This window comes from Rhizobium favelukesii, assembly GCF_000577275.2.
GTDB lineage: Bacteria > Pseudomonadota > Alphaproteobacteria > Rhizobiales > Rhizobiaceae > Rhizobium > Rhizobium favelukesii.
The window spans coordinates 3,657,447-3,714,386 of sequence record NZ_HG916852.1; the positions used below are offsets into that span (position 1 = coordinate 3,657,447).

Annotated in this window: 51 protein-coding genes and 3 pseudogenes (2 of these 54 running past the window's edge); 18 read left to right on the forward strand and 36 right to left on the reverse strand. The window is 60.4% G+C overall.

Features of this window, described 5'->3' with window-relative positions; genetic code table 11:
* The 3 genes from LPU83_RS56625 to LPU83_RS56635 form a co-directional block, all read left to right on the forward strand.
* Nucleotides 1-310 carry the 3' portion of a gamma-aminobutyraldehyde dehydrogenase gene (locus LPU83_RS56625; protein ID WP_024314922.1) on the forward strand. The gene continues 1,118 nt to the left of window position 1, outside the view, so 310 of the gene's 1,428 nt are visible here — the last part of the coding sequence; its start codon lies off the left edge, out of view; its stop codon occupies nucleotides 308-310.
* A gap of 59 nt (nucleotides 311-369) precedes the next feature.
* Nucleotides 370-864 carry an ester cyclase gene (locus tag LPU83_RS56630; protein ID WP_024314923.1) on the forward strand — a complete coding sequence of 165 codons (495 nt, stop codon included), beginning with the start codon at nucleotides 370-372 and terminating at the stop codon, nucleotides 862-864.
* Between the two features lie 150 nt (nucleotides 865-1,014).
* The gene (locus LPU83_RS56635) at nucleotides 1,015-1,188 is read left to right on the forward strand and encodes a DUF1328 domain-containing protein (RefSeq protein WP_024314924.1); all 174 of its coding nucleotides are present in this window, start codon (nucleotides 1,015-1,017) and stop codon (nucleotides 1,186-1,188) included.
* Here LPU83_RS56635 and LPU83_RS56640 read toward each other — a convergent pair.
* The 4 genes from LPU83_RS56640 to LPU83_RS56655 form a co-directional block, all read right to left on the reverse strand.
* Nucleotides 1,185-2,072, reverse strand: a complete 888-nt coding sequence (locus LPU83_RS56640) for an adenylate/guanylate cyclase domain-containing protein (protein WP_231052207.1) — start codon at nucleotides 2,070-2,072, stop codon at nucleotides 1,185-1,187. The genes LPU83_RS56635 and LPU83_RS56640 overlap by 4 nt on opposite strands.
* Nucleotides 2,073-2,202: 130 nt before the next feature.
* On the reverse strand, nucleotides 2,203-2,427 hold the full coding sequence (locus tag LPU83_RS74270; protein ID WP_141652554.1) for a hypothetical protein: 225 nt from the start codon (nucleotides 2,425-2,427) through the stop codon (nucleotides 2,203-2,205).
* Nucleotides 2,428-2,460: 33 nt separating this feature from the next.
* The gene (locus LPU83_RS56650; protein WP_167546220.1) at nucleotides 2,461-3,099 is read right to left on the reverse strand and encodes a DUF1345 domain-containing protein; all 639 of its coding nucleotides are present in this window, start codon (nucleotides 3,097-3,099) and stop codon (nucleotides 2,461-2,463) included.
* A gap of 101 nt (nucleotides 3,100-3,200) precedes the next feature.
* Nucleotides 3,201-3,932 (reverse strand): SDR family oxidoreductase, encoded by a 732-nt coding sequence (locus LPU83_RS56655; RefSeq protein WP_024314926.1) that lies wholly within the window; start codon nucleotides 3,930-3,932, stop codon nucleotides 3,201-3,203.
* Between the two features lie 216 nt (nucleotides 3,933-4,148).
* Between LPU83_RS56655 and LPU83_RS56660 the strand changes: the two genes are divergently transcribed.
* The gene (locus tag LPU83_RS56660; RefSeq protein WP_024314927.1) at nucleotides 4,149-4,985 is read left to right on the forward strand and encodes an amidohydrolase family protein; all 837 of its coding nucleotides are present in this window, start codon (nucleotides 4,149-4,151) and stop codon (nucleotides 4,983-4,985) included.
* Between the two features lie 267 nt (nucleotides 4,986-5,252).
* Here LPU83_RS56660 and tal read toward each other — a convergent pair whose 3' ends face one another.
* Nucleotides 5,253-6,218 (reverse strand): transaldolase, encoded by a 966-nt coding sequence (gene tal / locus LPU83_RS56665; protein ID WP_024314928.1) that lies wholly within the window; start codon nucleotides 6,216-6,218, stop codon nucleotides 5,253-5,255.
* 389 nt (nucleotides 6,219-6,607) lie between these two features.
* Here tal and LPU83_RS56670 point away from each other — a divergent pair, with 389 nt between their 5' ends.
* On the forward strand, nucleotides 6,608-7,588 hold the full coding sequence (locus LPU83_RS56670) for a sugar-binding transcriptional regulator (protein ID WP_024314929.1): 981 nt from the start codon (nucleotides 6,608-6,610) through the stop codon (nucleotides 7,586-7,588).
* A gap of 15 nt (nucleotides 7,589-7,603) precedes the next feature.
* Here the strand turns inward: LPU83_RS56670 and LPU83_RS56675 are convergent, their stop codons facing one another.
* Both LPU83_RS56675 and LPU83_RS56680 read right to left on the reverse strand, forming a co-directional pair.
* Entirely contained in the window at nucleotides 7,604-8,476 is an 873-nt protein-coding gene (locus tag LPU83_RS56675; protein WP_024314930.1) for a methylated-DNA--[protein]-cysteine S-methyltransferase, read from the reverse strand.
* A 68-nt stretch (nucleotides 8,477-8,544) separates the two neighbouring features.
* A complete protein-coding gene (locus tag LPU83_RS56680; RefSeq protein ID WP_024314931.1) occupies nucleotides 8,545-9,042 on the reverse strand; it encodes a DUF2244 domain-containing protein in 498 nt (165 codons plus the stop codon).
* Between the two features lie 22 nt (nucleotides 9,043-9,064).
* On the opposite strand from LPU83_RS56680, the gene nth reads away from it, so the two are divergent.
* Nucleotides 9,065-9,847, forward strand: a complete 783-nt coding sequence (nth, locus tag LPU83_RS56685) for an endonuclease III (RefSeq protein WP_024314932.1) — start codon at nucleotides 9,065-9,067, stop codon at nucleotides 9,845-9,847.
* Nucleotides 9,848-9,883: 36 nt separating this feature from the next.
* Here nth and LPU83_RS56690 read toward each other — a convergent pair whose 3' ends face one another.
* Nucleotides 9,884-10,597, reverse strand: coding sequence for a sulfate transporter family protein (locus tag LPU83_RS56690; RefSeq protein ID WP_024314933.1), 714 nt, complete (start codon nucleotides 10,595-10,597; stop codon nucleotides 9,884-9,886).
* A 230-nt stretch (nucleotides 10,598-10,827) separates the two neighbouring features.
* Between LPU83_RS56690 and LPU83_RS56695 the strand changes: the two genes are divergently transcribed.
* A complete protein-coding gene (locus LPU83_RS56695; protein ID WP_024314934.1) occupies nucleotides 10,828-11,682 on the forward strand; it encodes a MurR/RpiR family transcriptional regulator in 855 nt (284 codons plus the stop codon).
* 4 nt (nucleotides 11,683-11,686) lie between these two features.
* On the opposite strand, the gene LPU83_RS56700 is transcribed toward LPU83_RS56695, so the two are convergent.
* From LPU83_RS56700 to LPU83_RS56735, 8 genes are all read right to left on the reverse strand, one after another.
* Complete coding sequence (locus tag LPU83_RS56700) at nucleotides 11,687-13,270, reverse strand: FGGY-family carbohydrate kinase (RefSeq protein ID WP_024314935.1); 1,584 nt, start codon at nucleotides 13,268-13,270, stop codon at nucleotides 11,687-11,689.
* Nucleotides 13,270-13,959 carry an HAD family hydrolase gene (locus tag LPU83_RS56705; RefSeq protein WP_024314936.1) on the reverse strand — a complete coding sequence of 230 codons (690 nt, stop codon included), beginning with the start codon at nucleotides 13,957-13,959 and terminating at the stop codon, nucleotides 13,270-13,272. Before LPU83_RS56705 ends, LPU83_RS56700 begins: the two co-directional genes overlap by 1 nt.
* An 83-nt stretch (nucleotides 13,960-14,042) precedes the next feature.
* The gene (locus LPU83_RS56710; protein WP_024314937.1) at nucleotides 14,043-15,524 is read right to left on the reverse strand and encodes a mannitol dehydrogenase family protein; all 1,482 of its coding nucleotides are present in this window, start codon (nucleotides 15,522-15,524) and stop codon (nucleotides 14,043-14,045) included.
* Between the two features lie 107 nt (nucleotides 15,525-15,631).
* Nucleotides 15,632-16,630 carry an ABC transporter ATP-binding protein gene (locus LPU83_RS56715; RefSeq protein ID WP_024314938.1) on the reverse strand — a complete coding sequence of 333 codons (999 nt, stop codon included), beginning with the start codon at nucleotides 16,628-16,630 and terminating at the stop codon, nucleotides 15,632-15,634.
* Nucleotides 16,631-16,648: 18 nt separating this feature from the next.
* Entirely contained in the window at nucleotides 16,649-17,479 is an 831-nt protein-coding gene (locus LPU83_RS56720; protein ID WP_037070076.1) for a carbohydrate ABC transporter permease, read from the reverse strand.
* Between the two features lies 1 nt (nucleotide 17,480).
* The gene (locus LPU83_RS56725) at nucleotides 17,481-18,353 is read right to left on the reverse strand and encodes a carbohydrate ABC transporter permease (RefSeq protein ID WP_024314940.1); all 873 of its coding nucleotides are present in this window, start codon (nucleotides 18,351-18,353) and stop codon (nucleotides 17,481-17,483) included.
* Nucleotides 18,354-18,488: 135 nt separating this feature from the next.
* On the reverse strand, nucleotides 18,489-19,799 hold the full coding sequence (locus tag LPU83_RS56730) for an ABC transporter substrate-binding protein (RefSeq protein WP_024314941.1): 1,311 nt from the start codon (nucleotides 19,797-19,799) through the stop codon (nucleotides 18,489-18,491).
* 145 nt (nucleotides 19,800-19,944) lie between these two features.
* Nucleotides 19,945-20,898 carry a sugar-binding transcriptional regulator gene (locus LPU83_RS56735; protein WP_024314942.1) on the reverse strand — a complete coding sequence of 318 codons (954 nt, stop codon included), beginning with the start codon at nucleotides 20,896-20,898 and terminating at the stop codon, nucleotides 19,945-19,947.
* A gap of 224 nt (nucleotides 20,899-21,122) precedes the next feature.
* Between LPU83_RS56735 and LPU83_RS56740 the strand changes: the two genes are divergently transcribed.
* From LPU83_RS56740 to LPU83_RS56750, 3 genes are all read left to right on the forward strand, one after another.
* The gene (locus tag LPU83_RS56740) at nucleotides 21,123-21,776 is read left to right on the forward strand and encodes a response regulator (RefSeq protein ID WP_024314943.1); all 654 of its coding nucleotides are present in this window, start codon (nucleotides 21,123-21,125) and stop codon (nucleotides 21,774-21,776) included.
* A gap of 2 nt (nucleotides 21,777-21,778) precedes the next feature.
* Entirely contained in the window at nucleotides 21,779-23,113 is a 1,335-nt protein-coding gene (locus LPU83_RS56745) for a sensor histidine kinase (protein WP_024314944.1), read from the forward strand.
* 74 nt (nucleotides 23,114-23,187) lie between these two features.
* Nucleotides 23,188-24,111 (forward strand): ROK family protein, encoded by a 924-nt coding sequence (locus LPU83_RS56750; RefSeq protein WP_024314945.1) that lies wholly within the window; start codon nucleotides 23,188-23,190, stop codon nucleotides 24,109-24,111.
* Here LPU83_RS56750 and LPU83_RS56755 read toward each other — a convergent pair.
* Nucleotides 24,104-24,979: a LysR family transcriptional regulator gene (locus LPU83_RS56755; protein WP_024314946.1), complete on the reverse strand. Its 876-nt coding sequence runs from the start codon at nucleotides 24,977-24,979 to the stop codon at nucleotides 24,104-24,106. The genes LPU83_RS56750 and LPU83_RS56755 overlap by 8 nt on opposite strands.
* 127 nt (nucleotides 24,980-25,106) lie before the next feature.
* Between LPU83_RS56755 and LPU83_RS56760 the strand changes: the two genes are divergently transcribed.
* Nucleotides 25,107-25,466 (forward strand): antibiotic biosynthesis monooxygenase, encoded by a 360-nt coding sequence (locus LPU83_RS56760; RefSeq protein ID WP_024314947.1) that lies wholly within the window; start codon nucleotides 25,107-25,109, stop codon nucleotides 25,464-25,466.
* A gap of 44 nt (nucleotides 25,467-25,510) precedes the next feature.
* Here the strand turns inward: LPU83_RS56760 and LPU83_RS56765 are convergent, their stop codons facing one another.
* The 6 genes from LPU83_RS56765 to LPU83_RS56790 all read right to left on the reverse strand — a co-directional run bounded on the left by LPU83_RS56765 (nucleotide 25,511) and on the right by LPU83_RS56790 (nucleotide 33,665).
* On the reverse strand, nucleotides 25,511-28,657 hold the full coding sequence (locus LPU83_RS56765; protein ID WP_024314948.1) for an efflux RND transporter permease subunit: 3,147 nt from the start codon (nucleotides 28,655-28,657) through the stop codon (nucleotides 25,511-25,513).
* A 25-nt stretch (nucleotides 28,658-28,682) separates the two neighbouring features.
* Nucleotides 28,683-29,819: an efflux RND transporter periplasmic adaptor subunit gene (locus LPU83_RS56770; protein ID WP_024314949.1), complete on the reverse strand. Its 1,137-nt coding sequence runs from the start codon at nucleotides 29,817-29,819 to the stop codon at nucleotides 28,683-28,685.
* 52 nt (nucleotides 29,820-29,871) lie between these two features.
* A complete protein-coding gene (locus tag LPU83_RS56775; RefSeq protein WP_024314950.1) occupies nucleotides 29,872-30,480 on the reverse strand; it encodes a TetR/AcrR family transcriptional regulator in 609 nt (202 codons plus the stop codon).
* Between the two features lie 321 nt (nucleotides 30,481-30,801).
* Complete coding sequence (locus LPU83_RS56780) at nucleotides 30,802-31,233, reverse strand: OsmC family protein (protein WP_024314951.1); 432 nt, start codon at nucleotides 31,231-31,233, stop codon at nucleotides 30,802-30,804.
* Nucleotides 31,234-31,362: 129 nt separating this feature from the next.
* Nucleotides 31,363-32,580 carry an adenylate/guanylate cyclase domain-containing protein gene (locus LPU83_RS56785; protein WP_024314952.1) on the reverse strand — a complete coding sequence of 406 codons (1,218 nt, stop codon included), beginning with the start codon at nucleotides 32,578-32,580 and terminating at the stop codon, nucleotides 31,363-31,365.
* A 62-nt stretch (nucleotides 32,581-32,642) separates the two neighbouring features.
* Entirely contained in the window at nucleotides 32,643-33,665 is a 1,023-nt protein-coding gene (locus LPU83_RS56790; protein ID WP_024314953.1) for a LacI family DNA-binding transcriptional regulator, read from the reverse strand.
* A gap of 95 nt (nucleotides 33,666-33,760) precedes the next feature.
* Between LPU83_RS56790 and LPU83_RS56795 the strand changes: the two genes are divergently transcribed.
* The 4 genes from LPU83_RS56795 to LPU83_RS56810 all read left to right on the forward strand — a co-directional run bounded on the left by LPU83_RS56795 (nucleotide 33,761) and on the right by LPU83_RS56810 (nucleotide 39,258).
* Nucleotides 33,761-34,948, forward strand: a complete 1,188-nt coding sequence (locus tag LPU83_RS56795) for a phytanoyl-CoA dioxygenase family protein (protein ID WP_024314954.1) — start codon at nucleotides 33,761-33,763, stop codon at nucleotides 34,946-34,948.
* 85 nt (nucleotides 34,949-35,033) lie between these two features.
* Nucleotides 35,034-35,855, forward strand: a complete 822-nt coding sequence (locus LPU83_RS56800; protein WP_024314955.1) for an SDR family oxidoreductase — start codon at nucleotides 35,034-35,036, stop codon at nucleotides 35,853-35,855.
* A 100-nt stretch (nucleotides 35,856-35,955) separates the two neighbouring features.
* Nucleotides 35,956-36,867: an SMP-30/gluconolactonase/LRE family protein gene (locus tag LPU83_RS56805; protein ID WP_024314956.1), complete on the forward strand. Its 912-nt coding sequence runs from the start codon at nucleotides 35,956-35,958 to the stop codon at nucleotides 36,865-36,867.
* A 147-nt stretch (nucleotides 36,868-37,014) separates the two neighbouring features.
* The gene (locus LPU83_RS56810) at nucleotides 37,015-39,258 is read left to right on the forward strand and encodes a glycoside hydrolase family 2 protein (RefSeq protein ID WP_024314957.1); all 2,244 of its coding nucleotides are present in this window, start codon (nucleotides 37,015-37,017) and stop codon (nucleotides 39,256-39,258) included.
* Nucleotides 39,259-39,310: 52 nt separating this feature from the next.
* Here LPU83_RS56810 and LPU83_RS56815 read toward each other — a convergent pair whose 3' ends face one another.
* The 13 genes and pseudogenes from LPU83_RS56815 to LPU83_RS56875 form a co-directional block, all read right to left on the reverse strand.
* Entirely contained in the window at nucleotides 39,311-39,592 is a 282-nt protein-coding gene (locus LPU83_RS56815) for a hypothetical protein (protein WP_051166658.1), read from the reverse strand.
* A gap of 99 nt (nucleotides 39,593-39,691) precedes the next feature.
* On the reverse strand, nucleotides 39,692-40,390 hold the full coding sequence (locus tag LPU83_RS56820) for a L,D-transpeptidase (RefSeq protein WP_024314959.1): 699 nt from the start codon (nucleotides 40,388-40,390) through the stop codon (nucleotides 39,692-39,694).
* Entirely contained in the window at nucleotides 40,387-41,331 is a 945-nt protein-coding gene (locus tag LPU83_RS56825; protein ID WP_082321240.1) for a glycine betaine ABC transporter substrate-binding protein, read from the reverse strand. Before LPU83_RS56825 ends, LPU83_RS56820 begins: the two co-directional genes overlap by 4 nt.
* A gap of 131 nt (nucleotides 41,332-41,462) precedes the next feature.
* On the reverse strand, nucleotides 41,463-42,107 hold the full coding sequence (locus LPU83_RS56830; RefSeq protein ID WP_024314960.1) for an alpha/beta hydrolase family protein: 645 nt from the start codon (nucleotides 42,105-42,107) through the stop codon (nucleotides 41,463-41,465).
* Between the two features lie 60 nt (nucleotides 42,108-42,167).
* Nucleotides 42,168-42,365 (reverse strand): hypothetical protein, encoded by a 198-nt coding sequence (locus tag LPU83_RS56835; RefSeq protein ID WP_007794020.1) that lies wholly within the window; start codon nucleotides 42,363-42,365, stop codon nucleotides 42,168-42,170.
* A gap of 222 nt (nucleotides 42,366-42,587) precedes the next feature.
* On the reverse strand, nucleotides 42,588-45,740 hold the full coding sequence (locus LPU83_RS56840) for an efflux RND transporter permease subunit (protein ID WP_024314961.1): 3,153 nt from the start codon (nucleotides 45,738-45,740) through the stop codon (nucleotides 42,588-42,590).
* A 3-nt stretch (nucleotides 45,741-45,743) separates the two neighbouring features.
* Complete coding sequence (locus tag LPU83_RS56845) at nucleotides 45,744-46,889, reverse strand: efflux RND transporter periplasmic adaptor subunit (protein WP_024314962.1); 1,146 nt, start codon at nucleotides 46,887-46,889, stop codon at nucleotides 45,744-45,746.
* A 167-nt stretch (nucleotides 46,890-47,056) separates the two neighbouring features.
* Nucleotides 47,057-48,082: pseudogene (locus tag LPU83_RS75180) on the reverse strand (ABC transporter ATP-binding protein).
* A 13-nt stretch (nucleotides 48,083-48,095) separates the two neighbouring features.
* Nucleotides 48,096-49,808, reverse strand: a complete 1,713-nt coding sequence (locus LPU83_RS56855) for a GH32 C-terminal domain-containing protein (RefSeq protein WP_024314965.1) — start codon at nucleotides 49,806-49,808, stop codon at nucleotides 48,096-48,098.
* Between the two features lie 3 nt (nucleotides 49,809-49,811).
* Nucleotides 49,812-50,705, reverse strand: a complete 894-nt coding sequence (locus LPU83_RS56860) for a carbohydrate ABC transporter permease (protein ID WP_024314966.1) — start codon at nucleotides 50,703-50,705, stop codon at nucleotides 49,812-49,814.
* Nucleotides 50,698-51,630, reverse strand: coding sequence for a carbohydrate ABC transporter permease (locus LPU83_RS56865; RefSeq protein WP_024314967.1), 933 nt, complete (start codon nucleotides 51,628-51,630; stop codon nucleotides 50,698-50,700). Before LPU83_RS56865 ends, LPU83_RS56860 begins: the two co-directional genes overlap by 8 nt.
* 82 nt (nucleotides 51,631-51,712) lie before the next feature.
* Nucleotides 51,713-53,005 carry an ABC transporter substrate-binding protein gene (locus LPU83_RS56870; RefSeq protein WP_037070079.1) on the reverse strand — a complete coding sequence of 431 codons (1,293 nt, stop codon included), beginning with the start codon at nucleotides 53,003-53,005 and terminating at the stop codon, nucleotides 51,713-51,715.
* Nucleotides 53,006-53,046: 41 nt separating this feature from the next.
* Nucleotides 53,047-54,045, reverse strand: coding sequence for a LacI family DNA-binding transcriptional regulator (locus LPU83_RS56875; protein WP_024314969.1), 999 nt, complete (start codon nucleotides 54,043-54,045; stop codon nucleotides 53,047-53,049).
* 253 nt (nucleotides 54,046-54,298) lie between these two features.
* Here LPU83_RS56875 and LPU83_RS56880 point away from each other — a divergent pair, with 253 nt between their 5' ends.
* The 3 genes and pseudogenes from LPU83_RS56880 to LPU83_RS74275 form a co-directional block, all read left to right on the forward strand.
* The gene (locus LPU83_RS56880) at nucleotides 54,299-56,101 is read left to right on the forward strand and encodes a membrane protein (protein ID WP_024314970.1); all 1,803 of its coding nucleotides are present in this window, start codon (nucleotides 54,299-54,301) and stop codon (nucleotides 56,099-56,101) included.
* Between the two features lie 101 nt (nucleotides 56,102-56,202).
* A pseudogene (locus LPU83_RS56885) lies at nucleotides 56,203-56,666 on the forward strand (hypothetical protein).
* Nucleotides 56,667-56,899: 233 nt separating this feature from the next.
* Nucleotides 56,900-56,940 (forward strand): annotated as a pseudogene (locus LPU83_RS74275) (VIT1/CCC1 transporter family protein) (its annotated part continues 97 nt past the right edge of the window); the annotation flags it as partial.

Below are 56,940 nucleotides of genomic sequence, written 5' to 3' on the forward strand. Positions count from 1 at the left end.
AATCGTTCGCCGCGAGGTCTTCGGTCCGGTTGTCTCGGTCACCCGCTTCAGCGATGTCGAGGATGCTGTCACCTGGGCGAACGATAGCGATTACGGCCTCGCCTCGTCGGTCTGGACCAAAGACATCAGTCGCGGCATGAAGACGGCCGCCCGCCTGCAATATGGCTGCACCTGGATCAACACCCACTTCATGCTCACCAACGAGATGCCGCATGGCGGCTTGAAGCAGTCCGGCTACGGCAAGGACATGTCGGTCTACGCGCTGGAAGACTACACCGCCGTCCGGCACGTGATGATCAATCACGGCTGACCTGCGCCGGGCCGAATGGCCCGGCCGCCACACAAACAAACATGCAAAGGGGAGCCTACATGAAACGCCGTACCATTCTTGCCGCCCTCGGCGGCATCTGTCTCGCCTCGACCCTTGCCGGAATGCCGGCTTATGCTGCCGACCAGACGCCGCTGGCGGTCGTGGAACAGTATCTGGCTGCATGGAACGCCCATGACGCCGCCAAGGCCGCCTCCTATTTCGATGAGAAGGTGAGTTATTACGACGCATCCGTCGGCAAGCCGACAGTCGGCAAGGCCGAAGCCAAGGCTGCCGTGATTGACAACTTCATGACCGCCGTGCCCGACTTGAAATGGATGATGCGCGGCGATCCGATCGTCAGCGGAAACAAGGTCTCGTTCGAGTGGACCTTCACAGGAACGAACAGCGGTGCCTGGGCGGATGGGACGGCCGCCACCAACAAGTCCTTCTCGTTCGACGGCGCCTCGGTCTTCGTCATCGAGAAGGGAGCGATCAAGCAGCAGTCCGACTATTACGACGCCCTTGGCTTCTACAAGCAACTGGGCCTGATGTAGCAGACTGCCTCGCCGCGTGCCTGCCGACGTGGCAAACTTGCCTGCGCGAAGCACTGGCGCCTGACGGCCATACCAATTGTGGGCCATCGGACATGGAACCATTCTCTTTGTCCCGCGTCATCGTGACGTGGAACACGGAGGAAATCATCCATGCTCAAATGGGCTCTCATATTTTTCGTTGTGTCTCTGGTCGCCGGCTTCCTCGGTTTTTCCGGCGTCTCAGCGGCAACGGCAACGATCGCGCGGGTTCTGTTCGGCATTGCGCTGGTAATCTTCCTGATCTTCCTCGTCCTCGCGCTGTTGGCTGGCAGTGCGGTGTTTTAGCCCGCTGCCAGGCGTTGAGCGGCGAAAAGAGGCACCGGTTCCTTGAAGCCTTTCAGGGACACAGCTCCCAGCCCCTGGAAGGCAAGACCACGTGCTGCCGCTTCGGCGGCAGCACGTGTGTTGGGGCAGACGAGAGTCTGCGAAGGCCCTGCGACGGAAGAAACACGCGCCGCGAGATTAACCGTCCTTCCGAAGATATCGCCGTCACGCGGCACCACCTGTCCGGTAGCCACGCCGACTCGCACAGGCGGCAACTCATCCAAACGGCTTTTCTCCACCAGCGACAACGATGCTTGCACCGCAGAAGCCGCGTCCGGGAACAGCATCATCACCCCATCCCCCAGCGGCTTGACGATCCGTCCGTCGAACGCGCACGAAAGACGTTGCGCGATTGCTTCAAAGCGGGCGGCCTTCTCGGCGGCGGAAACGTCACCGATCTCATGCGTCAGCCCGGTGAAACCGGAGAGATCGGCGAAGGCCGCGGCCGGCAAGCTCTCCTCGTCACCAGGTTCCAGGCCGTGCTCGCGCAGCGCATCCTGCAGCCTCCCGACGATGTTGTCGAAAACCGCCTCCTCCAGCATCCGCCGCTGCAACAGGAAGAGCATTCGGAAACCGATCCGCTGCAGCGACAGCCGCTTTGCGGCGGAAATCTCCAGAAGATGGCGATAGCTCAGGCCCGCATTCAGCATCGGCTCCTCGACCTCGCCGCGGAAGAGGTCGCGCATCGTGTCGACGCAGCGGCGAACCGCATGACCGAAGACGCGCAACACCCGCTCCATGCAACCGAGGCACCAAGCTGTGTGCACTCCCTCAAAAGCCGGATGAATTCTACATCGTCCTCGCGAAGCGGCTGATCCACCGAAAGCGGCGGCAGACTGGCGCATGTCCTCACGCCATTGAGCATGTCGAGATCGATTTGGCCTGCCGTCATCTCAGCCAAAACCAATGTCTCGGTCATCATCACCGGCTCGAACATCAGCTGATTGGCGAACTCCAGAGAAAAGATCTGCCGCTTCAAACCTCCGCCAGCACATCCAGGCCGATGCCGGCATCCTGCAGGGCAAGGATCAATCGGAGCTGGCTGACATCGCTTGCGGCATAACCGGCATGTCCGGGGCCGATGATCTGTAAGCGCTCGAGATTGCTGAGGCGGACATCGTCGCAGCCAGCAAGTGCCAACAATCTCTCACGCCGCAACGCTTCCATCACGGCAACCTCTGGAGAAGGAGATTGCTTCATACATCCGTGCGCCCCTCCACGCAGCCAAAGGGGTTAGAGGAGGCTCGCACCGACATTGATGGCAAGCGCCAGGATCGTCGTATTAAACAGGAACGACAGGATGGAATGCAGGAGCGTCAGCTTGCGCATGGTCACCGATGTCGTCGCGACGTCGGCCGTCTGCGATGCCACGCCGATTGTGAACGAGTAATAGAGGAAGTCCCAATAGACCGGCTCGTCATTGCCTTCCGGAAACTTCAGCCCTTCCCCCTTGTCCTCTCCGCCATAGAAGCGATGTGCATAGTGTACCGTGAACAAGGTATGCAGGAATGCCCAGGAGATTAGAATCGTGGCGATTGCACCAAGCGCTCGTACGAGTGCTTCGCCTGCCACAGCCTCCTTGGCTGTATGAAGCTCCAGTGCGATGCCGGCGATGCTGGCGAGCGCCGCCAGGATCGACAGCGCCAGCAGGAAGACGTCTGAAAAGTCAAGATCCTCCGCCCGCTTGCGGATGCTCGCAACGCTCGCTCGCAACATCCGGCGCCAGGTGAGCGCCGTAAACACGATTGCGCCGACGTTCCAGCCGAAGATCAGGTTCTGCGGGTTGACCTGGCGGCTCGTCAAAAGCAGGAACGTCGCCAGCCCGGCGGCCACGGCGACGACGAACACCAGATGCCTTCGCACTTGCCCCATGACCCAGCTTTCCAGATCCTTCGCGGATTCCGCCATTGAACGCTCCGCCCGTGCGAGATCGTCCTTGATATCAGCATGATGGCAGCGGGAGCAATACGATCTCAGCCGGTCCAGCCACCGTCGACGACATGGATCTGACCTGTCGTGAAGCCGGATTCGTCGCCGGCGAGATAGGTCACGAGAGCAGCAATCTCCTCTGGCGTTGCAATCCGCCCCATCGGCTGGCGGGCGATGAAATCCTTGAGCGCCTTCTCGTAGTCGCCCGTCGCACGCAAACGATCGTGCAACGACGGACTGTCCACGGTGCCGGGGCAGATCGCATTGGCGCGGATGCCTTTGGCAACAAAGTCAGAGGCGATCGACTTGGTGAGCCCGATCACGGCCGCCTTCGACGCGCCGTAGGCGAAGCGGTTGGGCACGCCTTTCACACTGGAGGCGACCGACGCCATGTTGACGATTGACCCCTTACCCTTCTCCAGCATGCCGGGAAGAAAGGTGCGGCAGGTCGTATACATCGCCCTTGCGTTCAGGTTGAAGGAGAAGTCCCAGTCCTTCTCCTCGCATTCCAATATCGAGCCAGCATGAACGAAGCCGGCGCAATTGAAGAGAACGTCGATCGGACCGATCTCCGTCGCGAAGGAGCGAACGGCGTCGCTATCGAGCACATTGAGGGTATGCCTTTCTGCGCCCTCAAGCGTGGAAAGCGTCTTCTCATTGATATCGGTCGCATAGACATGCGCGCCGAGCGAAAGGAAGCGCTCCGCACTCGCTCGACCGATACCCTGACCTGCCGCCGTAATGACGACTTTCTTGCCTTCCAGACCGTGACTCATGCATCCTCCCAAAATCCCAGCGCTTGCGGCGCACTCATTCATATGCAAACAATATATTCAAATTGGCGTCAACCTGTATAACGCGCGCTTCGCTCGCTGGAGAAACCCTAGTCAATTTAGGGCCGACGGGCACGGGAAATCTCTGATCCCGCGGCGCCAGCCGACGAGATGCCGCAGCTCGGCGGCAGACAGCATGGCATGAATGGGAGGAACCGCATGCTTTTCGATACTCACCTGCACATCGTCGATCGGCAGGCGCTCGACTATCCCTGGCTCTCCGGCGCGGGTGATCTCAATCAGGACAACCTCTACGACGATTATGCGCGGGATGCGCTGCGCTGCGGGATCTCCAATGTCCTGCACATGGAGGTGGACGTCGCGCCCGCGCGCATCGACGACGAGACCAATTATGTCAGGGAAATCAGCCGCCGCGCGGGCAGCCTCGTGCGCGGTGTCATTGCCGCCTGTCGACCGGAGGAGAACGGGTTTGCGGACTATCTCGAACGGTCGCTCGCCGATCCCTTCGTCAAGGGTTTCCGCCGCGTGCTGCATGTGGCTGCCGACGATACGGCAGCACGGCCGCTGTTTCGCGAGAACATCAGGCGGCTATCGGCCACCCGCATGAGTTTCGACCTCTGCGTCTTTCCCTACCAATTCGAAACGGTTCTCGCACTCGTCGATCATTGCCCGGATGTTTGCTTCATTCTTGACCATTGCGCCAATCCGCCGATCAAGGACGGAATGGACGACGTCTGGCGCAACGGCATCGTCGAGTTTTCCCGACGCCCGAATGTGACCGCCAAGATCTCTGGCGTCATCGCCTATGGCGATCTCGAAAACTGGTCGGTCGACAGTCTGCGTCCCTATGTCGAGCATACGATCGAGAGCTTCGGCTGGGATCGCGTCGTCTGGGGTAGCGACTGGCCGGTCTGCACGCTCGGCGGCGGTCTCACCCCTTGGGTCGCCGCCACGCACGCGTTGACATCGGGCTGCAGCGCGGAGGAGCGCGACAAGCTCTACCAGGCAAACGCGAAACGCATCTGGCCGATGTGAAAACCAAAGAGGGCGGTGCCACTTCAAATCGCTGACAAGTCAGCCTCCCTCATCCTCGACCTTGTGGCGGCGATCCAGCGCGTTCAAGTCCTTGAACAGAAAAGACCGTTTTCACGACGCAGACGCGCCGCGGCTGGATTCTGTGACAAGCACAGGAATGAAGGTGACGGGAGGATCCGCGCCAAACTTGCAGCGACCTCTATCAACAAAGAAAAAGAGGGCAGCGCCATCGGCACTGCCCTTCTCAAAATCCAATGCACGAAAGCCTCAGGCGGCTGCGAGCTGCAGTTCCTTCTGGACCATGGCGCGCAGCGTGCCGAGATCCTTAGCGAAAGCGCGGATGCCCTCGGCGAGCTTTTCGGTCGCCATGGCGTCTTCGTTCATCATCCAGCGGAAGGTCTTCTCGTCGATCGCGATCTTCGGGGCCGGCTTCGTCACGTCTGGCGACAGCTTGCGCTCGAGCTTGCCCTGATCGTTGGAGAGTTCGTCAAGCAGGTTCGGGGCGATCGTCAGGCGATCGCAACCGGCCAGCGCCTCGATTTCACCAGCGCTGCGGAACGATGCACCCATGACGATCGTCTTGATGTCGTTGGCCTTGTAATAATTGTAGATGTCACGGACGGAGATGACGCCCGGATCTTCCTCAGGCGTAAATTCCCTGCCCATCGACTTCTTGTACCAGTCGAGAATGCGGCCGACGAAGGGCGAGATCAGGAACACCTTGGCGTCGGCGCAAGCAACGGCCTGGGCCTTCGAGAAGAGAAGCGTCAGGTTGCAGTCGATGCCTTCCTTCTGCAGGATTTCGGCAGCGCGGATGCCTTCCCAGGTGGAAGCCAGCTTGATGAGGATGCGGTCGCGTTCGATGCCGCGTTCCTTGTAGGCCGCGATGATGGAACGTGCCTTGGCAAGCGACGCTTCGGTATCGAAGGAGAGGTCCGCATCGACTTCGGTCGACACGCGGCCCGGAACGAGCTTCACAAGTGCAGCGCCGACGGAAATCGCCAGACGATCGGCAACGGCCACGGAAACGGCCTCTGGATTGCCGCCCTGCTTTTTGCCCCAGGCAACGGCTTCCTTGACCGTGTCTGCAAACATCGGCGTACCGAGTGCCTTCAGCACGATACTTGGGTTCGTCGTGCAATCGACGGGCTTCAGACGGGCAACGGCTTCGATGTCACCGGTATCGGCAACGACCGTGGTAATCTCGCGGAGTTGGTCGAGCTTGGATGTCATGGTCACTGGTCCTTTTGACTTGAGCTGCGAGCCGATGCGAATCTCGCCCGGCAAAAATGATCTACGAATTGGCAGCCTGCATGCTACGCATCAGATTGCGCCCGTCGTTTCCAAACGAGCCGCAAAGCTAGGCGGCAACTGCGTCGTCCCTGCGAAAAACCGCCCCGACCGCCAAAGGCCGATGGGGATTTCCCGCTTGCCTGCACATTACCTCCTCGGACGCACAGAAGCGACTTCTTCGCGGCGACTATCGCCATTCCTCCCTAGATATGTCAAGGACATTTGCGCATTTCAATTGACATAAGTGTCACACTCGTCATTATCGGGCAAAATACGAATCCGTCCTGGCTTGATCGTAAAACTAGGGCGCAATTCGCTCCGGAGGAGATGTGGTCAAGCTCAAACGCGGCACGCACACGGCTTATTCTGAGGCATCCTCGCTCAGGCTGCGTGCCGCCTGGCTCTATTACAATCAGGGCCTGACCCAGAAGCACGTCGCAGAACAGCTCGGCATCAGCCGCACGACTGTTATTCGCCTGCTCGACGAGGCGATGAAGCGCAGCGAAGTGCAGATCTGGATCAACGACTCGATTGGCGACTGCGTCGAACTATCGGTCAAACTCGAGCGCGCTTACGGCCTCGACGAGGCGATCGTCGTCCCCGCACCCGCACACCCCGACGCCAACTCGCTAGCCAAGAGCGTCGGGCTTGCGCTTGGACAGTTTCTCTCCGAGGCCATTCCCGACGATTACACCATCGGCGTCGGCTGGGGCCGCACCATGACCGCATCGCTGTCCAGTTTTCGGCCGCCTCGGCGCGACAATTGCAAGGTCGTCTCCCTGCTCGGCGGCGTCGTCGCCGTCCACCAGACGAACCCGATCGACTACACCTGGCGTCTGGCGAGCCAGCTCGGTGCGGAGTGCTACATGTTCCTCGCGCCGCTGCTTGTGGATTCGACCGAGACGAAGCGAAACCTTGTCGAAAAATGCGGGCTGGACACGATTTATCGCCTGGCGGAAACGCTGGATCTCGCGATCGTCAGCTGCGGCGACATCGGGCCGCATTCCACGTCCTTGTCGGAAGGCTGGATCTCGAAGGCCGAGTTGCAGCAGCTGATCGACGCCGGCTGCGTCTGCGACACCATGTTCAACTTCCTCGACAAGGACGGCAATACGATCGATCACTCGATCAACAGCCGCGTCATGTCGGTGGACCTCGACACGCTGAAAAAAGCAAAGCACATCGTGCTGTCATCGGGCGGCGCCCATCGCGCCGTGGCAATTCGGGCCACGATCAAGCGGATCGGCTGCAATACGCTGATTACCGACGAAAGTGCCGCCAAGGTGCTGCTGGACCTAGCGGCACAATAAAAGCCGAAGCCAGCCTCAGGCGTGGGCGGCTTCCCAGCCCAGTATGGCCCGCTTGCGGGTGAGGCCCCAGTGATAGCCGGTCAAGGCGCCGCCCTTGCCGACCGCCCGATGGCAGGGGACCACAAAGGAAATCGGGTTGGCACCGACCGCCGCACCAACCGCGCGCATCGCCTTTGGCCGGCCGATGTCATTGGCGATATCGCTATAGGTGACGGCCCTGCCGAAGGGAATCTTCAACAGACTTTCCCATACCTCCACCTGGAAATCGGTGCCGATCAGCACGACGCGCAGCGGCTGCTCCGACGTCCAGCGGCCGGGCTCGAATATGCGCTCGGCATAGGGCGCTGTTGCTTCGGCATCCTCGACGTAACTCGCATTCGGCCAGCGGCATGTCATGTCATCAAGACAAGCCGCCTCGTCCCCGAGATCGCTGAAAGCAAGCCCCGCCAGGCCACGGTCCGTCGCCATGACGAGCGCAACGCCGAACGGCGAAGGATGGAAGCCGTAGCGGATCGTCAGCCCGCCGCCCTTGGCCTTCCATTCGCCAGGTGACATGGCCTCATGCGTGACGAACAGATCGTGCAGACGGCTGGGGCCGGAAAGCCCGACCTCGATCGACGTCTCCAGCAATGGCATCGCTTCTTCGCGCAGAAGCCGCTTTGCATGGTCGAGCGTGACGGCCTGCAGGAAAGCCTTCGGAGACAGGCCGGCCCACCGCGTAAACGTCTTCTGCAACTGCGTCGGCGATTGGCTCAGCCGCGCTGCAATCGTTTCGAGAGACGGCTGATCGCGATAGTCCTCGGTGATGAGTTCGATCACCTGGCGTACGGTCTCATAATCAGAGCCATCGGGCGTGATGTCGTTGTTCAGCTTGGCTACCATATTCATGATCTTTCTCCTTGTACCAAGGAGATAGTCAAGTGGCCCTCGCAAACCACCCGATTCTTGCGTGCCGATCAAATCCGCTGCTTGACGGTGGCAAGCGCCCGCTTGAAGGCCCTGGCAAAGCTTTCGCGGTCATCGGGATTGAGGAAGGAACCGATATCCGTGCCCCGCCCCTCCCCGGAAATATACATGGAAAGGATGCCGATTTCCTGATGCCGGCGGACGAAGAAGCGCGTCCAGAAGGGATTGAAATGATGTTCGACCATCCGCCCGGAAGGCGCGAACTTGCGCACCAAAATATCACTACGCGACACGGTCACTTCCTCCCGCACCCGGCCGGAACGGTAGTTCAACCAGAAGGCGCCGTAGAGCAACAGAAAATCCAACCCGAAAAAGAAGCCGATCGGCCAGGCGCCCGTCGCCACAAAGAACATGCCATACATGCAACACACCGCACCGGTCACAAGCAGCAAGACCTTGAAACCCTTGCGGCCAAGCGACCGATAAGGAAAAAGCTCGGCGGCAAAAACAGGTTGTTCGTTGGCTCTATCAGCGTTGCTTTCCATCATGGCTGCCAAGTATAGGTTTTCCATGCCAACTCCGAAACTCAAATCCGCCGCCACATCGCCGCAGACCTCAAAAGTGATCCTTCACCGCAAGAAGCCGGCAACGATCCGTTCCGCCTATTCCGAAGCCGAGCGCGAGGAGATATTCCGCCGCTTCTCCGTCCAGCGCCCGGAGCCCAGTGGCGAACTTGAGCATACAAACCCGTTCACACTTGTCGTCGCCGTGGCCCTGTCCGCCCAGGCGACGGATGCCGGCGTCAACAAGGCGACGCGCGCGCTCTTCAAGATCGCCGACACGCCCGAAAAGATGCTGGCGCTCGGTGAGGAACGGGTGCGGGATTACATCAAGACGATCGGCCTTTATCGCAACAAGGCGAAGAACGTCATCGCTCTCTCGCAGATCCTGGTCGAGAAATTCGGCGGCGTCGTGCCGCAAACGCGCGACGAGCTGGTGACGCTTCCCGGTGTTGGCCGCAAAACCGCCAACGTCGTGCTCTCCATGGCCTTCGGTCAGGCGACAATGGCGGTGGATACCCACATTTTCCGCATCGCCAACCGCATCAGGCTGGCGCCGGGTAAGACGCCGGATGAGGTCGAGGAACGGCTGATGAAGGTCGTCCCGAAGCGCTACCTCTATCACGCGCACCACTGGCTCATCCTGCATGGCCGCTACACCTGCAAGGCCCGCAAGCCGGAATGTGAGCGTTGCGTCATCGCCGACATCTGCAAATCGCCCGAGAAGACCTGCGACGTGCCGGCGCCGCTGGTCGAGCTACCGCGCCAAGTGATTGGAGAGGCCGTCGAGTAAGCCTGGAGGCAGATTTCGGCACGCTCCACCTGACCCTTAGCCGCGAAGTCCCATGTCCTCGCGGGAAATCAGTTTGTGCAGGTGCACCATCAGCCCGGCGGCGAAGAGCGGCGTCAGCAGATTGACGATCGGGATGGCCAGGAAGGCAGCAATGACAAGCCCCGCGAGAAAGACCGTCGCCGCATGCTTGGCGCGGAACGACCGTGCCTCCTGCGGCGAACGGAACCGCATCGCGGCAAACTCGAAGAATTCCCGGCCAAGCAGGTAGCCGTTGACGAGGAAGAACGCGATCAGGTTGATGCCCGGCACGAAGAGCAGGAAGAGCGCGATGATATTGCCAAGGATGACGACGCCGAGAAACTTGATAGAGCTTGCGAGCGCCGGACCGAGCGGCATTGCTGTGCCAGGCAGATCCGAGGGATAGTCCCGCTTTTCCACCACCTCGGCCACATCGTCGAGAAACAGGCCGGCGATCAGCGCTGTTACCGGTGACAGCAACAGCGCCAACCCGAGCGCAAGCCCGATGGCGGCAGCGATCGCAAACACGAAGCCGAGCCACCCCGCCCAATCCGGCATCGCGGGAAAAAAGCTGGCAATCCACGGAAAAACGAACGACATAAAGGCACTGCGCAGCGCCAGCCAAAGCCCGGCAAGCACCAGAAGAGTCAATCCCAGGACCTTCCAGAAGACTGAGCGTGTTTCCGCAGCAAAAAGATTGATGAGGGATAGGCGTGACGCCTGAAAGATCATCCTGAGGTCTCCGGTTGCAATAACCATGTAGGAATCTGCACTTTGAACGGCAAGGCTGAAATAAATTCCGTCGATCGACCCAAAACTTGTCGGAAAATCTATGTTAATATATAGTAATTTATCATCTATGAGTGTTTGATCCTGAGACGCAGCTTCCGGAATAGTTGCAAACGACAAGGGTGGGCCCTGCATATCCGAGAAATGCTTCCGGGAAGATCAGGACGGCTGACGTGGAAGATTTTGTCCAGAAGCTCCGCCAATATGCCAAGTCCGGCACCCCGGCCGAACGACGGATCGCGAAATATTTCTCCGAGCATCTGAACGACCTGCCGTTCGAAACAGCCGCCTCCGTTGCCGATCGGCTGGATCTGAGCCCAATGACGGTGGGCCGTTTTTTGCGTGCGCTCGGCTATCAGGGGCTCGACAGCGTCAAGGTCCACATTCGCGAGACAAGCGCCATCTCGCCGACGCAGATGCAGGCGTCGCTCACCGAGCTGCAGACCGACGCTTCCGCCGGTAAGCCGCTCGCGGTACTTGTCTCCGAACAGATCCAGGCGCTGCACCATATCTACCATCTGACGGGCCAGCCACAGTGGAACGAGGCAGTGTCGATGATATCGGCCGCTCATGAGGTTTTTGTCGCCTCGCATGCGCGCCTGTCCGGTTTCGCGTCCCACTTTGCACAGCGATTGACCTATGCCCGCGACGGCATTCATGCGCTTGATGGAACGGGCAGCCGTTTCGCCGAGCTTTTCGCACGGCTCGATGGCAATGACGCGTTGCTCGTCGTGATCGACAGTCGTCGTTTCGGCAAAGCCCGCTTGCTGGCCCGGACGGCACGGCGCTACGGATACAAGGTCATCCTGATCACCGCACAAGGCGCCAACTGGATTCCCGATCAGGCCAATCTTGTGCTCGCCCTTCCGTCTGCCCGCTCCGATGGCGACGACAACCTGCCACCGCTGATGGCCCTGCTCGACTGTCTGTCAGAAGCCGTGATCGCCGCCGCCGGCGAAGAAGCGAGTGCCCGCACCCGTCGTATGACCGAATTTGGTAGCATGCTCGGGGAGGGCGGAAACCGCTAGGCGTCTACTCCATCGCCTCCAGTTCGGCGCGATGACGATACATGCCAAGCAGCCTGCGATAATCGCGGTCATAAAGGGCCCGTTTGGCCGCATTCGGCAGTCGCTCTTCGCCGCCGGGATACATGGCCGATCCGGCTTCTGCGAGATCTCCATAGAGACCGCAGGCTACGGAAGCGGCCATCGCCGTGCCAAGGAGTACGGCCTCGTTCATCTTCGGCACCACAACCTTGCAGCCGGTTGCATCCGAATAGAGCTCCATCAGCACCGGGTTCTTCACGTGGCCGCCAGCGACATGCAACGTGTCCGGCACATAGCCATATTCCTTCATCCGCTCGAGGATGTGGCGGATCCCGAGCGCAATCGCCACTGCTGTGCGCCAATAGAGCGCGCAGAGCCCATCGAAGGACGTGTCGAGGGTCAGACCGCTGATACCGCCGACGGCATGCGGGTCGGCGAGCGGCGAGCGGTTGCCGTGAAAATCAGGCAGGACGAAGATCCGGGCGCCGAATTCGTCCCCCTCCTCGGAGCGAAGCTGCGCAATGCGGAAGACGATCTTCTGATGCAGCGCCGCAGTCGGTTCGCCGCCAGCCGCGTGCATCCGCACGATATGATCGAGCAACGCACCCGTCGCCGATTGCCCTGCCTCAACCAGCCAGGACTTTGGAAAGACAGCTTCGTAGTATGGACCCCACATGCCGTGACTCGGCTTGCGCTCGCGCGAGAAGGACACGATACAGCTCGACGTGCCGGCAATGAGCGCAAGTTGGCGTTCCAGCCGGCGGGCATCTTGTGCCTCACCGCCAAGCGCGCCCAGCGCCCCTGCATAGGCATCGATCATGCCTGCGGAGACATGGCACGCCGTCGTCAATCCGAGCGCCGAGGCGGCTTCCTGCGTCAGCGTCCCGACACTCTCGCCGACCGGCACTGTTTCCTCCGGCAGCCGTCCACGTTCGAGGAGGTCATCAAGCCCGATCTGCTCGAGAAAATCCTTCTGCCACCCCTTGTTGAGATGCGCGAGATAGTTCCACTTGGCCGTCAGCGTGCAGCGCGAGCGGGCAAGCGCGCCGGTCGCCTTCCAGGTCATGAAATCGGCGAGGTCGAACAGATAGCCGGTGTTCATCCAGGTGCCAGGCAGCTTTTTCTTCAGCCACATCAGCTTTGGCATTTCCATTTCCGGCGACATGAAATGCCCGGAATGCTCCAGCACGGGATGCTCCGTGGCCGTGCAGAAATCGGCTTCTCTCAGCGCCCGATGGTCGAGCCAGACGATCGTGTCGAAGCGCCGTTCTCCGCCGGTGGAAACGCTGATCTGGCCGCCATCGACATCGCGCACGACGAGCGAACAGGTGGCGTCGAAGCCGATCGCGCCCACCGATGCAGGCGCCGCACCCGATTGCTCCATCGCCTTGCGCACGGCAATGCAGACCGCCGACCAGATGTCTTCGGAATCGTGTTCTGCGTGGTTCTCACGCGGCCTGTTCATGATGATCGGGTGTTCGGCCTTGCCCAGCAGCGCGCCGCGAGCGTCGAAGACGCCGGCGCGCGCACTGCCCGTGCCGATATCGACCGCAACCACATGCTGAGGCATTAAAGGTGCATCCCATCCTGCTTATGTTTGCGGATAAGGTGTATCAAATCCGGCATCGCGTCAAACACGGCTTCAGGCGAAAGCCGGTCAAGTTCAGCGCGATAGCCGGAAAAATTGGCGTGCGAACCACCGGTGAAGGCAAATACCGTCATGCCTGCGGCCTTCGCCGCCTCGATCCCAGCAGGGCTGTCTTCGACGACGACGCAATTTGCCGGATCGACGTTCATTTCGCGCGCTGCATGCAGGAAGAGGTCGGGCGCCGGCTTGCCATGCTTGACCATCGTCGCGCTGAAAATATCAGGCAGCCGGTCGATCAGGCCGGTGACCGTCAACGACAGGCGAATGCGTTCGACCTGACTTGAGGAGGCGACGCAACAGGGAATGCCGAGGGTGTCGATCGTCTCGGCGATCCCGTCCATCGGCTTCAACTCCTTGCGAAACCGGGCGTAGAGGTCTGTACGGATCTGCTCGAGGAATTCCTGGCCCGGGTGGACGTTGTATTCGGACTTCATCGTCTCGATCACCGTTGCGAGACTTCGCCCGAGGAAACGCCCGTAGACCTCCTCCTCGGTAATCGGAACGTTGAGATCGTTCATCGCCTTGACCAAGACGCTCACCGATATCGGTTCGCTATCGACAAGAACGCCGTCGCAATCGAAAATGACCAGCCGTGTTTCAGCCTCAGCCATGGTAGACCCAATCGCAATTGGTGCAGGAAGAACCCATCCGCCGGACGGGGCGGAGGCGGCGGCAGGAATGCCGCCACTGATCCTTACACAGCAAGCTTATTGTCGAGATAAAGCTGTAGGGTTTCACGCGTGCCCTTTTCCCACAAGGTTTTCAATGCGTGGGCGAAGCGCTTGCGGAACAGCTCGGATTTCGACACCGCGCCGAAGATGTCGTCGAAGGCGAGGAAGGCCATCGGATCATCCTTGGCCTTCAAAGCCGCCGCATGCAGCCGGTCGGCGCTGGCGTCGTTGAAGACAATGTCCTTGCCACTATCCGTTTTTCCAGCGAAGTAGCGGCACCACAGTGCCGAAACCAACGCCAGGCCGACGACATCGCGGCCCTGGCTCAGATTGTCTTGCGTCGACGGCAGTATGAATTTCGGCTGCCGGTTCGATCCGTCCTGCGCCAGACGCGGGATCGTATCGGCAATTTTCGGATTGAGCAGTCGGTGCTCGATCAGCGCGAAGTAGTCCGTCAGCGAGGTATCGGGAACCGGCGGAACGATCGGGATGATCTCTTCTTTTTCCAGCTTCGCCAAGAAGGCCCGGATCAACGGATCTTCCATCGAGTCGTGTACGAAGTGGATGTCCATCAGCGCTGCGGGATAGGCGATCGCCGCGTGGCCGCCGTTGAGAATGCGGATCTTCATGTGCTCGTAGGGCGTCACATCCGGCACGAAGGTGACCCCGACCTTCTCCAGCGCCGGGCGTCCGGCGGTGAACTTGTCTTCCAGCACCCACTGCTTGAACTCTTCGCAATAGACCGGCCAGTTGTCTTCGATGCCGAAGGCATTCTTCAAGAGATCGATTTCGCGCTGTCCGGTGGCCGGCGTGATGCGGTCGACCATGGCATTCGGGAACGCGACGTTCGCCTTGACCCAGTCGGCAAAGGCAGGATCCGAAAGCCGTGCTGTGCCGATAACGGCATTCGCGGTGACGACGCCGTTATGGGGGATGTTGTCGCAGGACATGACGGTGAAAGGCACGATGCCCTTTTCCTTGCGCGCCTTGAGGCCGGCGACAACAAGGCCGAAGACCGTCTTCGGCTCGGCAGGGTTCTGGCCATCCGCAGCGATCGCCGGATGGTCGGGATTGAACTTACCAGATGCGTCGATGAAATAGCCGCCCTCGGTGATCGTCATCGAAACGATACGGATCGTGGGATCCGCGAGCTTGGCGATGATCGTCCTGACATCGCCCACCGGCAGGATGTCGACCATCGGCGCGGTGATCCGCGCGGCGGTTTTGTTGTTGTCCTGCTCGACGACGGTCGTCAGGAAGTCTTGGGCGGCGAGCTTTTCGCGCATCGCTGCATCGGACGGCAGGATACCAGCGCCGACAAGCGCCCAGTCATGATCCTGGCCCAGATTGAAAAGGTCGTCGAGATAGATGGCCTGATGGGCACGGTGGAAATTGCCCACGCCGAAGTGCACGATGCCCGCTTTCAGCGACGCCCGCTCATAGGTCGGTACGGCGGCCGTCTTTGCCGCCTCGGAAAGCGTTGCCAGCGATAGTTTGCACGTCATGTTTCAGTCCTCTTGAAGGTCTTCGGGCTCGGCTGCGACCCCGGTATCGGCACGCCGGGCACCTTGTCCGGCGTTGCGCTTTCGTCCCCAACCCGGCAACAATGCGCTCAGATGGCGAGGCCGCCTTCGTTGAATTTGTGGATCCGCGTCTTGTCGGGCGTCAGATAGACGAGGTCGCCGGCCTTGGCCGGGAAATCGCCGCCGCCCCGCGCGGTAACATGGCCGATACCCTCGACATCGACATGCAGGAAGGTGTCGGCGCCGAGGTGCTCGGCGACCATCACCTTGCCCTTCCAGTCGCCGCTTTCGGTCGAAAGCAACATGTGCTCGGGCCTAACCCCGATCGTGTGCGCACCAAACTGCGCAGCATATTGGCCTTTCACGAGATTCATCTTCGGTGAGCCGATGAAGCCGGCGACGAAGAGATTGCGCGGCTTGTGATAGAGCTCGAGCGGCGAACCCACCTGCTCGATATTTCCACGGTTCAGTACGACGATCTTGTCGGCCATGGTCATGGCTTCCACCTGGTCATGGGTGACGTAGATCATCGTCGTCTTCAGCTGCTGGTGCAGCTCGCTGATCTCCAGGCGCATGTTGACGCGCAGAGCAGCATCGAGGTTCGACAACGGCTCGTCGAAGAGGAAGGCCGAAGGCTGGCGCACGATCGCACGGCCGATCGCCACGCGCTGGCGCTGGCCGCCCGAAAGCTGTCGCGGCTTCCGCTCGAGGTAGTCAGTCAAGTTCAGAACCCGGGCGGCATCGGCAACCTTCCTGTCGATCTCCGCCTTGTCCATGTTTGCCATCTTCAGCGGAAAGGCGATGTTGTTGCGCACACTCATATGCGGGTAGAGCGCATAGGATTGGAACACCATCGCTAGACCACGTTCCGACGGAGCCTTTTCCGTTGCATCCCTGCCGTCGATGACGATGTTGCCGCCACTGACATCCTCAAGACCGGCAATCAGTCGGAGCAGGGTGGACTTGCCGCAGCCGGACGGGCCGACGAAGACGACGAACTCGCCGTCCTTGATCTCGAGGTCGATCGAAGGGATGACCTTGGCTTCACCGAAGACCTTCGAAACTTTCTGAAGGGTAATGCTTCCCATGTTTGTCTCCCTGATGTCTTATTTCACCGCGCCGAAGGTCAGGCCGCGGACGAGTTGTTTCTGCGAGAACCAGCCGAGGATCAGGATCGGCGCGATCGCCATGGTGGAGGCTGCCGAAAGCTTGGCGTAGAACAAGCCTTCGGGGCTGGAATAGGAAGCGATGAACGCCGTCAGCGGCGCCGCTTTCGACGCGGTGAGGTTGAGCGTCCAGAAGGCTTCGTTCCAAGCCAGGATGATGTTGAGAAGCAGCGTCGAGGCGATGCCCGGGACCGCCATCGGCGTCAGCACGTAGATGATTTCCTTGGCAAGCGAGGCGCCGTCCATGCGCGCGGCTTCCAGGATCTCGCCGGGAATTTCCTTGAAGTAGGTGTAAAGCATCCACACGATGATCGGCAGGTTGATCAGCGTCAGGATGATCACCAGGCCGAGGCGACTGTCGAGCAGGCCGGAGTTGCGGAACATCAGGTAGATCGGGATCAGCGCGCCGACCGGCGGCATCATCTTGGTCGACAGCATCCACATCAGCACGTCCTTCGTCCGCTTGGTCGGCGAAATCGCCATCGCCCAGGCGGCTGGAATGGCGATGATCAGGCCGATCAGCGTCGAGCCGAAGGAAATGATCACCGAGTTCATGAAGTGGCTGAGATAGTTTGAGCGGCTCTGCACTTCCGTATAGCTCTCCGTCGTCCAGTGGAAGAACAGAAACTGCGGCGGCGAGGCGATGGCATCCGCTTCCGTCTTGAAGCTCGTCAGGAAGGTCCAGAGGATCGGGAAGAAGATCAGGATGCCGAGCGTCCAGGCGATGGCGGTCATGACCACCTTGCGCTGAGTTGTGACTTTTCTAGCCATCTCAAGCCTCCAGATTCTTGCCGACAAGGCGCACGAGGAAGATCGCAACGATGTTGGCGAGGATGACCGCGACGATACCGCCTGCCGAAGCGCCGCCGATATCGAACTGCAGAAGCGCCTGCACATAGACGAGATAGGTGAGGTTCGTGCTCTGCGTGCCGGGGCCGCCGTTGGTGGTGACCAGGATTTCGGCAAAGACCGAGAGCAGGAAGATTGTCTGGATGAGGATCACCACCGTGATGGCGCGGGCCATATGCGGCAGGATGATGTAGATGAACTTCGAAACAACACCGGCGCCATCCATCTCGGCGGCCTCCTGCTGCTCTTCGTCCAGCGACTGCAGGGCGGTCAGCAGGATCAGTGTCGCAAAGGGCAGCCACTGCCAGGCGACGATCAGAATGATCGAGAAGAGCGGCGCATTGGCAAGCCAGTCATAGGGCTGCAATCCAAGCGCCTTGGCGAGATGTGCAAAGAGCCCGTTGACCGGGTTCATGAACATGTTCTTCCACACCAAAGCCGCAACCGTCGGCATGACGAAGAAGGGGGCAATCACCAGGATGCGAACGATGCCCTGTCCGTAGATATCCTGGTTCAGGAGCAGCGCAAACGCGATGCCGCCCACGACAGTGATCAGGAGCACGCCGAGCACCAGCAGCAACGTATTGATCAACGCGGAGAAAAAGGCCGGATCGGTGAGGAAATATTTATAGTTCAGGAAGCCGACGAAGGTTTCCATGCCCGGGCTGAGCAAATTGTAGTTCAGCGTCGAAAAATAGATCGTCATCGCGAGCGGGACGATCATCCACAGGAAGAGCAGCACAACGGACGGTGCGATCATCATTCGCGCTGCGGAGCGGGTGTGTAACGTTGCCATGGCGATGACCGATCCTGTTCAAAGAGGCAGACGACTGCAGGACAGCTGAGACAAAGGGGGTCGCCGACGCAGTTTGGGCATTCGGCGACCCAGATGGGCGGGGAGGTCAAACGCCCCGCCTTCTCAGGAGGTTATCTATTTGATGTAACCAGCCTTGGTCATTTCACGGGTCGTCAGCTGCTGCGCGCTCTGCAGCGCCTGATCGACCGAGACCTGTCCTGCAAGAGCTGCTGAGAACTGCTGGCCGACGGCCGTGCCGATGCCCTGGAATTCAGGGATAGCGACGAACTGGACACCGACGTAGGGGACCGGCTTGACGGTCGGCTTGGTCGGGTCAGCCGCGTTGATGCTGTCGATCGTCATCTTGGCGAAAGGCGCGGCTTTCTGGTAGTCGGCGTTCGCATAGAGCGAAGAGCGCGTGCCGGGAGGTGCATTCAGCCAGCCGTCCTTCTCGGCGACGAGCTTGGTGTAATCCTTGCTCGTTGCCCAAGCGACGAATTTCTCGGCTGCTTCGACCTTCTGCGAGCTCGCCGGAATTGCAAGGCTCCAGGCCCAGAGCCAGTTGCCGCGCTTGCCGAGGCCCTTATCCGGAGCCAGAGCGAAGCCGACCTTGTCGGCGACGGTGGATTCCTTCGGGTTGCTGACGAAGGAGGCAGCAACGGTCGCGTCGATCCACATGCCGCATTTGCCGGTCTGGAAGAGCGCCAGGTTTTCATTGAAGCCGTTCGAGGATGCACCGGGAGGTCCAGCTTCCTTCATCAGGTTGACGTAGAAGTTCAACGTGTCCTTCCACTCCGGCTGATCGAACTGCGGCTTCCACTGCTCATCGAACCAGCGGGCTCCGAAAGAGTTCGACATAGCCGTCCGGAAGGCCATGTTTTCACCCCAGCCAGCCTTGCCGCGCAAGCAGATGCCGTAGATTTCCTTGTCCTTGTTGGTGATCTTCTTCGCGGCTTCCGCGATGAAGTCCCAGGTCGGCGCGTCAGGCATCTTCAGGCCGGCGGCTTCGAACAGGTCCTTGCGGTACATGACCATCGAGCTTTCGCCGTAGAACGGCGCTGCATAGAGCTTGCCGTCTGCGGTCAGGCCGCTGCGGATTGCCGGCAACAGGTCGTCGGCATCGTAATCTGCGCCGAGGTTGTCGAGCGGCAGAAGCCAGCCCTGCTTGGCCCAGATCGGAACTTCATACGTACCGATCGTCATAACGTCGTATTGGCCACCCTTGGTCGCGATGTCGGTCGTAACCTTCTGGCGCAGGACGTTTTCTTCGAGTGTCACCCACTCGAGATCAATGTCGGGGTTCTTCTTCTTGAAGTCATCCGTCAGCTTCTGCATCCGGATCATATCGCCGTTATTGACGGTCGCGATTGTCAGCGTTTCGGCCGAAGCCATGCCGGCAAACGCCAGTGCTGAGCAGGCGCCCAGCAGGAGAGTTCTCAATGTCATATCTTCCTCCCAGAAGATGAGTGCGAGCATTCGCTTTGCTCATGAGCAATTACTCGCCTATGGGAGAAAAATGTCAATCACCATTCGTTGCTGCATCAGCGAAGATGTAGGTTATCCATTTGAATTTAATGGAATATATATTTGCTCACGGCCTGAGCAGATACTCAGCGGTGTCCTCATCGGTGATAAGCGCATTGATCTGATGGCCTGTTACAGCAGCCTTGATCGCCTTGAATTTGCGCTTGCCCTTGCCGATTCCAATGACGGTCGACGACTCGCGCGAGGGGATCGACGCAGAGGCCACCCGCTCGTTGATCGGGTTGTCGAGAAGCTTGCCCTCGCCGTCGAATACCCAGCCGCAGATCTCGCCGACAGCGCCGTTGCGCATCAGCTCCATCATCTCGTCCTTCTCCAGGAAGCCGTCGACGCAAAGCGGTCCGTCGATGCCGAGCTCGCCGATTCCGACGAACGTCACGTCCGCCTGCGCGCTGATCTCCAGCGTCGAGCGGACGAGCTGCTGGCCGTGTAATGTTTCCCGCTCCTCCGCCGACGTCACCAGGACTGGCAGTGGCATCGGGAAGTGCCGCGCCTTCACCGCGTCGGCCATGCTGAAGATGACGTTGTAATAGGCGGCCGAACCGTCGGGCGCGATGTTGCCAGTCAGCGACACAATACGATGGTTGGGACATTCGATGGCGGGCAGCTGATCGACCGCGGCCTTCAACGTTCGCCCTGTCCCGACCGCCAGCACGATCGGATCCGCCCGCTTCAGCCAGCGCTCGATTTCGGCCGCAGTTGCCTCCGCGATGCCGACGGTCGTCGAACTGGAGCCTGGGTCGCTTGGCACAACCTCGACATGCTTGAGGTTGAACTTCTTGCGCACAGCATTGGCGAGTTCGAGGCAGGCGGCGATCGGATGGTCGAGCCGCACCTTGATCAGCCGTTCGGCAACGGCGAGCGACACCAGACGCTGTGCCGATTGCCGCGAAATCCCCATGGAAGAGGCAATCTCATCCTGTGTTCGCCCCGCCACGTAGTAGAGCCATCCTGCACGCGCCGCGTCATCCAGCCGTCCCGAAGTCTCGGATTTTCTTACCATCAAGTCTCTACCATGCTGAAAGGACCGGCCGTAGCCGACGCGAAGATGCCTATTGCGGCAGATCAAACCAGAATTCGGGCAAATGTCGAGTGCATTGAGAAATTGCACATCCTATTTTGACTTGCGGCGCGGTCGCTGGATGCCATCTGCTTGTCATCTTTGTCGATCAAGGCTTGCTTGACCGAGGGTTGAACTGCGGGCTAACTGGCACCGAGGAAAAAACTGTGCGAATTCTGCTGGTTGAAGATGACAGAATGATTGGTGGAGCAGTGCGGGATCACGTCATCGCGGCCAATCATGCCGTCGACTGGGTGCAAAATCTCGCCGATGCTGACGCCGCGGCTCGACCTGTCGAGTACGGGGTGATCCTTCTCGATCTTCAGCTCCCGGACGGCAGCGGCGTAGAGTTTCTTCGCCGCTTTCGCGAAAGAGGCCTGAAGACGCCCGTTATCATCTTGACGGCGCGAGACCAGATCTCGGATCGCATCGACGGGCTGAACGCCGGCGCCGACGACTACCTCGTGAAACCGTTCAATCTGGACGAGTTGGAAGCGCGCATCATGGCGGTGGCACGCCGCTATGACGCCAATCCGCATCCCGTGCTCCGCATTTCCGATATCGAGATCAACCGGCCCCTGCATCAGCTCTCCGTGGCCGGCGAAACGATCATCCTGACGAGCCGCGAATGGGCGGTGCTAGACCTCTTGACGGCGCGCCCAGGCGCGATCGTTCCGAAGGACCGGATCGAGGAAGCGCTCTATGCGTTCGGCTCGGAGATCGAAAGCAACACGGTCGAGGTCTATGTGAGCCGCTTGCGCAAGAAGATCGGCAAGGACAGGATCCGCACGGCACGCGGCATCGGCTACACAATCGGATGAAGATGAAACGCGAACGCAGCATCACCGGCCCGCTCATTCTTGCCCTGACGACCGTCATGGTCGTCTTCTGGCTTGCTGCGATCGGCCTCAGCTTTCGGGTGATGCAGCATGAATTCGATGAGATTTTCGACGGCGCCCAGCAGGAGACAACCGAGCGCCTGCTGGCTCTGATCCTCGACGATCTGAACCAGAGTACGAAGATCGATCCGCACAGCATGGCCATGTTCGACGCTGCGGCCAGACGCGAGTATTTGACCTATCAGGTGCGCGACGCCAGCGGCAAGGTAGCGTTGCGCTCGAATGATGCCCCGGCCGAGCCCTTCGACGCGCCGCTTCGCATGGGGTTTCACGACACGCCGACGGCTCGAATCTATACCGAGATGACGGCCGACGGTTCTCTGTTCCTGCAAGTGGCCGATCGGTTCAAGAACCGGCGCGAGGCGGTGCGCGAAAGCACCGTGACACTGCTCATCCCTTTGGTGGCGCTCGTTCCCGCCAGCATTTTCGCGATCTGGTTCATCGTCGGGCGCGCGCTGCGACCGATCGAGACGCTTCGGCGAGATATCGGGACGAAGGACAGTGGCAACTTGGCCGAGGTCGACGGCCAGAAGCTGCCGGTCGAACTACGGCCAATTGCGCGATCGGTCAACCTGCTCCTCGGGCGCCTGCGCGCTGCCCTCGAAGCGGAGCGCGAATTCACCGCCAACAGCGCGCACGAACTGAGAACGCCGATCGCCGGCGCGCTTGCACAGGCTCAGCGCCTCATCGAGGAACTGCCGCCCGGTGCAACGCAGGATCGCGTCCAACAGGTCGAGGCTTCGCTGGTCAATCTCGGCCGTTTGGCAGAGAAGCTTTTGCAGTTGTCACGCGCGGAAGCCGGCATCGGTGGGAGCTCAACCACGGTCGACCTGCGCCCGGTCCTGGACATGGTCGTCACCGACTTCCAGCGCGACAGCCGCACGAATCGTAGGCTTCGATATTCCGCGGCGCCGGACGCAAAGCTCGTCCGCAACGCGGACATGGACGCTTTCGGCATCGTCACGCGAAACCTGATCGAGAATGCCTTGCTGCACGGCGATCCGGATCTGCCGGTCAATGTCAGCCTTGAAAGCGGCGGCATCATCCGCGTCATCAACGGCGGACCGCTGGTTCGCGAGGCCGACATGGCGAGTCTGAAAAAGCGCTTCAGTCGCGGCAAGACGACAGCGTCCGGTTCCGGGCTCGGACTGGCTATCGCCGACCGTATCGTCTCCCAGATGGGCGGCACGCTGGAGTTGTTGTCGCCGGCGACCGGCGCAAAAACCGGGTTCGAAGCGAAGATGACGCTTCCAGCCTAGCCCGGATTTTGGCTTGCAAAACCGGCGGAAGGGTGCGAGCAGACGCAGAAGCCATCCAAACCAGCAGAACCCGAATGATCATCTCTTTCGACATCGGCGGCTCCGCCATCAAGGGCGGCGTGGCACACTCCGAAGCCGACATCAGGCCACTCGGCCGTCGTCCGACCCCCAAGGACGATTTTGCTGCTTTCGTCGACACGCTGCGCGCCATCATAGCAGAAACCGGCGAGCAGCCGAGGCGCCTGGCCTTCTCGATCGCCGGCGTGGTCGATCCTGACACGCAGCGGCTCACCTGCGCCAACATCCCCTGCATCCACGGCCGCAATCTCGCCGCCGACCTGGAAGCCGAACTCGGATTGCCGGTATTGATCGCAAATGACGCCGACTGCTTCGCCATGGCGGAAGCCGATCTCGGTGCCGGACGCGGCCATCGTATCGTTTTGGGTGCCATTCTTGGAACGGGCGTCGGTGGCGGTGTCGTTGCGGATGGCCGCCTGATCAATGCCGCTGGCGGTTTTGCCGGCGAATGGGGCCACGGCCCGGCGCTCGCATCACAGGCAGGCAATCCGCCAGTTGCGATTCCGGCCTATCCCTGCGGCTGCGGCCAGAAGGGTTGCGTCGATACGGTTGGCGGCGCGCGTGGTCTCGAACGCCTGCACAAGACGCTGCATGAAATTGACCTCTCCAGCCAGGAGATCATCGATGATTGGCTGAAGGGCGAGGCCAAGTCGGCGCGCACCATCGACGTCTTCGTCGATCTCGTCGCCTCACCGCTCGCGCTGACGATCAACATCACGGGCGCGACCATCGTCCCCGTCGGCGGCGGGCTTTCCAACGTCGAACCGCTGCTTGCAGAGCTCGACAAGGCCGTTCGGCAGCGCATCCTGCGCAAATTCGATCGCCCGCTGGTGGTGCGCAGCGAATGCCGCGTCGAGCCCGGCCTGATCGGCGCCGCTCTGCTCGGCCTCAAAGCGGAAGCCGATTTCGTGGCTAGCTGAAAAGGTGCCGCGCCATGTAGTCGACGAAGACCTGTATCTTCGGGGCCGGGTAGCGATTGGCAGGCCATAGGATGCGAAAAGCGCCGACGTCTGCCAGCTCATCTTCCATCACGGATATGAGCCGACCCGAACGGAGTTGTTCGCGCACGGTAAAGAGCGGCAGGCAAGCAAGCCCGATCCCGCGCTCGGCCATATAGATCAACGGCTCCAAGGTGCTCGCGATCGAGGACACGGGCAGATCCAACGGGCCATCGGTCCGGAACGGCCATCGCTCCAGTTTGCCGCTCGAGGGGTACTTGTGATGCAGGCAAAAGTGACGTCGCAAGTCCTGCGATGTCGTCGGCACGCCCATACGGGCGAGGTATTCGCTCGAGCCCACGATGCGGTGAGAGAACTTGCCGAGCGTGCGCGTCATCAGGCGTGAATCGCTGATCTCGCCGGTTCTAACGACGGCATCGAACCCCTCTTCGATCACATCGACAAGGCGATCGGTAAAATCCAGGTCCAGCTCGATCTCGGGATAGGATTGCATGAAGGCGGTAATCGTCGGCATGAACAACATGCCTGCCAATGGCAGACTGACACGAAGCTTTCCACGCGGCGCCGCCTTCGTCCTCGCCAGCTCGAGCTCTGCGGCTTCGATCTCGCCGGCGATCCGCCGACAGCGCTCAAGGAACATCGCCCCTTCGGGCGTCAGCGTGATACTGCGCGTGCTGCGATGAAAGAGCCGCACTCCCAACCGATCCTCAAGCCGCGCAATTGTTTTCCCGACAGCCGAGGATGAAATACCGAATTGCTGCCCTGTCCTGGCGAAACTGCGGAATTCGGCCGCCTGTATGAATATTCCGAGCGCGCCAAAATTATCCAAGTACCCCTCCCATTGCGGACAAAATAGTCCGATCTTTTCGGAACATCGTCCCATTTTTCCGTACTAGGGACAAGGCTACCACTCTCCCGTTGGCCGAAAACTCGGCCTTGCAACCACGGAGACCCGCATGCCCAAAGAATACGCCGCCGGCTTCAACATCGCGCCCGCCCCCACGACCTTCATCGTCAACGTCATTCACGCCCATCCGGGAAAACAGGACGAGGCTTTCCGCATCATCCAGGACGTCGTTCACTATGTCGCGGAGCGCAAGGAAGGCTTCCTCTGGAGCAACCTTTCAAAAAGCACGGACGGCACGACCGTCGTCAACATCGAAGCGATCCAGGACGAAGGCAATGTCGGCGAGTTTTTCGCCGATCCGGCTTTTCTTGAGAAGTTCCGCATGCTCGACAGCGTCTCGACGAGCGAATTCCACACCTACACCGTGGATGATCTCGTGCTGCCAAAGCGCGCGAACGCGGAAGGCTGAGCTCTCAAAGCAGAAAGGCGCGGCTTTCACCGCGCCTTTTGACTTCACTCGGCAGCGACAGCCGGGGGATGGCGATCATCCACCGCGTCGTCATTGGCGTTCGACCGATCGCTTTCGGCGCCAGCCGCCTTCGGCTCCTTGCCGAAGAACAGCGCGTACGCAGCCGGCAGCACCAGGATCGTCAGCACCGTCGCGACCAGAATGCCGCCCATCATGGCGTAAGCCAGCGGCCCCCAGAAGACACCACGCGAGATCGGGATCAGCGCCAGGACAGCCGTCAGCGCCGTCAGCATGATCGGGCGGAAGCGCCGGACTGCTGCACCGACGATTGCTTCCTGCCGATGCATCCCCGCCTTGATGTCCTGGTCGATCTGGTCGACGAGGATGATCGAGTTGCGGATGATGATGCCGAGCAGTGCGATCACTCCGAGGATGGCGACGAAGCCGAAGGGTGCGCCTGATATCAGCAAGGCCGCAGCCGCACCAATGATCCCAAGCGGGCCGGTCGCCAGCACGAGCATCGCCTTGCCGAAGTGCTGCAACTGCGCCATCAGCAAGAGCACGATGACCACGAGCATGATCGGCGCCTTGGCCGCGATCGACGCCTGGCTTTCGGCGGAGTCTTCTGCACCGCCCTGGATCTCGATGTTGTAGCCGGCCGGCAGACTGTCGCGCAGGGACTGCATGTCGGCATACATCTTCATGACGACGTCATTGGACTGCACGCCATCGGGCAGCGTTGCGCGCACGGTGATCGTTGGCAGACGGTCACGCCGCCACTCGATCCCCTGCTCCAAGACAGGCACGACCTTGGCAACCTGCGACACTGGGACGAACCCGCCGAAATCCGTCGGTACATAAACCGAGTTGACGGCAGACAGCAGGGCGCGGTTCGCTTCCGGCTCCCGGGCGACGATCGACACCGTCTCCTCGCCATCGCGGAAGTCGTCGAGCGGTGCACCGGACACGGCCGTCTGGAGCATCTGGCGAACGCGCTGCGAGGAGACGCCGAGAGCGCGGGCACGATCCTGATCGATCACCAGCTTCATTGCCGCTACCGGCTCCAGCCAGTCGTCGTGGATCGCGCCAAGCAGCGGATTGGCCTGGAACTTTGCCTTCACCTCGTCCGCGATCTTGCGCACGTCCTGGCGATCAGGCCCCATGATGCGCATCTGCACCGGCCAACCCGTCGGCGGGCCGAGGAACAGACGATCCACCTTGCCGCGGATATCAGGGAAGTCTTGCGCCAGGATGGTCCGCAGTTTCACGATCAGCCGTTCGCGCGCCGGCTCGTCGTTTGCCATAACCAGAAGCTGCGCGAAGTTCGGATTGCGAAGCTGCTGATCGAGCGGCAGGAAGAAGCGCGGGGCGCCCTCGCCGATATACGTGGCGACGAATTTCTTGTCCTTGTCGTCCATGATCTTGGCTTCGAGCGCCTTTGCCTGCGTCTCGACTTCCTTGATGCTGGTGCCTTCGGGCAGCCAGAGGTCGACGAGGATTTCCGGGCGCGACGACTGCGGGAAGAAGTTTTGCGGGATGAACTGGAATGCCCACAGGCTGGTGACGAAGGTCACGAGTGTCATCGCGATGACGATGATGCGATGGCGCACGGCCCAGCTCACCGTCGCTCTGAGGCGGTGGTAGAAGCGCGTATCGAAGGCATCGTGATGCTCGCCCGCATGATGGCGCTGTTTCAGGATCATGTAGCCGAGCCAGGGCGTGAAATAGACCGCGACGAACCATGAGACGACAAGCGCGATGCCGACGACATAGAAGAGCGTGCGAACATATTCGCCGGCTGTCGATGCAGCAAAGCCGACGGGAATAAAGCCAGCGGTGGTGATCAGCGTGCCGGTCAGCATCGGGAAGGCGGTCGAGGAATAGGCGAAGCTCGCCGCCTCGATCTTCACAAGACCTTCCTCGAGTTTTCGCTCCATCAACTCGACGACGATCATGGCGTCATCCACGAGCAGGCCGAGCGCGATAATCAGGGCGCCGAGCGAGATGCGCTGCAGGTCGATCCCGAGCTCGTACATGATGGCGAAGGTCGCGGCCAGCACAAGCGGGATAGCGATCGCGATAACGAGACCTGAGCGCCAGCCAATGGACAGGAAGGACACGATGAGCACGATGATCAGCGCTTCGCCGAGCGCATGCATGAACTCGCTGATGGCATCGGTGACGACGTCGGGCTGGTTGGAAATCTGGTCGACTGCCACGCCGTAGGGCAGCGATTCCTCGAAGCGCTGATAGGTCGCTTCGACATCCTTGCCGACATCGGTCACCTTGAAGCCCTTGGCCATCACGACACCGACCTGGACACTCTCGTGACCATTGAAGCGATACTTGCGCTGATAGGGATCTTCGAGGCCGGAATAGACGGTGGCGATATCGCCGAGGCGCGTGACCTGGTTGCCGGCCTTTAGCCGCAGCTCGCGGATGTCCTCCGCCTTCGTGACATCACCTTCGACGGAGATGCGCACCGAACGCGTGCCGGTATCGACCGATCCAGCCGGATCGACGCTGTTCTGCCCCTTGATTGCATTCTGCAGGTCGAGCACGGTCAGGCCGCGTTCAGCCAGCGCCTTCGAGGAAACGTCGATGTAGATCTTCTCGGGTTGGTCGCCGATGATCACCGCCTTCTCGACGCCGGGCGTCGTCAGCAGCATGTCGCGCGCCTGGATGGCGAACTTCTTCAACTCGGGATAGCTGTATCCATCGCCGCTGATCGAATGCAGCGTGATGTAAGTATCGCCGAACTCGTCGTTGAAATAGGGCCCGAGCAGCCCTTCCGGCAGCTCATTGGAGATGTCGCCGACCTTCTTGCGCACTTGGTAGAAGGCGTCGGCCACCTGCGCACTGTTGGTATCGCCTTTGACCTGCAGGGTGATGATGGCGCTGCCAGCCCGCGTATAGGATTTAACCCAGTCGAGATGCGGCGTTTCCTGCAGCTTGCGCTCGATCTTGTTGACGACCTGGTCTTCCATTTCCTGGATGGAGGCGCCCGGCCATATGGCCTGCACGACCATAACGCGGAAAGTGAAATCCGGATCTTCCTTCTGACCCATGCGCATCAAGCCGAGGACGCCGGTGATGAGGATCAGCCCAAACAGGAAGCGCGCAATGCTCGGGTGGCCGATGGCCCAGCGCGACAGGTTGAAGGGACGCTTCTGGGCGGTGGAGTTGTCCATGATCGTATCCTCTCCTGGCCGGGCTCTAGCGAATGATGTCGCCGGTTTCGGCTTGCGCCGACTGCTGTTCCGGCAGCTTGATCTTGAGGTTTTCGGTCATGAACTGCGTGCCGGCCGAGACGACGAGATCGCCAGTTTTCAGGCCGTCGGCGACATGGACGCCGCCGCCGGTGAAGTCCGCGACCTTGATTTCACGGGCATGGACGGTTGACGCATTGCGATCGACGACCCAGACAATCTTTTTGCCGTTCCTCTCGGCAAGTGCACTCAGCGGAATGGCGACGTTGGTCTCGGCATTGCCAATGGCGGCCTCGATCGTCGCCGTCATGCCGAGCAGCACGCGATCGTCGGTCGGAAGGCTGACGCGAACCGAGAACGTCCGCGACTGCGCATCGGCACTGCCGGAAACCTCACGCACCTTGCCGTCGAGCACCAGCTTGTTGTCTGACCAGAAGCTGGCCTTGACCGTCTTGCCGGGCTTGAACTGCGCAATGTCGTTTTCCGGCACGGCGATCTGCACTTCCTTTTCGCCGTCGAGCGCGACGGTGACGACAGGCGTGCCTGCCGCGACAACAGCGCCAGTGTCGGCGCTGATCGACGTTACGATACCATTCCGGTCAGCCTTGAGCTTTGTATAGGTGACCTGGTTCTTGGCCTGATCGAGTGACGACGCTGCGGCATCCCGTGTCGAAACCGCTTGATCGTAGCTGAGCGCGGCCTGCTCCATCTGTGACTTTGCCGTGACGCTCTTGTCATAGAGCTGTTGGGCGCGCTTGTTGGCAAGGTCGGCGGTCGCCACACCCTTTTCGGCAGCGGCAAGATTTGCCTCGGCGGTCTTAACCGCCAATTCGTAATCGGTCGGATCGATTTCAGCGAGCAGATCGCCTGGCTTGACGCGATCGCCGATGTTGACGCGACGGTCGATGATCTTGCCTGCGACGCGGAAGCCAAGGTTCATCTCGACGCGGGCCTTCACCGCACCGGAATAATCCAGCGCACGCGTATCGCCAGCCGCGGCAATTTCCACCACCTTGACCGGCCGGATGATCTCTTCACTCTCGGCCTTCTTCTCCTCGCTGCAGCCGGATACGGCGAGCGCAACGGCGCCAAGGAGCGCAAGACTGACAAAGGACGGCAACTGGACTGTCTTCAGCGAAATCATCTTTCGCACTCCTGAAATCGGTTATCGGTTGATCTGCGGCCCTTGCCGCGCGTTATTTTTTCAGTGCCCTGATCGTGAATTCGACCAGTTCATCGACGGTGGCGCGGTTGGTCTTGGCGAGACATTGCGCCACCATCTGCGGATGGCAGAGGCTGATGGTTGCAGCCCCGAAACAACGGGAGGCGACATCCGCGTCCTGCTCGGCAAACTCGCCAGCTGCGATCCCTTCACGGATCACATCAGCCAGCAATTCATGAATGCTGTCGACGTGCTTCTCGATGACGTGCCAGTCGCGCTCGATGGCGACGATGACCATCTCATGCACCTTCTCCTGGTCGAGCATGGTCTCGACCGTCATCTGGTATTGACCCTGCACGAAGCGGCGCAGCCGATCCGAGGCGCTGATCGGCAAGTGGCAGGTGTCGCAGGCCATCTGATAGCTCAAGGCGAGCATGCGGCCGCAGATCGCCTGGTGGATCTCCACCTTCGAGGCAAAGAAACGGTAGACGTTGGCCGGCGACATGCCGAGATCGCGAGCGATATCGGCAACCGTCGTCTTTGAATATCCGTAATGACGGAAAAGCCGCTCGGCAGCGTCGAGAATGCGCGTCACATTCTCCTGACGTGCTAGTTCGATCGTGTTCTCCGCAGCATCGTTGATCAATTTTCACGCACCTTGCTTACGACTGACGATTTTTGAATTTCGTCAGTCGTAAAATATCAATCGTAATATGTCAAGGTTTTCGTGCGTTGAGGATCCGAACGATCAAACGCCAATGCGATCCCACCACCGCCTAACTCCAGCGATGGCGTTTGGGTTGCCAGATTGTGCATTGGAATGCTCGACGCGGCAGGGCAGGCGATACCGCCCCGCCGCCCTAGGCCGCGGCGCAAGTGCTTTGAGATAAGGCGGGACTTGAGAAACCAGGCAGACGACAAAGTGCCGACGCCTGTGCGCAACACTCCGTCTTATCCGTCGGGCTCAGGCGAGCTTGACGTCCAGCGAGATTGGAACCGCCGAGAGCGCCTTCGAGACCGGGCACCCGGCCTTGGCCTTGTTGGCGAGTTCGACGAACGTCCTTTCGTCCGTATTGGGAACCGTGCCGGTCAGCGTAAGATGAATCGCGGTGATCGCGAAGCCGCCTTCCACGCTCTCGAGCGTCACCTTTGCCGTCGTCTCCATATCGGTCGCCTTGAGGCCTGCTTCCTCCAGAATGAGCGACAGGGCCATCGTGAAGCAGCCGGCATGGGCCGCTCCGATCAGTTCCTCCGGATTGGTGCCGGGAATACCTTCGAAGCGGCTCGAAAAACCGTAGGGATAGTGCTTGAGCGCGCTGCTTTGGGTGGAAATCTGTCCCTTGCCGTCCTTCAGTCCGCCGGACCACTGCGCTGAACCTGTACGATTGATCTGCATGCCGTTCTCCTATTTGGATTAGAGGAAGCTGAAAGAAGCAATCCGCCTCTTTAGCGCGATATAATCCTCTATCGGCAGAAGGCGACAACGCCGTGAAATTTCTTCCGGGCAGCGACAGGCAAGAGGCGATCAGATCTCGATGCGCGCCGTGTCGAGCGTGTAGAGCTCTTGCGCGCGCTTGACACCGCGGAGTGCATAACGACCGATGCAGGCCAGCGCGCCGCGCTCGCCTTCCGGGATCGTCGCCGCAAACTCCGACGACATCAGTACGTTGAGATCGACCGATCGGCACATCGAGGCGATCCGGCTAACCTCGTTCACAGCAGGCCCGATGACGGTAAAGTCCAGCCGCTCGCGGCTGCCGATATTGCCGTAGAAGACATCGCCGATGTGCAGGCCGATATAGACCTCCGTCGTTGGGCGCCCCTCGAGAGCGCGTTCGTCGTTCAACGCCTTCAGCTTCTGCCGCAGCAATCGCTCGGCCCGCAACGACGCGCAGCAGGCATCTGCCGGTTCGTCCCCCTTGAAGATTGCCAGGACCCCGTCGCCGATCAACTTCAACACGTCGCCGCCGGCCTCGTGGATCGCCGAAATGACGACATCGCTGTAGGCATTCAGCATCGGCAGGATTTCTTCCGGCGGCGCGCTGTCGGATATCTTGGTGTAATTCAGGAGATCCGAGAACCAGAGAGCCGCCGAGATCCGCTCCGACTTCCCACGCGTGATTTTGCCTTCCAGTACCTGCCGCGCGGCATCATCGCCAAGATAAACCTCTGCAATCGTCCTCGCGATACGCGCCAGCGCAATGCACTTGATCGCAAGTGCCAGTACCGGCACCAGCTTTCGCAGGATAATGAGATCCTGATCCGAGAACCCTTCGGGATGGCGCGTCGCGAAGTGAGAGAAGAAGCAATCCATCTCGCCGATCGTGCCTGCCTTGGCGAACCGGTGGACCATCGCGACAAAATCGGTATGGCCCTGCTCGAGCATTGTGTCGAGCATGACGAAATCGGTCGGATCGCCAAAGCCGATGCGCCGTCTGACCTCGTTCTCTTCTCCGGCCCAAAGATAGTAGAAGGCGGAGCGCTGCCAGCTGTCGAGCGCAGCTCCATCGCTCGAGGGTCCATACTCGAATTCGGTCTCGATCTCCTCCCGGCTATCCCAGCGAAACGCCCGACCCTCGTGGACGGGATGCAGCGTATCCATCAGCGCCATGCCGCGATCGAGCGGAAGACCGCGCTCGCGGCACGCGTTGCAGAAGCCGGTCAGCAGCTCTGCCTCGGAGGCGCCTTTCAGCCCCTGCTCCGTCAGCCAGGCCGCAATTATCCCTATATCGCTGTATTCCATGCCGTTTCCCTCGCTGGTGCGAAAGCTGTATCGCGATTTTGCCGGCAAGGGAAAGACAAAGCTCAGCCCGTCGCAGGCATGTTGTAAGGTGTGACAATTTCCACCGACGACAATGCCGAAGGCGCACTTCCGCCTCTGACCGAGCGACCCATCACGGCGCGGAAGGCCGAACGGGCGTCCGTGCGCAGATCGTGATGCAGCACGAAGCCGATCTTGCGGGCGGCAAGCAGCGCGCGATTGTCTGCATCAAGGTCATGCGCCACGAAGACTCGGACCGGCCGTTGCGCGGCTTCGAAGGCAGCAAGCACCGCCCGGTTTCCGCCTCCGATCGAGTAGACCGCGTCGATTGCCGGATCGGCCGCAATCGCCTGTACGGCCAGCGTTCCCGTCGCCGCGTCCGTACCGTGCCCTTCACTGATCTCGGTCACGCCGATCAGCGGATAGCGTTCACGCAGCACGCGGCGAAAGCCGATCTCCCGCTCTTCTTCGCCGCGAAAGCGAGCGCTGGAAAGTGTCACGAGGACGCGCCCCGGCGCTCCGCCGAAATGCGCACCGATGAGATAGGCCGCCGTCTCGCCGGCCGCCCGGTTGTCCGCACCTGCGTAAGCGCTGCGTGACGAATTGGGCAAGTCCGTCACGAGCGTAACCACGGGAAGCCCCGCTTCGGTTGCGCGTGCCACGGCCGCGACCACCTCTGGAACATCAGGTGCCTTCAACACGATGCCGTTCGTGCCGCGCAGGCGGATCCGGTCAATCAGTTGCACCAGCTCGGCCTGCTTCATGACCTCGGCGAAATGGAAACGGCACCGAAACACTGTCGGCAGGAACGTCGCAACCTCCGCTTCGAAGGCGTCGCGAACCGCGGTGCTGAACCGTTCCGGCGTTTCCATGACGACATCGATTGCGAGTTTTCGTCCGCTCACCTCTGCGCCGATCTGCTGCTTCTCCAGCTCGGCAATCGCTGCCTGAACCCTTGAAATCGTCTGGTGCCGAACCCCGCTCCTATCGTTGAGGACGCGATCCACCGTCGCCGTGCTCAAGCCGGCCTGAAAGGCGATATCCTTGACGAGAAACCGATGCGCCACGCTATCCGTCTTTGATGGTTTTTTGATGGATTCCTGATCTATAACACACCGGTCGGCGGCGTATAGTACCCTCATCGGAAAGGGAGGAGTACCTGATGAAATCCGACAACCTACAAAAACTGCGCGCCGATCGCGTCTGGCTGACCGAAGACGCCTGCGATCTCGGCGATTTCCGCAAGCTTGCCGAGAAGACAACGGCGCTCGCCGACTATCCGACGGCAGAGGCCGTGGAAAAGAACATTCTGATTTACGACAGTGACAAGGTCTTAGCAGCGATCGCCAGCCCCGAAGGCCGCAGAGCGGTCCTCGCCGAGATATGCGAAGCCTTCGGTGAGGGCCCCGGCGTCGTCGTCTTCAAGCACGCCTACAGGGATACCAGCGTCATCGACCGGGCCAGCGCAATATTCGACGAGATCATCGAGGAGCAGCATCGCACCGCCACTGGAGGCGGCGATCACTTTGCCAAGGCGGGCGCCAATGACCGCATCTGGAACTCGCTGGAAAAGCACTGCCTCGCCGATCCCGAAAACTTCGCCGAATACTATGCAAACGCCATCGTCGCGATCGCGAGCGAAGCCTGGCTCGGCCCGAGCTATCAGATGACCGCACAGGTCAACCGGGTTAATCCGGGCGGCGCGGCACAGTCCGCTCATCGCGACTACCATCTGGGCTTCCAGTCTTCCAAGGTGATCGAGCAGTTCCCGGCGCATGTGCACAGGCTCTCGCCAGTGCTGACACTGCAGGGCGCGGTCGCCCACTGCGACATGCCGCTTGAAAGTGGCCCCACGCTCTTCCTGCCGCATAGCCAGACCTACGAGCCGGGTTACCTCGCCCTCAAGCGCCAGGAATTCAAGGACTATTTCGAAACGCATCATGTCCAGTTGCCGCTCGAAAAGGGCGACGTGGTATTCTTCAATCCGGCCCTCTTCCACGCAGCCGGTACCAACCGCTCGACCAACATCAAGCGCGTCGCCAATCTGCTGCAGGTCTCCTCCGCATTTGGCCGCGCCATGGAGACGGTCAACCGCGAGCGCATGAGCGCCAGGCTATTCCCGGCATTGAAGACGATGAAGGGCAATCTGTCTGAAGGCGAGATCGGTAACGCCGTCGCCGCCTGCGCAGAGGGCTATTCCTTCCCGACCAACCTCGACCGCGACCCACCTGTCGGTGGCCTTGCCCCGAAGACGCAGGCGCAGTTGATGCATGAGGCGCTGCAGGAAGATTGGGACGATGCGCGGTTCACATCGGTACTCGCGCAACAAAGCGAGCGGCGGCGAAGCTGACGCATAAGCATCGACGAATTTTGCTCCCGGGGCCTCTCGCGTCGGGAGCTTTTGGCATATGGCCCATCATTCATTGGAGGAAAGCATGACAACAGACCATAGCCGCCTCGACGGCAAGATCGCAATCGTGACCGGCGGTACCCAGGGGCTCGGGGCAACAATCGCCCGCCTCTTTGCCGAGCGCGGCGTCAAGGGCCTCGTCATTTGTGGCCGCAACGAGCAGAAGGGCAAGGCGAAGGCCGACGAGATCGCTGCCGCCACCGGCATCAAGGTCGTCTATGTCCAAGCGGATCTCGGGCAGGTCGATGATGCCAGAAACGTCGTTCATGTCTGCGACCAGACCTTCGGCCGCGTCGATGCGCTCGTGAATGCGGCCGCCATCACCGACCGCGGAACCATCCTGGATACCAGTCCAGACCTCTTTGACGCCATGTTCGCCGTCAACGTCCGCGCCCCTTTCTTCCTGATGCAGGAAACGGTGAAGGTGATGCGTCGTGAGAAGATCGAAGGCACGATCGTCAATATTGGCTCCATGTCGGCCAAGGCAGGGCAACCCTTCATTGCCGCCTATTGCGCCTCGAAGGGTGCCTTGGAAACTTTGACGAAGAACACGGCATACGCACTGCTGCGCAATCGCATCCGTGTCAACGGCCTCAACATCGGCTGGATGGCGTCCGAGGGGGAGGATCGCATTCAGCGCGAATTTCATGGCGCACCTGCCGACTGGCTGGAAAAGGCGGCTGCCGGCCAGCCTTTCGGCCGCCTCGTGGATCCCGAGGAAGTAGCCCGCGCATGCGCCTATCTCTCCTCGGCGGAATCCGGCCTCATGACCGGATCCATGATCTGCTTCGACCAGTCGATCTGGGGGGCCTATGACGGCTCGCCGCACCCGGACACAGCCCTTTGAAAAAATGCAGAGTCCGACGCTTTTGCAGGCGCCGGGCTCTGGAACACATTGCCGTTTACGTTTACGAAGAGCGTCACATCGCTTTGGGAGGAGCTGACCCGTGTCAGAAGATGCGCTCTATGACATCCGTGACGACCGTTTCCGCGGCTTGATCGCCAGCAGCGCCCGGCTGGAGGAACTCTATACCGGCTGCCGTTGGTCCGAAGGTCCCGTCTGGTTCTCAGACCTGAATTGCCTGATCTGGAGCGATATCCCCAATGAGCGGATGATGCGTTGGATGCCCGATGGCAACGTCTCGGTTTTCCGCTCGCCATCCAACTACGTCAACGGCAACACCCGCGACCGCCAGGGCCGATTGATTTCCTGCGAGCACGGCGGCCGGCGCGTCACCCGCACCGAGTTCGACGGCCGCATCACTGTGCTGGCCGAAAGCTATAACGGCAAGCGTCTGAACTCGCCAAACGATGTCGTCGTCAAATCGGACGGCTCGATCTGGTTCACCGATCCGAGCTACGGCATCATGTCCGACTACGAAGGTCACAAGGCTGAACCGGAGCAGGAAACGCGTAATGTCTACCGCATTGATGCCCCCACCGGGGAGATCGAAGCGGTCGTCACCGATTTCATCCAGCCCAATGGCCTTGCTTTCTCGCCCGATGAAAAGCAGCTCTACATCGCCGATTCCGGCTCTTCCAATCATGAAGTCCCGCGTCACATCCGCGTTTTCGACGTCGTCGACGGCAAAAAGCTGACGAACAGCCGGTATTTTTGCTCGATCGACAGCGGCGTGCCGGATGGTTTCCGTTTCGATGTCAGCGGCAATCTCTGGACTAGTGCTGCCGACGGCGTTCACTGCTTCGCGCCCGACGGCACGCTGCTCGGCAAGATCAAGGTGCCGCAAACGGTATCGAACATAGCCTTTGGCGGCGTGAAAAAGAACCGGCTGTTCATCACGGCCACCCAATCGCTGTATTCGATCTACACCACGACCAACGGCGCACAATATCCATAGGATCAGTATCGCGCGCCATCGAACCAGGACGTCAGCGCGCCTGCGGAGCGAGGCATTCCATCCAGAACGAACCATCGATGTCCGAGTTTTCACGCGCCCGCAACCGGCGCCAATCCATCCGCAACGCCTTTTTCATGGGAGCCTGAGATGCGTTCCGTCGTCTCTTTCAACGAAAGCTGGAGTTTTCACGAGGGTTTCGGCCAGCGTCTGCTTGAGGACTTCGATGGCACGGCGACCGTCAGGCTGCCTCATACGGCGGTTGAGCTGCCGTTTAACTACTTCGATGAGAAAAGCTACCAGCGGGCATTTACCTATCAGAAGATCCTGCGCTGGATGCCGGAGTTTGAGGGCCGCGAGGTGTCGCTCGTCTTCGACGCCGCCATGGCCGATGCCGTCGTCTACCTGAACGGCGAAGAGATCATCGCTCACAAGGATGGCTACACGCCGTTCGAAGCACGCTTCACCGGCAGATTGGTGATGGGCGACAATCTGATCACCGTGAAAATCGACGGCAGCGAAAATCCTGAGATTCCTCCCTTCGGCGGCCGCATCGACTACCTGACATATGCCGGGATCTACCGTGACGTCTGGCTGAAGGTCACCGACCCGATCTCGTTCGGCAACCTCAAGATTGAAACCCACAACGTGCTGGCAGAGAAAAAGTCGGCAAGCGTGCGCGTCGATCTTGCCAATCCACAGCAGCTTGCGTTCCTGGGCTCGGTATCGGCGTCGCTGAAGGACACTGACGGACGGCTGCTTGCCACGGCTTCCGCAGAAACCACCGGTCAAGACCTGACGCTCTCCTTCGATGGCCTGACCGGCATATCGCTCTGGGACATCGCCGATCCTGCGCTCTACGAAGTCACCGTCGAATTGAAGACAAGCCATGGTTCCGACCGCGTCTCGTCGCATTTCGGCTTCCGTACCGCGGAATTCACGCCCGAAGGCTTCCTGCTCAACGGCCGGCCGCTGAAGCTGCGCGGCCTCAATCGCCATCAGGCTTTTCCCTATGTCGGCTATGCCGCGGGCAGATCGGCCCAGGAGCGCGATGCGGACATCATGAAGTCAGTGCTGAAGTGCAATATCGTCCGCACGTCGCACTATCCGCAATCGAAGTGGTTCCTCGACCGGTGCGATCGCATCGGCCTCCTGGTTTTCGAAGAGATTCCAGGCTGGCAGCATATTGGCGACGAGGAGTGGCAGCAGGAATCGATCCGCAACGTCCGGCGCATGATCGAACGCGACTGGAACCACCCTTCGATCATCATCTGGGGCGTGCGCATCAATGAGTCGCAGGACAGCCACGACTTCTACGTCGAGACGAACCGGCTTGCCCGTGAACTCGACCCGACACGACAGACCGGCGGCGTCCGCTACATAACAGACAGTGAACTGCTCGAAGACGTCTACACGATGAACGACTTCATCCTCGGCAACGAGGAACTGCCCGGCAACAACCGCCCGCGCACGGCGCTTCGCCCGCAGCAGGAAGCCACCGGCCTGTCCCGCAAGGTGCCTTACATGATCACCGAGTTCGGTGGTCACATGCATCCCACCAAGATCTACGACCAGGAAGCCCGGCAGGCCGAGCATGTCCGCCGCCACCTCGAAGTGCTGAACGCCGCCTATGGCGATCCGGATATCGCAGGCGCGATCGGTTGGTGCATGTTCGACTACAACACCCACAAGGACTTCGGCTCCGGTGACCGCATTTGCTATCATGGCGTCATGGACATGTTCCGCGAACCGAAGTTTGCGGCCTATGTCTATGCCAGCCAGTGCAATCCTTCCGAAGAGATCGTCATGCAGCCGGTCACCTTCTGGGCGCGCGGCGAACGCAACATCGGCGGCGTGCTGCCACTGATCATCCTGACCAACTGCGACGAGGTCGAACTGCGCTACGGCTCAGTGACGAAGCGAATCGGGCCCGACCACGAGAATTATCCGCACCTGCCGCACCCGCCTGTGGTTCTCGACCACCGTCATTTCACGCCTGATGAGCTTGGCACATGGGGCCTCGAGTGGATCGACGGCGAATTCACCGGCTACATTGACGGCGAACCGGTCGCCAGATTGACGCTTGCTTCCGACCCGCTGCCGACGACGCTGCAGATCGTTGCCGACAGCACGACGCTGAAGGCCCGCGAGCGCGACACGACCCGTGTCATCATCCGCGCGCTTGATCAGCAGGGTCAACGCCTGCCCTTCATGAATGAGAATGTCACCCTGCAGGTCGACGGGCCCGCAAAGATTGTCGGTCCGGCATCGGTTCCGCTACAGGGCGGCACGGCCGGCTTCTGGCTGGAGGCGACCGGGCTGACGGGTGCGATAAGCGTTCATGCAAGCTGCGGTCGCTTCCCAGAGGTCAAGCTGGAGCTGACGGCCGTCTAAGGTCACGGCGGGTTCGCCAAACCGTCGGGCGGCGGTGCGTGCCGCGAGCCGACTATGCCGGCTGCACCGACCGGACCGTGCCGTTGTTATCGACGATGCACGAGAATTTCTTGCCGCCGGCATCGAGGTCGACGCCAAAGGTGCCATCGGGCAACTGGCGAGAGGCCGTGGGCAACACCTTGGCGTTCGCACCGGCAACCCCAGCCGCCGAATTGGCGCACAGCAGCTGCAGATCCGCCGGCGCGGTCTGCAACGTTGTGCGCGCCATGCTTTCAGGCGCCGGTGGCGTCGGCGTGCAGGCACCAAGCAGGGCCGCACTTGTCATTGCCGCCATCATTCGGCCGATCGAAATCGTCTTCGCGGTGTGTTTCCACAAAATCCTGTCCCCCGATTAGCGTGATCGTTCGCTCTCCGGCGCTGAGCCGGCCCATTTTCAAACGCCCTTGTAGAGTGCAGCCCCCTGCATCAGCACAATGACCTTGGCGCCGATCCTGATCCGTGACGCAAGGTCTACGATGTCGTTGTTGTTCATGCGGATGCAGCCGGAAGACACATCGAGCCCGATCGTCCAAGGCTCCGCTGTCCCATGGATACGATAGATGGTGTCCTGGTCGCCTTCGTAGAGGTAGAGCGCCCTGGCACCCAGCGGGTTTTCCGGTCCACCCGGCATCCCGGCCGCCCACTTCGCCGCATTCGGGTCGCGCGCCACCATCTCGGCCGGCGGCGTCCAGGTCGGCCATTCCGCAGTCCGGCCGACACGCACGATCCCGGCCCATCCGAAGCCTTCGCGGCCAACGCCGATGCCATAGCGGATGGCTTGACCGCCAGGCTGGGTGAGGTAGAGGAAATGCTGGTTGCCATCGATGATGATCGTTCCCGGCGGCTCGGCGGTCCTGAAGGGAACCGTCTGCATTCGGAATGCTTCCGGCGGCTGATTGTTGCGCGCGTAGTACTGGCGGGCCTTCCTCTTGTCGTAATCAACCCAGGTGTGCGTCTTGGAATCATAGATCTGCGTCTGTGCCCACGCGGCAAGAGGGCAAAGGCACGCTGCGGCCGCAAGCAGGGCCAAGGTCAGCTTGCGCACCCGTGCGGCCTCTTTCGCCTTCACTCGAAATCTGGGCTTTGCTGTCATTTTTTCGCCCACCCATCTACGCGCTTTGCGTTGTCGGCGACCCATTTTGTGGCGTAGTCGAGTGGCGGTATACGCTCGACTTCGAGCGCATAGCCCATCGCCGTCGCTTCCTCTGGCGACAGATCGACCTTTTCCAGGAACGCGGCGATATCGGGGTGCTTCTTCTCGAAAGCCGCTGCGTATCCGATGCGGAAATTGGCCGTGTCCCAGGCCGTCGATGCCGAGGACTTGGTGATCCAGAGTGGATCGTTAGGACCGACGAGCTTCCACTTGCTGGCATCATGCGGAGGCTCGGCAAGGCGGACGATCTTATGAAGGTCAAAGATGAAATGCGGCGCGTAACACGCAAAGACCAGCGGCTGGTTCGTCGCGATCGCGATATCCAGCCCCGCCATGGCAACTTCCTCTTCAGACTCGACCAGCGTCAGGTTTTTCGCATAGCCGTAGGTATTTGCCCGGACCCGCTCGATCCCGGTCGAAGACCATGTCGGTGCGCCGAGCCACATCTCGCCTTTACCGTCGCCGTCCGTGTCGAGAATCTTCGTCTTTTCCGGGTCGCTGAGATCAGCGATCGTCTTCAGGCCCTTTTCCGCGGCAGCCGGTGTTGCGCAGATGCCCTGCCAGGCCGGCACACCACGCTTGGCGAGAACCACGACGCCCTTTTCCGTCACGAACCGCTTGATGACGTCTTCGAGATTAGGTTGCCAGACCTCTGGGTGGATATCCACCGTGCCTTCTCGAGTCCGTTGAACGCAAGTAGCGTGCCCATCTCCTGCACATCGGCATTGAGCCCGAACTCCTTGCCGATGCTGACCTTGAGGATATTGGCTGTCGCCTGTCCCGAAGGCCAATTTGGCATCGCGATCACGAGGTCGGCGGAAAAGGCGGCGCTGCTCATCGCAAGCGTTGCGGCGAGAACGGATGTAAAGAGCCCTGAGCATGCTACGCGCTTCGCCATGCCTGTCCCCCAAACATGCGATAAAAGGATCGTAGATATGCACGTCACACTTTGCACGCGAAGATGCATAAAGCTTTCACATCCGTCAAGTCGAGTTGACGTTCCCGCCTGCCGCTAACGGAGGCAGCTGTCGTGCGCCCAAGCCTTCACGCGCGCAGCCGTCGTGGCGAGGTGATCGCCGACTGAGAAGCCGGAAATCTTCTTGCGCGGCGCAAGATCGTGGTCGCCGTCCTCGAGCCAAAAGACTGATATTGCAGCGGAAAGCGGATAAGTCGCCACCTCTTCGCGCGTGCCGAACTCGTCGCGCGTCCCCTGGCAGACAAGCGTCGGCGTGCGCAGGTTCTTCAGATGCGCCGTGCGCAACTGTTGCGGCTTGCCGGGTGGATGGAAAGGGTAGCCAAGGCACAACAATCCACGGATCGTCCCTTGCTCGTAGAGGTCGTCGGCCACCATGCTCGCCACTCGTCCACCCATGGATTTGCCGCCGATAATCAGCGGCCCGTTGCTCGCGAGCGCCTTTACCGCCTCCAGATATTCGGGGATCAGAGTCTCGGCCTTCGGCGGTGGCTTTCGCGCATCGGACGTCCGGCGGGCAGCCATGTAAGCGAACTCAAAGCGTGCAACGCAGAACCCGACCGCAGCAAGCGCGTCTGCGGCCGCTGTCATGGACTTTGAGTCCATCGGCGCGCCGGCACCGTGGGCAAGCATGATGGTGGCTGGTGGATTGTCCGGGCCGGTGATCAGGAACTTCTCGCTCATTGCGATGTCATAGCGCAATGAGCGAATTTCCACCATATCGGACAGAAAGGGTAGATGCGATCAGTGGAATCTCGGCATGTCTGGAAGAGCCGAGAATTCTTCGCTGATCATTTCGCTCAGGGCGACCAATATTTCTTTGCGGGAGAAGCCCGAACGCTCGAGCTCGTCGATCATTTGCCCGAGATCCAACTCGAGTTGACCACGACAGCACGCCACCCGATCAGCAGAAACGAGGAGAATTTCTTCAAGAATCAGCATCGCTTCGCTCCTATTTACAGAAGCAACCTGCGACCACGCTAAATGTTCCAACGACGCTCCGCCATTTCCCGCTTCGCCAATCGCGGGATTTATGACCGGTACATAGATATTGGCCGCAACGCGTGCAGCAGAGCCTCACCACGGCCGGCCCTTATCCTTGGGAAGCCAGATCTGTACATCGCAAACGGATGATCCTCTCCGTCCGGGGTGACAAACCGGCAGCTAGTGCTGCTCTTCCTCGACCACCTGTGGTTTCGCCTCGCGTTTGACGCCTTTCGCCTTTTCCCGCAGCCACTGGAAAATCACATAGAGAACGGGGATCAGAAAGATGCCGACGAGTGCCGAGGCCAGCATGCCGCCGAAGACGGCGGTGCCGACACCGCGGCGGCTGAGCATGCCAGCCCCCTCGGCAATGACCAAGGGAATGAGGCCGGCAATGAAGGCAAAGCTCGTCATCATCACGGCGCGGAAACGTTCCCGCGCCCCTTCGATCGCCGCTTCCGAAATACCAAGCCCGTGCCTACGCCGCTCCATGGCGAACTCGACGATCAGGATGCCGTTCTTTGCCGCCAACGCGATCAGGACGACGAGGCCAATCTGGGCATAGAGGTTGTTGTCGAGGCCGGCGATCTTGAGGGCAAGCATCGACCCGGCAACGCCTGCGGATACAGAAAGCAACACCGCGATCGGAATGGTCCAGCTCTCATAAAGTCCGACCAGGAATAGATAGGCGAAGAGCACGGCAAGCCCCAGGATGATCGCCGTCTTGCCGCTCGCCTCGATTTCCTGCAGCGCGGTTCCCGTCCATTCGTAACTGTAGCCGGGCGGAAGCGTCTTGGCCGAGACCTCGTCCATGGCCGCAATTGCCTCGCCGGAACTGCGACCTGGTGCCGGTCCGCCGTTGATCGTGGCGCTGGAATAGTTGTTGTAGCGGACGATGAGCTGTGGCCCAAGGATCACCCGCGCCTGCGCAAAGGCCTTGATCGGCACCATCTGGCCTTTGCTGTTGCGCACGTTGATACGGTAGATGTCATCGATCTTCGATCGGTCGGAAGCCTCACCCTGCACCGTCACCTGCCAGGTTCGACCAAACAGGTTGAAGTCGTTCACGTAGGAACTGCCGAGGACCGATTGAAGCACGTTGAAGACGTCGGAGACCTGGATCCCCAGCGTCTGAACCTTCTCGCGATCGATGTCGAGATAGAGCTGCGGTGTATTGGCCGTGTAGGTGGTGTAGACCCTGCTCAGGGCCGGATTCTCGTTCGCCGCAAAAACGAGACCGCGCGCAGCCTGCGCGATTTCCGTCGACGAGCCGCCGCTGAGGCTGAGGAGCTGGTATTCAAAGCCGCTCCCTGTTCCAAGACCGATGATCGGCGGCAGATTGTAGACGATAACGTTAGCTTCCGGGATCGCCTGAAGCTCGGCGCTGAGCTTCGCGATCAGGCCGTTTACCGAAAGCTCAGGCGTGGTGCGCTCCGCAAAGGGCTTCAATGTCATCACCAGCAGGGCGGCGTTCGACTTCACCTGGCCGTCAAGCAAGCTGTAGCCGACGACCGACATAACGCCCTGAATGCCTTCGGTCTTGCGGATCATCTCCTCGACCCGTTTCGCGACGGCATCCGATCGGTTGACCGAAGCGCCATCAGGCAAAACGATTTCGCCGAAGATCGCACCTTGGTCCTCGGAGGGGAGGAAGCCCGTGGGCGTCGTTTTGAACAGCCAGCCGGTGCCGAGGATAAGCACCGCAAGCAGGACCAGCCCAAAAGCCGCCAGACGAACAAAGCGCCGCACGATCGCGGCGTAACCGTCGCGAGCGAGATCGATCCCCTTCAGGACGTAGCGGATCGGACCACGCTTCGGACCGTGGTGGGGCTTCAGGAGAACTGCGCAGAGCGCCGGAGAGAGGCTGAGTGCGTTGATGGCCGAGATGACCATCGACACGGAGACGGCAACAGCGAATTGCCGGAACAGCTCGCCGGAAATGCCGGGGATGAAGGCCACCGGCACGAAGACCGAAAGAAGCACCAGTGTAATGGCGACGATCGGCGCCGTGATGTCGCGCATGGCACGACGGGCCGCCTCTGCGGGCGTAATGCTCGGATCCTTTTCCAGATTCGCTTCAACGGCTTCGACCACGACGATGGCGTCATCGACGACGATGCCGATGGCAAGAACCAGCGCGAGCAACGACACGGTATTGGCGGAAAAGCCCAGCCCCATCATCACTGCAAATGTGCCGATCAACGACACGGGCACGGCAATCAGGGGAATAAGGGTTGCCCGCACGCTCCCCAGGAACAGGTAGACCACGATAACGACGAGGACGAAGGCCTCGATCAGCGTCTTGACGACCTCGTGGATGCTCTCCTCGACAAACTTCGTCGTATCGTAAGTGACCTTGTATTGGACGCCTTCGGGGAAAGACGGCTTGAGCTTCTCGAGGAGCTGATTGATCGCTTCGGCCGTCGCGATGGCGTTGCCACCTGGCGACTGATAGATGCCAAGCACTGCGGCCGGCGTGCCGTCCTGACGACCGAGCTGCTCCGCCGATTTCGAGGTCAGCTCGACGCGGGCCACATCGCGGATGCGGACGAAGGAGCCGTCCGGCTCGGCCCTCAGCACGACGTTTCCGAATTCCTCGGTGGTGGTCAGGCGACCCTTGGTCTGAATGGTGAGTTGGAATTGCTGGTCGGGCAATGCCGGCTGTGCGCCGATGCGGCCGACTGCGGCCTGAATATTCTGGCGCTTCAATGCGTCGACGATATCGTTCGGCGTCATCGAAAAATTCGTCAGGCGATCGGGAGAAACCCAGATGCGCATGCTGTAGTCCGATGGCGTCAGCAGCGAGACATCACCGACGCCCGGAATCCGTTTCAGACCGTCGATGATATTGATCGTCGCATAATTGGAAAGGAAGAGCTGGTCATGGTCACCGCTCGTCGAGGTGAGCGCGATCAACTGCATCAGCGCCGAGGATTTCTTCTTGACGCTGATGCCTTGTGCACGTGCCTCTTGCGGCAGTTGCGCCTCGGCCAGGTTGACGCGGTTCTGCACGTTGACGGTGTTGATGTCGGGATCAGTACCCACCGCGAAACTGACCGTCAGCGTATAGCTTCCGTCATTGCCGCTGGTCGACTTCATGTAGATCATGTTGTCGACGCCAACGACGCGCGATTCGATGGGTTGGGCCACCGATTGCTGCACGGTCTCGGCACTTGCACCCGGATAAGTCACCGTTACCGACACCTGCGGCGGCACGATATCCGGAAACTGTGCGATGGGGATAACCGTCAGCGCCACGAAGCCGGCGATGGTGATGACGAGTGAAATGACGACCGCAAGCCGCGGCCGATCGATAAAAATCGCGGACAACATGGCTTACGACCCCGACTTTGTTTCGACTGGTGCCACAAGCTGGCCCGCACGAACCTTCTGAATTCCTTCAGTAATGACGAGGTCTTCCGCCGTCAGGCCCTTCAAGACCGGGAGCTCGCTCCCTTCGGGTGGGCCTGCTTCGATCCGGCGCGTCTCAACCTTCTTGTCGCTGTTGACGACGAGTACATAGGGGCCCGACTGGTCGAGCTGCACCGCCGCTTGCGGGATGACCAGCATGTTCTGTGGGCTGCCCCCCTCAACTGTCACATTCACCAACTGCCCGTCTATCAGAATGCGGTCGGGATTGGGAAAGGTTGCCCGCACCGGCACCGTGTCGGTTCCCTGATTCACCGTCACATCGACAAAATTGACCTTGCCGGGTTGGTCATACTGCTTGCCGTTGGCAAGCTGCACATGCACGTTGGCAGCGCTCACCTGCTCGCCCAACTTGCCCGAGGTGCCCAATTTTTCGCGCACCTCCAGGATCTCGCGCTGCGAAACTGAAAAGGTGACGTAGATCGGATCCTGGCTGACGATTGTCGCAAGGACGCCGCTGGATGGGCCGACAAAATTTCCGACGGAATACTGCGAGCGACCGATCCGTCCGGTGATTGGCGCGCGAATATCGGTATAGCTGAGGTCCAGATTTGCCTTGTCGAGCGAAGCGTTCAGCTGGACAAGGCTCCCCGTCGCTTCCCGCTGCTTTGCCGTCGCCAGATCCAACTGCGACTTGGGTGCCGCACTCTTCGCAACAAGCGCTGTCTGTCGATCAACCTCGATGTTGGTCAGCGCCAACGCTGATTCCGCCGACTCGATTGCTCCTTTTGCCTGGCCAACGGCGGCCTCATACTGGCCTTTCTCCATGACGAAGAGCAGGTCCCCGGCCTTGACGTCTTGACCCTCCGTAAAGAGACGCTTCTCGAGGAAGCCGTCGACTCGGGCTCGTAGCTCGACCTTGTCGATGGCTTCCACGCGGGCGCTGAACGAAATAGACGGTCGAATGTCCTTGGTGAGCGCCCGCGCAACGGTCACCGCCGGCAAAGGCGCGGCCGGCTTGGCACCTTCCTGGCCGAGTGCGTCCACGCTCGTCGCGAGAGTGAAAACAGCAGTCGCAAGCACGGCGGAGAATTGACTGCCGCAACGTTTCATTGAGCCCCCTCAAACTGCGTCTAACGACCAGCTTAACTTGTCGCACGACCGACAACTGTCAATCAGCGGAGGCGCAGAAATTCTACACCTGGTAGAATTTCTGCGGCATTCTCAATAACATGCGCATGATACCCCGGTGTGCGTCGGTTTGCTATGCCTGCTATCCGTCAGTTCAGCCGCATTCCCTCGGACGAGAAAAGATGCGTCTTGGATAAGTCAGGAACGACTTTTATCGCCTCACCCGGAGCAGGGTGACCCGATCATGCAGCACCATCGCTGCGGTCTGTGATCCGATCGACATGAGGGCATGCATCTCGGCGCCCGTCGGCTCCACTACCAGAACCGTCGCAGGAATGCCGCCTCTGAAATCGTCAGTGCTCCGGACGGATGCCGTAGGTATGGACATCGACCGGCGTCTCGCATCGCGGCAGTGGCAATGACGCCCTGGTCCAGATGAAACCGCCCATCCCGGAGCCCTTCAAAGAGGTTCATGCCGGCGAGCCGACGAATCTCACGACGAATCTCACGACGAAGGTATTGATTGGCCGATCGTAGAGTTCAAGCGGTCGGCCGATCTGCTCGATCTGCCCAGCATGCATGACGACAATCTTGTCAGCCATCGTCATCGCTTCGAGCTGATCCTGGGTCACATAGACGGTTGTCGTTTTCAGTCGCTGGTGCAGGTCTTTGATCTCTGCACGCATCGTCACCCGCAACTTGGCGTCCAGGTTCGAAAGCGGCTCGTCGAGCAGGAAGACCTTTTGGTGGCGCACGATTGCGCGCCCCATCGCCACGCGTTGCCGTTGCCCCCGGAGAGCAGTTTCGGCAGGCGATCAAGCAGGGGCTGCAGCGCCAGAATGTCCGCAGCCTCTTGGACGCGCCTGCCGCTCGCCACCTTGTCCTGCCCCTGCAGCTTCAAAGCAAAGCCCCTGTATTCGGCAACCGTCAGGGTAGAGCGCGTAGCTCTGGAAACCCATCGCGATATCGCACTCCTTGGAGGTGACGACACGTCCCCTTTCTCCGCCACTGATATCCTCCAGTCCGGCGAGCATGCGCAGCAAGGCCGACTTACCACAGCCGGACGGCCCGACCAATGTGACGAACTCGCCGTCCTCTATATCCACGGAGACGCCGTGGAAACCGGCACGGCGCCCTATTGCTTGCGAAGCCTGTTCAATCGCGACGGATGCCATGTCTTCTCTTCGATCAGAGCTTGAGTTGCCAGACGCGAGCAGCCGCGACGCTGCCTTCGGATGCGTTAAGTGTTGCCGATCGGATAGCGGCAAAGCCTGGGATGCGCTTCGTGCCGCACCAGCGGCCGTTGTCCGCGAACACTTCAATCGAGCCCGCGTCGAGAAAGATGCGAACCTGCTCAGGCTTGGCGCCGGCAGCCAGGTAGCGCGGCGACGGCTTTCCCGTTCCGGTGTCGAAAAGGACCGCCAGCCCATCTTCGTCCTGCCGGACACCAAGACTGATCTCGGGATGGTAGAAACTGAGTTCGAAGGATGCTCCGGCTTGCTTGAGGTCAAGCTGAATCTCGACCGCCCCATCGACCAACTCGACGCTCTTGCCGGTCCGCAACCCGTCGTCATCGAGAAGCTTGTGGCGCAGGCCCTCGACTGCCTCGAGGGGCGGCGTCAGAACCGCGCTTCCATCGAGAAGAATGCGCCGCGGCAGTGTCATGGCCGTTGGAAAATCGACGCTCTTTGAAACGTCCGTCCAATTCGCCAGCCAAGCCAGACCGACAGGTCCGTCATGATCGACGAAGGCCTGAAAGGCATAGGCGTCAGATCCGAAGTCGAGTTCCTGCTCGAACTCCGGTTGGAAATGGCGACCATCGAACCGACCAACGGTGACGGACGACATGTTGCGGCGTCCGGTCGCTGGATCGCGGCTGGTCAGGAGGCCGAAAATGAGAGCCCAGCGCGTCTCGTCGCTTGCGACATCGCCCAGAGGGATCATGCAGGGGCATTCTGCGGCCGTCATGCCAAAGCGATCCTCGCGATGCAGGACGCCGACAAGGTTCCAGCTGCCCGCTGCATCGCGATCACACGTCTCATAAAGGAGGATCACGCCGCCGGATTTGTCGCGGCTGCCGAGCAACATCTTCCAGAGGCCATCCGGCCCCTTGAATACATAGGGATCGCGGAAATCCGGAGTGAGCCCCAGTCCTTCCGGTCGCACCGGCAGAACAACGGAGGGGTTGCCAACAAAAATCCCGTCTGCGCAGATCGCAGAAAGCTGTATCTGCTCCTCCGGCTTCCGATCCCGCACCTGCTCGGTGAAGAAGATGCGGATCTGCTCGCCGTCCTCTGTCGCAACCGGGATGGCCGACCCGGAAAAAGCCCCTCCGCGGCCGTCGTCACGCATCGAGAGTTCGGCTCCAGGAAACAGGAAGACCGGAAGATGCGTCCAGTGAAGGTAGTCATGCGAGACCGCATGCCCCCAATGCATCGTGTTCCAGCGCAGGCTATGCGGGTAATGCTGGTAGAAAAGGTGCGCTTTCCCCTCGAATCGGCCGAAACCATTGGGGTCGTTCATCCAGCCGAAGGGCGGGCGGAAATGATACCCCGAATGGAGTTGCGGCGGCGCATTTGCTGCCGCGTAGTGAAGCACGCGAATGCCCTCCTCAAGCACGCTTACCGGATCGAAGCTGTAGATCACCGAGACGGCCGTGGCCGATGGCTCATAGCTCAGCACGCATTCTCCACCTGCCGACAGAACAACGTGGTGGAATTCGAACTCTTCGGTCTTGGTGGAAACCGCCGCGGCGATCTCGACACCCGCGACGGTCACGGCGACAGTAGCCGTAACGCCCGTGATCCGCGCCTTCAGCCAAACGTGGATCACGTCCCCGGCTTGAAGATCGGCACTCACGTTCTCCCGAGACCCCGAGAAACGTCCTCTTTGAATTGTCATCAATCAACCTTTCACGGCAGAGCCGACGAACGAGCTCACAAACCAGCGCTGGAAAGCGAGGTAGAGAGCGAGAATGGGGATCATCATCAGGACGGAGGCGGCCATGGCGCGGTCCCAATAGATGCTGTCCTGGCCAAAGAAGGTGGCGATGGCGACGGAGATCGGACGCGCATAGTCTGTCTGCGTCACGAGGGTCGGCCAGAGATACTGGTTCCAGCTTTCGATCCCCATGAGGATCGAGACGGTGGCAAGCGCAGGCAGGCTGAGCGGCATATAGATCGAGCGATAGATACGGAAGACTGAAGCCCCATCGATCTCCGCCGCCTCGTAGAGCTCCTTGGGAAGCTGTGCGAAGAACTGGTAGAACAGAAAGATGTAGAGGGGGCTCGCGACCCAGGGAAGAATCTGCACGGCGAAGGTGTCGGTCATGCCGGCGCGCGACACCATCACCACCAGCGGCATGATGATGCTTTCCTGCGGAATTACGTAGAGAGCGACGACCAGCGCAAGCAAGACGGCTTTGCCGCGCAGCGAGCCCCAGGCCAGCACGAAGCCGGCCATGGAATTGACGACGAGGCCGCCGCCGACTGTGACCGCCAGGATCAGCAGCGAGTTGAGAAGGTAGCGGCCGAATGCCAGTTCGCCTGAGAAGTGCGCGACTTCCTTGAAGTTGGCGAGCGTCGGATCAGACACCCAGAAGGCGCGGAAGCTGCCCATATCCGCCAGAATCTGGAAACGATCGTCTTTCAGGCTCGCGATGAGGAGCATGAACAGCGGTGAGATCACCACCAGGGCAATGATAAAGATGCAGACGGCCTGGACGAGGTGGAATGACGCCTTGCTGGAAGCCCAGGGCTTCACGACGGGCGTCGCTTGGCTCATGACGAGATCAGACATCAAAGCGCCTCAAGAGTTTGCGCTGGATCAGCGCGATTACGAGTACGATGACGAACAGGATGACGGAGACGGCGGAAGCATAGCCGAGCTTCTGCTCCTCGAATCCGGCCCGCACCATGTAGTGCACGACGGTTTCGGTGCTTCCTTTTGGTCCACCCTGGGTGAGGATGGCGACCTGCGTATAGAGCTTGAACGCCTGGATGGTCGTAATGACAAGCACGAAGACGTGAGTAGGCCGCAGACCGGGCATCGTGACATGCCAGAAGCGGCGCAGTGCGTTGGCGCCATCGATCTTGGCAGCGTCATAGAGTTCGTCCGGGATCCCCTGGAGACCGGCGAGGTAGACGATCATCTGGAAGCCATAGGCCTGCCACGCGGAAAGCAGCACGATCGAGAACATCGCCCAGTTGGGATCGCCCAGCCAGTCGATCGGCTGGATCCGGCCGCCGGACAGGAAGCCGACGATCTGGTTGAACGGCCCGCTGGGATATTGGAACAAAGTGCCCCAGATGACGCAGACGACAACCATGGAGGTGATCGCAGGCAGGAAGAACATGCCGCGCAGGAGATTGCGACCGGGTATCTTCTGGTGCAGCAGCAGCGCCGTCGCAAATGCGAGGCCGCACTGAACCGGCAGAACCCAGAATGTAAAGCGCGACACGTTCCACAAGGCCGTCCAGAACAGCGGATCGTTGAAGATGCGCTGGAAGTTCAACAACCCGACGAAGCGCACCGGCGTCGGCCGCGGCACCAGCGGCTGGTTCGTCATGGACGTCCAGAATGACAGAAGGAACGGCGCGATCAGGAAGAAGGCGAGAAGTAGGACGGCGGGGGCGATCATCAGGGCCTCCTGCGCCAGCCGACGCCGATCGCGTCGGCTGGCCGAGCGCAGTCGCCCGGCAGCGGGCGATTGTTGCAAAGTCATGATCTCCTCCTCCTGAAGATTGGGGGCATCCAACGGGGTTGCCGCCAGGCTGCCTTACCGGCACGGCCTGGCGGCAAAAGTCTCACTGCTGCGCATCAAACGGCGGGTAGCCGGCGTTATCCTCGATGTCCTCATCGATCTTCTTTGCGGCTTCCGACAACGCTTCCTTGGCGTCACCACCATTAAAGATCTTGTCGACGGCCTGCATGAAGGCCGAGGTAATCGTCGGATAGGCCGGATGCGGCGGGCGAGCGACGGCCGTCTTCGACGCCTGTTCGAAGGCAACGGCCATCGGGCCACCCGCAGCATAGACCGGCGAATCGGCGGCAAAGCTCTTCAGTCCGGGGAAGCCGGAATTCTCCTTGGCGAACTCGCGGTACGCCTTGTCCTTCAGAAGGAAGCTCAGGAATTTGCCGGCAACGTCGGGATGCTCGGACGACTTCGTGATACCCCAGATCCAGGTCCCGTTAGGGCTGACACCTTTGGTGCCGAGCTTCGGCAGCGGCATAACGACGATATCGTCCTTCATCGCCGCGGCTGCCTCCGCATAGAACCAATGGCCGCCGAGTGCCAATGCAGCCGGCTTGCCGTCGGCATAGAACTGGTTTGTGCCCGAAGAGCCCGGAACGACCCAACCGTTCTTCACCCACGTTTGCATCATCGTCAGCGCATTGACACAGGCCTCGCCGTCCAGCGTTCCCGTTGCCTTCCACGATGTCCGGTCGATCAGGTCACAGCCGGCAGACGCGAGAAGTGGTCCGTAAGCGTAGGTGATCCACTCCGTCTTGATGCCATAGCCGCGGAACGTATCGATGGGCGATTTGACACCGTCGAGCTTGGAGAGCTTTTCCAGGTAGCCTTCGAATTCCTCGCGCGTCCAGGCGTCGTCGACGGATTTCGGAATGCGTGCGCCGATCGCCTCCAGGTATTTTTTGTTGCCGTAGAGCACGACCGAGGAGTCGGTGAGACCGACAGCATAGAGGTCATTGTCGATCGGATAGGTACCCTGTGCAACATTCGAAGGCGTCATGTCGTCGATGACATCCTTCTCGATCAATGGCTTGATCGGCTGCAGGTATCCCGACCAAACGTAGTTGGCGAGAAACGGTGCATCGAGTTCCATGATGTCGGGCAACTGCTTGGCCATCACGGCCGCGCTGAACTTTTCGTTGTAGGCATCATGCGGCGCATAGATGAGTTCGACGTCAACATCGGGATTGGCTTCTTCGAAGCGCTTGGCAACGTCGCCGTAGGTCTTGACCCAACCCGGATCACCCTGATGCATCATGTGAATGACCGTCTTAGCCTGCGCCAGGCCGGCGGTTACGGCAAGGGACGTCGAGATCAGAAGCGCCGAAAGTAAACGTTTACCCATTTTATTTCTCCTCCTTTGGATCGTCATGCTGCTGTTGATTTTCAGATGGAAGACCGAGAGATGAGCTGGAATGGAAGCCTTCGCGTTTGCGGAGGAACCGTCTCCTCGCCCAGCAGTATCTCTGCGGCAAGCCGGCCCATGGCGCGATGCGGCAGAGCCATCGTTGTCAGCGGTGGATCGAGCCTTGTGGCGATCTCGACCTGATTGTCGAAACTGCCGACCGCGACGTCGTCGGGAATGCGCGCTCCCACGCGCCTTAGCGCCGAATACACCTCCATGGCGACACGATCGTTGCCACAGAGAATGGCATCGGGACGCTCGCTCGCGTTCATGAGGCCGTCGATATGCGTTCCGACCAGACTGGGCGCTCGGTCACTGTAGATCGGACGGCGGACAGCAGGCACAACGCCGGTCGGCGCAAAGCCTGCTTCATGGAGCGCCTTTCGAAAGCCGCGCTCACGCAATTCCCCGGCGAGAAGGCCCGGAAGATTGATGAAGGCAATGCGGCGACGCCCGGCGGCGAGCAGGTGACGAGTGATCTCGAAGGCAGCACTCTCTTCGTCAGGCACCAGCGAGGTTACCCGACCGTTGGCTTCGCTGCAGTTGATCATGATGCCGACATTTCCGACCAACGCTTCAGGCAAGGCGACGGTCTTGTGGTACATCGCCGCATAGGCGATGGCGCGAGGACGAAAGCGGCGCACCTCCTCCAGAACCGACGCGACGTCGCGGGTGCCGTTGAGGTTCATCGCAAAGACGGCCATCTCCGCCGTCCGTGCGGCACCATCGAGGCCGCGGATGATCTCCGTCGCAAAGGGTGAGGTGATAAGCTCGTCGGCTACGACGCCGATCAGCGGCAACCAACCCTGCCGCACGCCTCTGGCAGCGAGGTTGGTGACGTAGCCGAGTTCCTCGGCAATCTGCTTGATCCTCGAGCGCGTCTCTTCCGACATACGGGCGGATCCGCCATGCAGCGCGCCGGAGACGGTCTTGATCGAGACCCCCGCCCGCTCCGCTATATCTGAAAGCGACGCCGCCAAGTCTTCCTCCCTTGGGTTATCGTTTACCCAATAAGATAACGCGATGTGCTTTGTCAAGCGCGAAGGAGATTTCGACTTGTGCAATCTGGTCAAGCTCGTCTGTTTCCATATGAGAGGCCTTGCGCCGCAAATGCAGAATCGCCCCTTACGGGAGATCAAACAACTATTCTGCAACCCCCTGAATTAGCAGATCTAGTATATACTGAAACCGCGGATAAAACTGAGCGACAGGAACAGTCTGAGGACGCCTGCAATGCAAAGTTCCCGAGCGAGCAGGGATGGGGCTGCCAATCCCACAGTCAATGAAATACGTGATCAAATCGAGCGCATCCTCTCCAGTGGCGAGTTTCACGCACCCGACCGGGGCCGGCGATTTCTCGAATTCATTGTGGAGGGGACCCTTTCGGGCCGTGCAGACTACCTGAAGGCCTACACGATTGCGCAAGAGGTATTCGCGAGAGACACGTCCTTCGACGCCCAAAACGATCCGGTTGTGCGGATCGAGGCAGGCCGGATCCGCTGGGCGCTCGAACGCTACTACTTGGTTGCCGGCCACGCCGACAGCATCGTTGTTACGATACCAAAAGGCGGGTATGTGCCATCCTTCGGCTATGCCGAAGGTGCCTGCGACCCCACCGCTCAAGTGGTATCGGCCCCGAGCACGCCTCCTGAACGGGATCCGCCAGAACCGGCGCCGGCACCTATGCGATCCCCTCCTACACGCTACCGACGCTGGATCTGGTATGCCATAGCCGTGTCTGCGGCAATTGTTGGGATCATAGACTTCCTTGAGGCGCCGCGGCTTTCCATTGCCGCTCCACCGCCCCTGTCCTCATCTGCTTTTTCAAGCGACGGCGCTCAGCCCAGGATCATCGTCGAGCCGTTCCAGAACGTTCCTGGCAACGCTGCCTCGGCAGACATCGCACAAGGGCTGACTGACGTTGTCGGGCAACTCACGAAGTTCAGGGAGATCGTCGTGATTGCCCCCCGAACACGGCAGGGATCCCAGGCGGAAGGGCCATGGTTTGCACTGCAGGGAAGCGTTCGGCTCGAAGCGGATAAAATGCGGCTGATCGCGCGGTTGATCCGCCACGCGGACGGTGCCGTCATCTGGGCAGACGATTATGATGCGGACCTGCGCGAGCGTAACCTGCTTGAGGTGGAGACCGACGTTGCGCAACGCATTGCCACGACCATTGCCCAACCATACGGTATCACCTTTCAGCCTTATGCCAGCAAGGTCGTCAAGCCGGACAGCGGCGATTGGGAAGCTTATTCATGTGCGCTGTCGTACTATGCATATCGAGCCGAGCTCGATCCGCGGATGCATGCGGCGGTAAGAGATTGTCTGAAGGAGGCAATCAGACGGCTTCCAACTAATTCTACGTATTGGGCTTTGCTATCGCTGATCTATCTCGACGAGGTGAGGTTCCAATACCAGCCCAGAGCCCAGTCGTCGCCACGGCCACTGGAGCTCGCGGCGGACGCAGCCAAACGCGCGGTGGATCTTGACCCCCGGAACGCACGCGCATTGCAGGCGCTGATGCTCGCCAGCTTCTTCAACAACGACTTGGACGCTGCACTGCGAGCGGGAGCTGCCGCCTACGCAATCAATCCCAATGATACGGAGGTTGCGGGCGAATATGGCTTCCGTCTCGCGATGTCCGGAAAGTGGGACACCGGCTGCGAATTGATCTCCGGCGCGATCAGCAGAAATCCCGGCCCTAGAGGATACTACGAGGGCGGTATGGCGTTATGTGCCTATATGAGGGGAGACAATCAGGCAGCTGAGCTTTGGGCCCGCATGGCCGATTTGAAAAACAATCCCATGCACCATCTCGTTCTGCTGGCCATCCTCGGCGCGTCAGGCAAGCTTGATGAAGCGCGCAGCGAGCAGGACTGGCTCCGGATGAATGCCCCGGTGCTTATGGAAAACATCCGCAAGGAAGTGGCGCTACGTCTCCATCGTCCGCAAGACCAGAAGCACTTCCTTGACGGCTTGCGGGCCTCCGGCGTCGCGATCCCTCCTGACGATGGCATGATCGGCAGCCGGTAGTTCGCGACGTAGCATACCGTATGCTACCCCATCCGACGCGTATTTACTGCCTTAACGCCCGTACGCACCTCATCCTTTGGAAAACTTTGGAGGACATGGCGATGACTGCAAGCGAGACGACCCCTCAGTCGATGACCAGTGCCGAAGATCTGCGCAAGCGTGCACTTGAACTTCAGCTCGCGGAGATGGGACGCGACGAAAAGATAAAGGCCCGCGAGGCGACGAAACATGCAGAGTTCGTCGAGGATTTTTCCAGAAGCATATCGGTGAGACAGAACGCACAGTCATCAAACGCGTTGTGACGAAGGCGGCTGCGGACGGGAAATACGAAGCGATGGTCTACAGCTTCCCGTCCAACCTCTGCTCGGACAGCGGTCGCGGCATCAACAACAACCTGCCCGGCTAGCAAAATAGCCTACAGGGCAAGGCAAAGGAACACTACGATCTATTTGAAACGGTCGCGAAGCCCCAGGGTTACGGCCTGAGAGCGGCGATTATCAATTTCCCGGGCGGCATCCCCGGCGACGTCGGCTTCTTCTTGACCTGGGAGCCGCCCGTCGAATAGATCGGACGCGAAGGCGCCTGATCGGATAGACACCCAGTACGCCCGGCAGGATTGCGCGACGCGTCCGCACGGGCAAACAAGCTCCTGCGGCCTGTCGGCAGGAAAAGTCGCTGACGAACAACGATGCTCGAGTCTCTAAAGGCCAAGCGTTCCCGCGACGCATCCGCGTGTTCTGCGAATGGCTTGGGCTAGTCGCGCACGATCGTCCAGTTATCGTCCGGCTTAAATTCCTTCTTCTGCTGATTGGCCTCCTGTTCGTGACGGGCTGTGCCTG

Excerpts from the sequence above, each read along its gene's own strand:
- LPU83_RS56630 (WP_024314923.1), top strand. The coding sequence starts at position 370 with ATGAAACGCCGTACCATTCTTGCCGCCCTCGGCGGCATCTGTCTCGCC.
- LPU83_RS56635 (WP_024314924.1), top strand. The coding sequence starts at position 1,015 with ATGCTCAAATGGGCTCTCATATTTTTCGTTGTGTCTCTGGTCGCCGGC.
- LPU83_RS56640 (WP_231052207.1), bottom strand. The coding sequence starts at position 2,072 with ATGCGCCAGTCTGCCGCCGCTTTCGGTGGATCAGCCGCTTCGCGAGGA.
- LPU83_RS74270 (WP_141652554.1), bottom strand. The coding sequence starts at position 2,427 with ATGAAGCAATCTCCTTCTCCAGAGGTTGCCGTGATGGAAGCGTTGCGG.
- LPU83_RS56650 (WP_167546220.1), bottom strand. The coding sequence starts at position 3,099 with ATGGGGCAAGTGCGAAGGCATCTGGTGTTCGTCGTCGCCGTGGCCGCC.
- LPU83_RS56655 (WP_024314926.1), bottom strand. The coding sequence starts at position 3,932 with ATGAGTCACGGTCTGGAAGGCAAGAAAGTCGTCATTACGGCGGCAGGT.
- LPU83_RS56660 (WP_024314927.1), top strand. The coding sequence starts at position 4,149 with ATGCTTTTCGATACTCACCTGCACATCGTCGATCGGCAGGCGCTCGAC.
- tal (WP_024314928.1), bottom strand. The coding sequence starts at position 6,218 with ATGACATCCAAGCTCGACCAACTCCGCGAGATTACCACGGTCGTTGCC.
- LPU83_RS56675 (WP_024314930.1), bottom strand. The coding sequence starts at position 8,476 with ATGAATATGGTAGCCAAGCTGAACAACGACATCACGCCCGATGGCTCT.
- LPU83_RS56680 (WP_024314931.1), bottom strand. The coding sequence starts at position 9,042 with ATGATGGAAAGCAACGCTGATAGAGCCAACGAACAACCTGTTTTTGCC.
- nth (WP_024314932.1), top strand. The coding sequence starts at position 9,065 with ATGCCAACTCCGAAACTCAAATCCGCCGCCACATCGCCGCAGACCTCA.
- LPU83_RS56690 (WP_024314933.1), bottom strand. The coding sequence starts at position 10,597 with ATGATCTTTCAGGCGTCACGCCTATCCCTCATCAATCTTTTTGCTGCG.
- LPU83_RS56700 (WP_024314935.1), bottom strand. The coding sequence starts at position 13,270 with ATGCCTCAGCATGTGGTTGCGGTCGATATCGGCACGGGCAGTGCGCGC.
- LPU83_RS56705 (WP_024314936.1), bottom strand. The coding sequence starts at position 13,959 with ATGGCTGAGGCTGAAACACGGCTGGTCATTTTCGATTGCGACGGCGTT.
- LPU83_RS56710 (WP_024314937.1), bottom strand. The coding sequence starts at position 15,524 with ATGACGTGCAAACTATCGCTGGCAACGCTTTCCGAGGCGGCAAAGACG.
- LPU83_RS56715 (WP_024314938.1), bottom strand. The coding sequence starts at position 16,630 with ATGGGAAGCATTACCCTTCAGAAAGTTTCGAAGGTCTTCGGTGAAGCC.
- LPU83_RS56720 (WP_037070076.1), bottom strand. The coding sequence starts at position 17,479 with ATGGCTAGAAAAGTCACAACTCAGCGCAAGGTGGTCATGACCGCCATC.
- LPU83_RS56725 (WP_024314940.1), bottom strand. The coding sequence starts at position 18,353 with ATGGCAACGTTACACACCCGCTCCGCAGCGCGAATGATGATCGCACCG.
- LPU83_RS56730 (WP_024314941.1), bottom strand. The coding sequence starts at position 19,799 with ATGACATTGAGAACTCTCCTGCTGGGCGCCTGCTCAGCACTGGCGTTT.
- LPU83_RS56735 (WP_024314942.1), bottom strand. The coding sequence starts at position 20,898 with ATGGTAAGAAAATCCGAGACTTCGGGACGGCTGGATGACGCGGCGCGT.
- LPU83_RS56745 (WP_024314944.1), top strand. The coding sequence starts at position 21,779 with ATGAAACGCGAACGCAGCATCACCGGCCCGCTCATTCTTGCCCTGACG.
- LPU83_RS56750 (WP_024314945.1), top strand. The coding sequence starts at position 23,188 with ATGATCATCTCTTTCGACATCGGCGGCTCCGCCATCAAGGGCGGCGTG.
- LPU83_RS56760 (WP_024314947.1), top strand. The coding sequence starts at position 25,107 with ATGCCCAAAGAATACGCCGCCGGCTTCAACATCGCGCCCGCCCCCACG.
- LPU83_RS56765 (WP_024314948.1), bottom strand. The coding sequence starts at position 28,657 with ATGGACAACTCCACCGCCCAGAAGCGTCCCTTCAACCTGTCGCGCTGG.
- LPU83_RS56770 (WP_024314949.1), bottom strand. The coding sequence starts at position 29,819 with ATGATTTCGCTGAAGACAGTCCAGTTGCCGTCCTTTGTCAGTCTTGCG.
- LPU83_RS56780 (WP_024314951.1), bottom strand. The coding sequence starts at position 31,233 with ATGCAGATCAATCGTACAGGTTCAGCGCAGTGGTCCGGCGGACTGAAG.
- LPU83_RS56785 (WP_024314952.1), bottom strand. The coding sequence starts at position 32,580 with ATGGAATACAGCGATATAGGGATAATTGCGGCCTGGCTGACGGAGCAG.
- LPU83_RS56795 (WP_024314954.1), top strand. The coding sequence starts at position 33,761 with ATGAAATCCGACAACCTACAAAAACTGCGCGCCGATCGCGTCTGGCTG.
- LPU83_RS56800 (WP_024314955.1), top strand. The coding sequence starts at position 35,034 with ATGACAACAGACCATAGCCGCCTCGACGGCAAGATCGCAATCGTGACC.
- LPU83_RS56810 (WP_024314957.1), top strand. The coding sequence starts at position 37,015 with ATGCGTTCCGTCGTCTCTTTCAACGAAAGCTGGAGTTTTCACGAGGGT.
- LPU83_RS56815 (WP_051166658.1), bottom strand. The coding sequence starts at position 39,592 with ATGGCGGCAATGACAAGTGCGGCCCTGCTTGGTGCCTGCACGCCGACG.
- LPU83_RS56820 (WP_024314959.1), bottom strand. The coding sequence starts at position 40,390 with ATGACAGCAAAGCCCAGATTTCGAGTGAAGGCGAAAGAGGCCGCACGG.
- LPU83_RS56825 (WP_082321240.1), bottom strand. The coding sequence starts at position 41,331 with ATGCTCAGGGCTCTTTACATCCGTTCTCGCCGCAACGCTTGCGATGAG.
- LPU83_RS56830 (WP_024314960.1), bottom strand. The coding sequence starts at position 42,107 with ATGAGCGAGAAGTTCCTGATCACCGGCCCGGACAATCCACCAGCCACC.
- LPU83_RS56835 (WP_007794020.1), bottom strand. The coding sequence starts at position 42,365 with ATGCTGATTCTTGAAGAAATTCTCCTCGTTTCTGCTGATCGGGTGGCG.
- LPU83_RS56840 (WP_024314961.1), bottom strand. The coding sequence starts at position 45,740 with ATGTTGTCCGCGATTTTTATCGATCGGCCGCGGCTTGCGGTCGTCATT.
- LPU83_RS56845 (WP_024314962.1), bottom strand. The coding sequence starts at position 46,889 with ATGAAACGTTGCGGCAGTCAATTCTCCGCCGTGCTTGCGACTGCTGTT.
- LPU83_RS56855 (WP_024314965.1), bottom strand. The coding sequence starts at position 49,808 with ATGACAATTCAAAGAGGACGTTTCTCGGGGTCTCGGGAGAACGTGAGT.
- LPU83_RS56860 (WP_024314966.1), bottom strand. The coding sequence starts at position 50,705 with ATGTCTGATCTCGTCATGAGCCAAGCGACGCCCGTCGTGAAGCCCTGG.
- LPU83_RS56865 (WP_024314967.1), bottom strand. The coding sequence starts at position 51,630 with ATGACTTTGCAACAATCGCCCGCTGCCGGGCGACTGCGCTCGGCCAGC.
- LPU83_RS56870 (WP_037070079.1), bottom strand. The coding sequence starts at position 53,005 with ATGGGTAAACGTTTACTTTCGGCGCTTCTGATCTCGACGTCCCTTGCC.
- LPU83_RS56880 (WP_024314970.1), top strand. The coding sequence starts at position 54,299 with ATGCAAAGTTCCCGAGCGAGCAGGGATGGGGCTGCCAATCCCACAGTC.